This window comes from Thiorhodococcus fuscus, assembly GCF_042682685.1.
In the GTDB taxonomy this organism is placed as follows: domain Bacteria; phylum Pseudomonadota; class Gammaproteobacteria; order Chromatiales; family Chromatiaceae; genus Imhoffiella; species Imhoffiella fuscus.
Genome location: NZ_JBHUHX010000011.1, coordinates 1 through 46,775, shown reverse-complemented (window position 1 = coordinate 46,775; position 46,775 = coordinate 1). Strand labels below are relative to the sequence as shown.

General features: G+C 61.2%; 48 protein-coding genes and 1 tRNA gene. 28 read left to right on the top strand and 21 right to left on the bottom strand.

Annotated elements, in window-relative coordinates; translation table 11 throughout:
* Positions 1 to 127: 127 nt before the first annotated feature.
* The 20 genes from ACFSJC_RS05980 (at position 128) to ACFSJC_RS05885 (ending at position 17,422) form a co-directional block, all read left to right on the top strand.
* Positions 128 to 538, top strand: coding sequence for a TfoX/Sxy family protein (locus ACFSJC_RS05980; RefSeq protein WP_386024617.1), 411 nt, complete (start codon positions 128 to 130; stop codon positions 536 to 538).
* A 111-nt stretch (positions 539 to 649) separates the two neighbouring features.
* A complete protein-coding gene (locus tag ACFSJC_RS05975; protein WP_386024614.1) occupies positions 650 to 1,261 on the top strand; it encodes a hypothetical protein in 612 nt (203 codons plus the stop codon).
* Between the two features lie 60 nt (positions 1,262 to 1,321).
* A complete protein-coding gene (locus tag ACFSJC_RS05970) occupies positions 1,322 to 1,714 on the top strand; it encodes a hypothetical protein (protein WP_386024612.1) in 393 nt (130 codons plus the stop codon).
* A 312-nt stretch (positions 1,715 to 2,026) separates the two neighbouring features.
* Entirely contained in the window at positions 2,027 to 3,943 is a 1,917-nt protein-coding gene (locus ACFSJC_RS05965; protein WP_386024609.1) for a methyl-accepting chemotaxis protein, read from the top strand.
* A 29-nt stretch (positions 3,944 to 3,972) separates the two neighbouring features.
* Positions 3,973 to 5,547, top strand: a complete 1,575-nt coding sequence (locus tag ACFSJC_RS05960; RefSeq protein WP_386024606.1) for a chemotaxis protein CheW — start codon at positions 3,973 to 3,975, stop codon at positions 5,545 to 5,547.
* A 28-nt stretch (positions 5,548 to 5,575) separates the two neighbouring features.
* Positions 5,576 to 6,658, top strand: coding sequence for a chemotaxis-specific protein-glutamate methyltransferase CheB (gene cheB, locus ACFSJC_RS05955; protein ID WP_386024603.1), 1,083 nt, complete (start codon positions 5,576 to 5,578; stop codon positions 6,656 to 6,658).
* A gap of 112 nt (positions 6,659 to 6,770) precedes the next feature.
* Positions 6,771 to 7,394, top strand: coding sequence for a HEAT repeat domain-containing protein (locus ACFSJC_RS05950; protein ID WP_386024601.1), 624 nt, complete (start codon positions 6,771 to 6,773; stop codon positions 7,392 to 7,394).
* A gap of 7 nt (positions 7,395 to 7,401) precedes the next feature.
* Entirely contained in the window at positions 7,402 to 8,250 is an 849-nt protein-coding gene (locus tag ACFSJC_RS05945; RefSeq protein ID WP_386024598.1) for a CheR family methyltransferase, read from the top strand.
* Complete coding sequence (locus ACFSJC_RS05940; RefSeq protein ID WP_386024595.1) at positions 8,247 to 8,636, top strand: response regulator; 390 nt, start codon at positions 8,247 to 8,249, stop codon at positions 8,634 to 8,636. The genes ACFSJC_RS05945 and ACFSJC_RS05940 overlap by 4 nt, the downstream gene beginning before the upstream one ends.
* A complete protein-coding gene (locus ACFSJC_RS05935; RefSeq protein WP_386024592.1) occupies positions 8,633 to 11,101 on the top strand; it encodes a chemotaxis protein CheA in 2,469 nt (822 codons plus the stop codon). The genes ACFSJC_RS05940 and ACFSJC_RS05935 overlap by 4 nt, the downstream gene beginning before the upstream one ends.
* Positions 11,101 to 11,337 carry a hypothetical protein gene (locus ACFSJC_RS05930; protein ID WP_386024589.1) on the top strand — a complete coding sequence of 79 codons (237 nt, stop codon included), beginning with the start codon at positions 11,101 to 11,103 and terminating at the stop codon, positions 11,335 to 11,337. The genes ACFSJC_RS05935 and ACFSJC_RS05930 overlap by 1 nt, the downstream gene beginning before the upstream one ends.
* Positions 11,338 to 11,347: 10 nt before the next feature.
* Positions 11,348 to 11,722 (top strand): response regulator, encoded by a 375-nt coding sequence (locus ACFSJC_RS05925; protein ID WP_386024587.1) that lies wholly within the window; start codon positions 11,348 to 11,350, stop codon positions 11,720 to 11,722.
* An 11-nt stretch (positions 11,723 to 11,733) separates the two neighbouring features.
* Positions 11,734 to 12,993 (top strand): methyl-accepting chemotaxis protein, encoded by a 1,260-nt coding sequence (locus tag ACFSJC_RS05920; protein WP_386024585.1) that lies wholly within the window; start codon positions 11,734 to 11,736, stop codon positions 12,991 to 12,993.
* Between the two features lie 169 nt (positions 12,994 to 13,162).
* Positions 13,163 to 14,017, top strand: a complete 855-nt coding sequence (locus ACFSJC_RS05915; RefSeq protein ID WP_386024582.1) for an STAS domain-containing protein — start codon at positions 13,163 to 13,165, stop codon at positions 14,015 to 14,017.
* Positions 14,014 to 14,406 (top strand): STAS domain-containing protein, encoded by a 393-nt coding sequence (locus ACFSJC_RS05910; protein WP_386024580.1) that lies wholly within the window; start codon positions 14,014 to 14,016, stop codon positions 14,404 to 14,406. Before ACFSJC_RS05915 ends, ACFSJC_RS05910 begins: the two co-directional genes overlap by 4 nt.
* Complete coding sequence (locus tag ACFSJC_RS05905; RefSeq protein ID WP_386024577.1) at positions 14,399 to 14,815, top strand: anti-sigma regulatory factor; 417 nt, start codon at positions 14,399 to 14,401, stop codon at positions 14,813 to 14,815. Before ACFSJC_RS05910 ends, ACFSJC_RS05905 begins: the two co-directional genes overlap by 8 nt.
* Positions 14,816 to 14,843: 28 nt before the next feature.
* Positions 14,844 to 15,326: an anti-sigma regulatory factor gene (locus ACFSJC_RS05900; protein ID WP_386024574.1), complete on the top strand. Its 483-nt coding sequence runs from the start codon at positions 14,844 to 14,846 to the stop codon at positions 15,324 to 15,326.
* On the top strand, positions 15,317 to 15,931 hold the full coding sequence (locus ACFSJC_RS05895) for a SpoIIE family protein phosphatase (protein ID WP_386024571.1): 615 nt from the start codon (positions 15,317 to 15,319) through the stop codon (positions 15,929 to 15,931). Before ACFSJC_RS05900 ends, ACFSJC_RS05895 begins: the two co-directional genes overlap by 10 nt.
* Complete coding sequence (locus tag ACFSJC_RS05890; protein WP_386024568.1) at positions 15,924 to 17,030, top strand: sensor histidine kinase; 1,107 nt, start codon at positions 15,924 to 15,926, stop codon at positions 17,028 to 17,030. The genes ACFSJC_RS05895 and ACFSJC_RS05890 overlap by 8 nt, the downstream gene beginning before the upstream one ends.
* On the top strand, positions 17,027 to 17,422 hold the full coding sequence (locus tag ACFSJC_RS05885) for a response regulator (RefSeq protein ID WP_386024566.1): 396 nt from the start codon (positions 17,027 to 17,029) through the stop codon (positions 17,420 to 17,422). The genes ACFSJC_RS05890 and ACFSJC_RS05885 overlap by 4 nt, the downstream gene beginning before the upstream one ends.
* On the opposite strand, the gene ACFSJC_RS05880 is transcribed toward ACFSJC_RS05885, so the two are convergent.
* The 3 genes from ACFSJC_RS05880 to ACFSJC_RS05870 are packed head-to-tail and all read right to left on the bottom strand — an operon-like array spanning position 17,405 to position 22,678.
* The gene (locus ACFSJC_RS05880; RefSeq protein WP_386024563.1) at positions 17,405 to 18,637 is read right to left on the bottom strand and encodes a Bcr/CflA family efflux MFS transporter; all 1,233 of its coding nucleotides are present in this window, start codon (positions 18,635 to 18,637) and stop codon (positions 17,405 to 17,407) included. The genes ACFSJC_RS05885 and ACFSJC_RS05880 overlap by 18 nt on opposite strands.
* 7 nt (positions 18,638 to 18,644) lie before the next feature.
* Positions 18,645 to 21,200 carry a RimK family alpha-L-glutamate ligase gene (locus ACFSJC_RS05875; RefSeq protein WP_386024560.1) on the bottom strand — a complete coding sequence of 852 codons (2,556 nt, stop codon included), beginning with the start codon at positions 21,198 to 21,200 and terminating at the stop codon, positions 18,645 to 18,647.
* 14 nt (positions 21,201 to 21,214) lie between these two features.
* Positions 21,215 to 22,678: an ATP-binding protein gene (locus ACFSJC_RS05870; RefSeq protein ID WP_386024558.1), complete on the bottom strand. Its 1,464-nt coding sequence runs from the start codon at positions 22,676 to 22,678 to the stop codon at positions 21,215 to 21,217.
* 349 nt (positions 22,679 to 23,027) lie between these two features.
* On the opposite strand from ACFSJC_RS05870, the gene ACFSJC_RS05865 reads away from it, so the two are divergent.
* The gene (locus tag ACFSJC_RS05865; RefSeq protein WP_386024555.1) at positions 23,028 to 23,381 is read left to right on the top strand and encodes a PilZ domain-containing protein; all 354 of its coding nucleotides are present in this window, start codon (positions 23,028 to 23,030) and stop codon (positions 23,379 to 23,381) included.
* Positions 23,382 to 23,643: 262 nt separating this feature from the next.
* Here ACFSJC_RS05865 and ACFSJC_RS05860 read toward each other — a convergent pair whose 3' ends face one another.
* Positions 23,644 to 23,994, bottom strand: coding sequence for a DUF2782 domain-containing protein (locus ACFSJC_RS05860; RefSeq protein WP_386024552.1), 351 nt, complete (start codon positions 23,992 to 23,994; stop codon positions 23,644 to 23,646).
* A gap of 143 nt (positions 23,995 to 24,137) precedes the next feature.
* Here ACFSJC_RS05860 and ACFSJC_RS05855 point away from each other — a divergent pair, with 143 nt between their 5' ends.
* Both ACFSJC_RS05855 and ACFSJC_RS05850 read left to right on the top strand, forming a co-directional pair.
* Entirely contained in the window at positions 24,138 to 26,147 is a 2,010-nt protein-coding gene (locus ACFSJC_RS05855) for a UvrD-helicase domain-containing protein (protein ID WP_386024549.1), read from the top strand.
* 93 nt (positions 26,148 to 26,240) lie between these two features.
* Positions 26,241 to 26,317 (top strand) — tRNA-Arg (locus tag ACFSJC_RS05850).
* Between the two features lie 128 nt (positions 26,318 to 26,445).
* Here the strand turns inward: ACFSJC_RS05850 and ACFSJC_RS05845 are convergent.
* From ACFSJC_RS05845 to ACFSJC_RS05830, 4 genes are all read right to left on the bottom strand, one after another.
* Entirely contained in the window at positions 26,446 to 27,876 is a 1,431-nt protein-coding gene (locus tag ACFSJC_RS05845) for a PKD domain-containing protein (RefSeq protein ID WP_386024546.1), read from the bottom strand.
* An 806-nt stretch (positions 27,877 to 28,682) separates the two neighbouring features.
* The gene (locus tag ACFSJC_RS05840; protein WP_386024544.1) at positions 28,683 to 29,612 is read right to left on the bottom strand and encodes a trypsin-like serine protease; all 930 of its coding nucleotides are present in this window, start codon (positions 29,610 to 29,612) and stop codon (positions 28,683 to 28,685) included.
* Positions 29,613 to 29,634: 22 nt separating this feature from the next.
* Positions 29,635 to 30,180 (bottom strand): hypothetical protein, encoded by a 546-nt coding sequence (locus tag ACFSJC_RS05835; protein WP_386024541.1) that lies wholly within the window; start codon positions 30,178 to 30,180, stop codon positions 29,635 to 29,637.
* A 21-nt stretch (positions 30,181 to 30,201) separates the two neighbouring features.
* Positions 30,202 to 31,890 carry an ATP-binding protein gene (locus ACFSJC_RS05830; protein WP_386024538.1) on the bottom strand — a complete coding sequence of 563 codons (1,689 nt, stop codon included), beginning with the start codon at positions 31,888 to 31,890 and terminating at the stop codon, positions 30,202 to 30,204.
* 214 nt (positions 31,891 to 32,104) lie between these two features.
* Between ACFSJC_RS05830 and ACFSJC_RS05825 the strand changes: the two genes are divergently transcribed.
* Complete coding sequence (locus ACFSJC_RS05825) at positions 32,105 to 32,266, top strand: hypothetical protein (protein ID WP_386024535.1); 162 nt, start codon at positions 32,105 to 32,107, stop codon at positions 32,264 to 32,266.
* A 95-nt stretch (positions 32,267 to 32,361) separates the two neighbouring features.
* On the top strand, positions 32,362 to 32,784 hold the full coding sequence (gene nikR / locus ACFSJC_RS05820) for a nickel-responsive transcriptional regulator NikR (protein ID WP_386024532.1): 423 nt from the start codon (positions 32,362 to 32,364) through the stop codon (positions 32,782 to 32,784).
* A 23-nt stretch (positions 32,785 to 32,807) separates the two neighbouring features.
* On the opposite strand, the gene ACFSJC_RS05815 is transcribed toward nikR, so the two are convergent.
* Genes ACFSJC_RS05815 through ACFSJC_RS05805 form a run of 3 tightly spaced genes read right to left on the bottom strand, consistent with a single transcriptional unit; the run spans position 32,808 to position 36,111 of the window.
* Complete coding sequence (locus ACFSJC_RS05815) at positions 32,808 to 33,680, bottom strand: transglutaminase family protein (RefSeq protein WP_386024529.1); 873 nt, start codon at positions 33,678 to 33,680, stop codon at positions 32,808 to 32,810.
* On the bottom strand, positions 33,677 to 34,642 hold the full coding sequence (locus ACFSJC_RS05810) for an alpha-E domain-containing protein (RefSeq protein WP_386024526.1): 966 nt from the start codon (positions 34,640 to 34,642) through the stop codon (positions 33,677 to 33,679). The genes ACFSJC_RS05815 and ACFSJC_RS05810 overlap by 4 nt, the downstream gene beginning before the upstream one ends.
* Positions 34,639 to 36,111, bottom strand: a complete 1,473-nt coding sequence (locus tag ACFSJC_RS05805; protein ID WP_386024524.1) for a circularly permuted type 2 ATP-grasp protein — start codon at positions 36,109 to 36,111, stop codon at positions 34,639 to 34,641. The genes ACFSJC_RS05810 and ACFSJC_RS05805 overlap by 4 nt, the downstream gene beginning before the upstream one ends.
* 398 nt (positions 36,112 to 36,509) lie before the next feature.
* Here ACFSJC_RS05805 and ACFSJC_RS05800 point away from each other — a divergent pair, with 398 nt between their 5' ends.
* From ACFSJC_RS05800 to ACFSJC_RS05790, 3 genes are all read left to right on the top strand, one after another.
* Positions 36,510 to 36,896, top strand: coding sequence for a cupin domain-containing protein (locus ACFSJC_RS05800; protein ID WP_386024521.1), 387 nt, complete (start codon positions 36,510 to 36,512; stop codon positions 36,894 to 36,896).
* A 158-nt stretch (positions 36,897 to 37,054) separates the two neighbouring features.
* Positions 37,055 to 37,243 (top strand): hemin uptake protein HemP, encoded by a 189-nt coding sequence (hemP, locus tag ACFSJC_RS05795; RefSeq protein ID WP_007040483.1) that lies wholly within the window; start codon positions 37,055 to 37,057, stop codon positions 37,241 to 37,243.
* 10 nt (positions 37,244 to 37,253) lie between these two features.
* Positions 37,254 to 38,234: a hypothetical protein gene (locus tag ACFSJC_RS05790; protein ID WP_386024518.1), complete on the top strand. Its 981-nt coding sequence runs from the start codon at positions 37,254 to 37,256 to the stop codon at positions 38,232 to 38,234.
* A gap of 601 nt (positions 38,235 to 38,835) precedes the next feature.
* Here ACFSJC_RS05790 and ACFSJC_RS05785 read toward each other — a convergent pair.
* The 10 genes from ACFSJC_RS05785 to ACFSJC_RS05740 all read right to left on the bottom strand — a co-directional run bounded on the left by ACFSJC_RS05785 (position 38,836) and on the right by ACFSJC_RS05740 (position 46,721).
* Complete coding sequence (locus ACFSJC_RS05785) at positions 38,836 to 39,315, bottom strand: hypothetical protein (protein WP_386024516.1); 480 nt, start codon at positions 39,313 to 39,315, stop codon at positions 38,836 to 38,838.
* A gap of 96 nt (positions 39,316 to 39,411) precedes the next feature.
* Complete coding sequence (locus ACFSJC_RS05780; protein ID WP_386024513.1) at positions 39,412 to 39,813, bottom strand: hypothetical protein; 402 nt, start codon at positions 39,811 to 39,813, stop codon at positions 39,412 to 39,414.
* 14 nt (positions 39,814 to 39,827) lie between these two features.
* Positions 39,828 to 40,445, bottom strand: a complete 618-nt coding sequence (locus ACFSJC_RS05775; protein ID WP_386024510.1) for a hypothetical protein — start codon at positions 40,443 to 40,445, stop codon at positions 39,828 to 39,830.
* 70 nt (positions 40,446 to 40,515) lie between these two features.
* Complete coding sequence (locus ACFSJC_RS05770; RefSeq protein ID WP_386024507.1) at positions 40,516 to 41,253, bottom strand: hypothetical protein; 738 nt, start codon at positions 41,251 to 41,253, stop codon at positions 40,516 to 40,518.
* A gap of 683 nt (positions 41,254 to 41,936) precedes the next feature.
* A complete protein-coding gene (locus ACFSJC_RS05765; RefSeq protein WP_386024505.1) occupies positions 41,937 to 42,158 on the bottom strand; it encodes a hypothetical protein in 222 nt (73 codons plus the stop codon).
* Between the two features lie 9 nt (positions 42,159 to 42,167).
* Positions 42,168 to 42,521, bottom strand: a complete 354-nt coding sequence (locus tag ACFSJC_RS05760; protein ID WP_386024502.1) for a hypothetical protein — start codon at positions 42,519 to 42,521, stop codon at positions 42,168 to 42,170.
* An 87-nt stretch (positions 42,522 to 42,608) separates the two neighbouring features.
* Positions 42,609 to 43,106 (bottom strand): hypothetical protein, encoded by a 498-nt coding sequence (locus tag ACFSJC_RS05755; protein WP_386024499.1) that lies wholly within the window; start codon positions 43,104 to 43,106, stop codon positions 42,609 to 42,611.
* Positions 43,093 to 43,623 carry a hypothetical protein gene (locus ACFSJC_RS05750; protein ID WP_386024496.1) on the bottom strand — a complete coding sequence of 177 codons (531 nt, stop codon included), beginning with the start codon at positions 43,621 to 43,623 and terminating at the stop codon, positions 43,093 to 43,095. Before ACFSJC_RS05750 ends, ACFSJC_RS05755 begins: the two co-directional genes overlap by 14 nt.
* Positions 43,624 to 44,134: 511 nt before the next feature.
* The gene (locus ACFSJC_RS05745; RefSeq protein WP_386024493.1) at positions 44,135 to 45,388 is read right to left on the bottom strand and encodes a tyrosine-type recombinase/integrase; all 1,254 of its coding nucleotides are present in this window, start codon (positions 45,386 to 45,388) and stop codon (positions 44,135 to 44,137) included.
* A gap of 622 nt (positions 45,389 to 46,010) precedes the next feature.
* The gene (locus tag ACFSJC_RS05740) at positions 46,011 to 46,721 is read right to left on the bottom strand and encodes a DNA polymerase (protein ID WP_386024491.1); all 711 of its coding nucleotides are present in this window, start codon (positions 46,719 to 46,721) and stop codon (positions 46,011 to 46,013) included.
* Positions 46,722 to 46,775 lie beyond the last annotated feature (54 nt).

Below are 46,775 nucleotides of genomic sequence, written 5' to 3'. Positions count from 1 at the left end.
ACCTTGCAAAAGGCTTCAAAGATAAATCTGACCGCCTAAAGGCGGTGGTTTTAACCCTGCTTCGGACAATAAGATCATAGAGCGACCATCGCGATATATTGAGCGGATAGACGTTCACGCATACGAGATGCCGAAAGAAGACGTCGAGTACAATCTCAACAACAGAACCCTCCGCGAACGGGACGGGAGTATCGGCATGGCATCGGATCTCAGTTTCGTCGCATACGTCTGCGATCAGCTGCGTGCGGCGGGCGATGTTTCTTTCCGCAAGATGTTCGGCGAATTCGCCCTGTATCACGCGGGAAAGGTGGTCGCCCTGATTTGCGACAATCAGCTGTTCGTCAAGCCGACGGCAGCCGGGCGGGCAATCCTCGGTGAACCGGAGGAATCGCCACCCTATCCGGGAGCCAAGCCGCATTTCCTAGTCACGGATCGGCTCGACGATGCCGAATCGCTGGTTGAGGTGGTGCTGGCGACGAGTCGCGAACTGCCGGAGCCCAAGCCGAAGAAGCCGCGCAAGAAACGCTCGATACGCTGATCCCACTCAGGCTCATTCTGCGTCGAACAGTCACGGAACCCGCGAGGCTCCGGGTTTGGGAACCGACCAGGCGTCCAGGTCGAGTCGGACCCGGCTAGAAGGCCGTCGGAGATGCCGTCCACCATCATTCAACTCTATCGCGAAATCCTCAGCGCAGCGGCGATCGCGCTGACCTGTCTGGCCTTTCTGCCATATCTGATGGGGATTCTGCGGGGCAGTGTGCGACCGCACGTCTTCTCCTGGTTCATCTGGGGCCTCACGACCTGCGTGGTCTTCCTCGCCCAAATCGCAGCGGAGGGCGGGGTCGGCGCCTGGCCGATCGGGATCTCGGGGCTCTTCACCCTGACGATCGCGGCCCTGGCCTGGATCAGGCGAGCGGATGTCTCCATCAGTCGCGTAGATTGGGTCCTGTTCCTGGCCGCGCTGTCCTCGCTCCCGTTCTGGTACGCGACCTCGGATCCGCTGTGGGCTGTGGTGATTCTGACCGGAGTCGATCTGCTCGGTTTCGGACCGACGCTCAGGAAGGCGTATGCAGCGCCTCGGAGCGAATCCGTCCTATTCTTTGCGCTGATGGCTGTGCGCAACGGGCTCGTAGTGCTGGCACTGGAGCATCATTCAGTCACGACAATTCTCTTCCCGGCGACCATCGGTCTGGCCTGTTTGGCGATCATCGGAATCCTATCGGTTCGACGCCGAGCAGTTGCTCAAACCGGGCATGGCTGACCCCCTTCCGATGGCCGCTCGGGTTTTCCAATCCGACGTGAAACACAGGTGGCTCGCGACATGACGCACACGCAATTCTTCATTCGCTTCGATGGCTGGTACGAATTTCTCTCGACGCTCCTGCTGCTGCCCCCATCGGCGTGCTATGTGTCCATAAGCGGCGATCTGGTCGAGGTGCGCATGGGTTGGGCCTTCAGCGCCCGCGTTCCAAGAACGGCGATCACCTCGGTCGCGCCGCTACGCAAAAGCCCCTTGAGCCGAGGGGTGCATGGCTTCGCCGGTCGCTGGCTGGTGAACGGTTCCGGGCGAGGCATCCTGACGCTCGATCTGAAACCCGCACAACGCGGCTCTGTCATGGGATTTCCGGTACGCCTACGCGAGTTGCAGGTGAGCGTCGAGGATCCTGACGGTCTGGTGGCCGCCCTGAGCGCTCCCCTGACGGCATCCCCGTAGCGCCAGCGAACCTGCAGCCAACCCGAAACGCTGGCAGGCGATCCGTGTTCGGCGGACTATATTGGTGCATACACGCCCGGGACCACACCCTATACACCGAATATCCGCACGATTGGTATCCGTAGGGTTTTGAGACCGCAATCACAAACCATTTAACGTCGATCGAAGCCGCACCACGAAAGCGAACGGAATCACACACGATTCGGCCTTGTAATCGGACTATTGCACCAACATGAATATCGGCCACCGACATGCCGCCAGCCCCCGCCCGCCGATAGGGCATTCCCCCACCATATAGCGCAGGACATCGCCATGGCTCTCGTCAAGAAACCCTCTACCTCCACCTCGGGCGCGATCGGAGAGGCTCGCTCGAATGCCGCGACATCGCGCGAGGCCGAGGCGCAGCGCAAGCGGGCGCGCACGCTGGCGAAGCAGCAGCAAGCCGCCGAGCGGGTGGCCTCGGCGACCGCCCAGCTGTCCTCTGGTATCAACGAGGCCGCCTCGGCGGCGGAGGAGCTCAAGCGCGCCGCCGATCAGATCGCGACCGGCGCCGAGCAGGCATCCGGGGCAGCACAAGAATCGCTGGCCGCCTTCAAGCTGGTCGACAGCGCGCTGACGCGCCAGCTCGACAGCGCCAAGCTCTCCCAGACCAAGGTCGAGGCCTCCCAAATTCTGATCGCCAAGGTCAGCGGCGACGTGGACGGACTCATCACCAACGTGGGGATCGCGGCGCAGCGCCAGTCCGAGTCGGTCAAGACGGTGGCCGAACTGGAGCAGCAGGCGGCCAACATCGGCGACATCGTCAAGGCGGTCGCCCGCATCGCCGACCAGACCAACCTGCTCGCCCTCAACGCGGCGATCGAGGCGGCGCGCGCCGGCAAGCACGGCAAGGGGTTCGCGGTGGTAGCCGATGAGGTCCGCACCCTCGCCGAGACCTCCGAGAAGAGCGCCAAGCAGATCCAAGATCTGGTCGGCCAGATCCAAACCGAGGTCAAGATCATCTCGGACGGCATCAACACCTCGGCGACCAAGGTCCAAACCGAGGTCGAGAACGGCAAGACGATCACCCTGCAGCTCGATCAGATCCGCATCGACGCCATCGAGGTGACGAACGGCATCCAGGAGATCGCGAATGGTGCCCAGCAGTCCAACACGGCCGCAGGGCAGGCGCTGAAGGGAACGGAGGAGATCGCTGCAGCGGCCGAGGAGCAGTCCGCCGCTTCCGAGGAGTCGGCCAAGACGGTGGCCGAGCAGACCCAGGCCCTGGCCGAGTGCGAGCAGGCCGCGCAGAACCTCTCCGAGCTGGCCGAGGATCTCAAGAATTCCACCGACATCGCCAAGAGCGCCGAGGAGGTCGCCTCGGCGGCCGAGCAGCTCTCGTCCGCCGTGCAGGAGATCAACCGCTCGTCCGACCAGATCATGGCGGCCATCGAGCAGATCCGTAAGAGCGCCCAGGTCCAGGCGTCTTCCACCGAGGAATCCGCAGCGGCCATCTCGCAGATCGAGAAGGGGCTGGAGATCGCGCTCGAGCGCACCCGCGCATCGGGAGAAAAGGTCGGGGCGATCCGCAGGCTGCTGACGACCAACAAGACCGCCATCGACGCGCTCATCCAGGGCGTCTCCGTGTCGGTCGGCGCCTCGCGCTCCAGTCTCAAGCAGATCAAGGACCTGGAGCTGGTCTCGCGACGCATCGACAAGATCGTCGACGCCATCACCACCGTTTCCATCCAGACCAACATGTTGGCCGTCAACGGCTCGATCGAGGCGGCACGCGCCGGCGAGTTCGGCAAGGGCTTCGTGGTGGTGGCGACCGACATTCGCAACCTGGCCCACGATTCGGCCGAGAACGCCGACCGCATCAAGGATCTGGTGAAGGCGGTCCAGGACCAGATCGGCGTGGTCTGGCGCGACCTCGAGGAGATCATCTCCGCAGCCGCCGCCGAAGCCGAAAAGGCCAAATCGATCACCAGCGGACTGGAGACCATCGAGGCCGACGTCGGGTACGTCGCCAAGGGCACCGCCGAGATCGAGGCGGCGGCCGGCGAGATCGCCTCCGCCATCGCTCAGGTCAAGACCGGAGTCGATCAAATCGCCTCCGCCGCGCAGGAGGCAGAACAGGCCTCGAACGAGGCCGCCACGGCGGCGAAGCAGCAGTCTCAGGGTGCCGAGGAACTGGCGGCGGCGATCGAAGAGATCGCCTCGCTCGCCGACGAGCTGCAGAGCGCCTGAGATCCATCGCCCTTGCGCGGGAGACACTCATGACCAATACAGAGGTCGAAACCTCGCGACCGGCGAACGCGGCCGGCGCGGAGGATGCCGTGACGGAGCAGGACAGCGACATCCGTCAGTTCGTGATCTTCGTCTGCGGCAGCGAGGTGTTCGCGGTCGACATGGCACCGGTCCAGGAGATCATCCGGGTCCCGGAGGTGGTGCGGGTGCCGCTGGCGCCGTCGACCCTGGAGGGGCTGGCCAATCTGCGCGGCAAGGTGCTGCCCATCATCAGCCTGCGCCGTCTGTTCGGCTTCGACGAGCGCGAAGACGACGACGCCAGTCGGGCGCTGGTGATCGATCTCGGCCAGCCGCTCGGCTTCGTCGTCGACCGCGTCAGCAGCGTGATCGGGGTCGAGCCGTCGCGCATCGAGGGCGTGGACGGCCTGACCGCGACGGTCAAGACCGATCTGCTGTCCGGGCTGCTCAAGGACGTCGGCGGTTTCCCCATGGTGATGGTGCTGGATTTCGAGCGTCTGATCGACACCGAGTTCGCCACCATCGCCACCCTGGCGCGCACCAGCGCGGCCGCCCTGTCGGGGATCGACGCCCAGGAGGACAACGACGAGGACGAGTCCAGCGACGAGCTGCAGCTGGTCAGCTTCGAGGTCGCCGAACAGGAATACGCCATCCCGATCGAGAGCGTCCAGGAGATAGTCCAGTTCCCGGAGCAGGTGGTTCAGGTTCCGCGCGCGGAGGTCCACGTACTGGGTCTGATGACGCTGCGCAACCGTCTGCTGCCGCTGGTGTCGCTGCGCTGTCTCTTCGGTCTGCCGGCGCGCGACGCCGACGAGCGCAGCCGCATCCTGGTGGTGCAGCTCGGCGAGATCGCGGTGGGTCTGGCGATGGACTGCGTCAACGAGGTGCTGCGGGTGCCCAAGTCGGAGGTCGAGGCCATGCCCAAGCTGCTGGCGCGCCACGGCGATCTCTCGGACATCGGCGAGATCTGTCAGCTCGACGAGGGACGCCGCCTGGTGTCGATCCTCTCGACCGACAATCTCTTTCGCGATTCATCCATACGGGAGGCGCTGACGAGCGTGGAGGACATGCAGGAGAAACTCGGACTGGACGATGAATTCTCACGCGACGAGGAAGACGACGAGGAGCAGTTGGTGGTGTTCCGGCTCGGCAAGGAGGAGTTCGGGGTGCCGATCGAGAGCGTGCAGGAAATCGTGCGCGTCCCCGAGGAACTGACCCGGGTGCCCAAGGCGCCAAGCTTCGTCGAGGGCGTCATCAATCTGCGCGGCTCGGTCCTTCCGGTGGTCGATCAGCGCCGCCGGCTCGGCCTTCCGCCGGTCGAGCGCAACGACCGCCAGCGCATCATGGTGTTCCTGCTCGAGGGGGTGCGCACCGGGTTCATCGTCGACTCGGTGGCCGAGGTGCTCAAGATCCCGCGCAGCACCATCGAGCCGGCCCCCCAGCTCTCGCCCGAGCAAGCGGAACTGATCGCCCGGGTCGCCAACCTGGAGCGGCACAATCGCATGATCCAGCTCATCGATCCGTCGCGGCTCATCGCCAAGGATCAGCGCCAGGATCTGGAATCCCTGGGCAAGGTTCTGCCCTGATCGCCGGCCTTCGCAAGGGGGAGCAACCTTGATCAAGCTGCTGATCGTCGACGACTCAGCCCTGATGCGCCGTCAGCTCAACACCATCTTCCAAGCCGAGGGCGATTTCGAGATCCGCCTCGCGCGCAACGGACGCGAGGCGGTGGAGGAGAACACCGAGTTCGAGCCGGACGTGGTCACGCTCGACATCAACATGCCGGAGATGGACGGACTCACTGCGCTGTCGCTACTGATGGCGGAGCGCCCGGTGCCGGTGGTGATGGTGTCCTCGCTCACCGAGAAGGGGGCGATGGCGACCCTGGAGGCGCTCAACCTGGGCGCAGTGGACTATATCCCCAAGCCGGACGGCACCATCTCCCTGTCGATGGTGCAGATCGAAGCCGAGGTTATTGCCAAGGTGCGGGCCGCAGCCCGCGCCCGGATCCGCACCACGCGCGGACTGGCGGCGCGCATCCGCGGCAGCGCCCCGAGCCGCGCGCCCCGGACCGAGCGTGCGGAACGGAGCGACACGGGCATCCGCCGCACCGGCACACGCGGCGACGGCCTGGTGCTCATCGGCGTCTCGACCGGTGGACCGCGCACCCTGGAGGACATTCTCCCCAGGCTGGCGGCGGATTTTCCCTGGCCGGTGCTGGTGGCCCAGCACATGCCAATGAGCTTCACCCGCCCCTTCGCGGAGCGCATGGACTCGATCTGTCGGCTCTCGGTCTCGGAGGTCAGCCGCCCGACACCGATCGAGCCGGGCAACATCTACATCGGACGAGGCGGCGCGGACATGGTGATCGCGCGGCGCGGGGGCCGGCTGACGGCGCTGATGCGCCCCGAGGATCCGAGCTATCTCTGGCATCCCTCGGTCGAGCTGCTGGGACGCTCGGCCATCGAGCACTGCGATCCGGCCAACGTCATCGCAGTGATGCTCACCGGCATGGGGAACGACGGCGCCGAGGCCTTCACCGAGCTGAAACGCCTGGGTGCGCGCACCATCGCGGAATCCGAGGAAACTGCGGTCGTCTTTGGTATGCCCGCAGAGCTGATCCAGCGCGGCGGGGCGAATCTCGTCATGCCGGTCGAACGAATCGCGGACCAGATCCAGATCTGGGCCGAACGGTGAGTGCGGCATCGGCGACCGCGAGGACTGGAGGAGCCGCCATACTGCGGCCGGGCTGGCTCGCAATGAAGACGAGACACCAAGGCGCAACCGACCACCCCTGGAGACCCAAGGCATGGGATTGAAGAAACCGCAGCAGGCATCCACCACCAGCAGCGACGAGCGCCGTCTGGCCAGAGATCTCCCAGGATTGTTGGCCGCTTTGCACGATGCCGACCCCATGGCGCGACGCTGGGCGGCACGCGACCTGGCCGAGCACCTGGATGCCTCACAGGGACTGGTGGAACGGCTGCGCGTCGAGAGCGAGCCGAGCGTCACCCAGGTGATCCTGACCAGCCTGACGCGTCTCGGCGACGAGATCGCGGTCGCGGGACTGACCCACTGCCTGCGCAGCGAGGACGCCATGCTGCGCAACGCCGCGATCGAGGCGATGAAACAGCTTCCCGACGAGGTCGCACCGCTGATGGGTCAATTGCTGGTGGATCCGGATCCGGACGTACGCATATTCGCCGTCGACGTGCTGGAGTCGCTGCGCCATCCGCGCGTCGAGGACTGGCTGATCCGGGTCATCACCGAGGACGCGCACGTCAACGTCTGCGCCACGGCGGTCGATCTGCTCGGCGAAGTGGGTTCCGAGCGCGCCGCACCGGCGCTGCAGGCGTTGAAGGCACGCTTCGCGAACGAGCCCTACATCCAATTCGCCGCAGACCTGGCACTCAAGCGCATCGGCGCCGACTGACCACGACATGGCAGAGCCGACATCGATCAGCGAAGAGAATTTCCGGACCTTCCGGGAGTTCTTCTATCGCAAGACCGGGATCCTCTTCGAGGACAGCAAGCGCTATTTCGTCGACAAGCGTCTGCTGGACCGCATGAAGGCGACCGACCACCAGAGCTTCCGCAGTTACTTCACCATGATGCGCTTCCAGGCATCGGGCGAGGAGCTGCAGACGCTCATCAACGCCATGACGGTCAACGAGACCTATTTCTTCCGCGAGGAATACCAGTTCCGCTGCCTGGTCGACTCCATGCTGGAGGAGCTGGTCGCGCACCGCCGAGACGAGACGTCGCCGATCCGCATCTGGTCGGTCCCCTCCGCCTCGGGCGAGGAGCCTTACGGCATCGCCATCTATCTGCTCGAACACTGGCCGCGCATCGCCGAGCTGGATGTCGAGATCATCTCCTCCGACATCGATACCGACACGCTCGCCCAGGCACGGCGCGGACATTACAGCCAACGCTCGCTGCAGCAGGTTCCGGCCAGCCTGCGCCACAAATATTTCACCCACGACGGCGACCGGTATCGGATCGACGACTCGCTGCGCGAGGCCGTGGAGTTCACCCGGGTGAACATCACGGACACGGCCGAGATGCGCCGATACCGGCATTTCGACGTCATCTTTTGCCGCAACCTGCTGATCTATTTCGACGACCTGTCGCGCAAGCAGGCTGCGGAGTCTTTCTATGACGCACTCAATCCGGGCGGCTTCGTCTGTCTCGGCCATTCCGAGTCCATGAGCCGCATCTCCTCGCTGTTCCGAGTACGCAAGTTCCCCGAGGCCATCGTGTATCAGAAACCATGGGAGGCGCGATGAAACGGATCCTCGTGATCGACGATGCCGCGACGGTCCGGCTCTATCATCGCGGCATCTTGGAGTCGGCCGGACTCGAGGTGACCGAGGCGGTCAACGGCATCGAGGCGCTGGAACGCGTGGCCGAGGGCACCTTCGATCTCTATCTGGTCGACATCAACATGCCCAAGCTGGACGGCTACGGCTTTCTGCGCGAGCTGCGCGCCAAGGACCTGCCCCAGGCGCCGGCCATCATGGTCTCCACCGAGGCGGGGGCCAACGACCAGAAGCTGGCCTACCTGACCGGCGCCAATCTCTATCTGGTCAAGCCGGTCCGGCCTGAGCGGCTGCTGTCGCACGTCCATACCCTGCTCGGTATGACGCCCACCGGCGAGGGGCGGACATCATGAATCCATTGCTCGACCAATTCCTCTCCGAAGGACGCGATTTCCTCCAATCCATCGGCGAGCAGCTGCTGCAGCTGGAGGAGGCCCCGGACGATACCGCGCTCATGGGCGAGCTGTTCCGCCTGGTCCACACCCTCAAGGGCAACAGCGGGCTCTTCGATCTCCCGGAGATGACCCGGGTCCTGCACGCCGCCGAGGACTTGATGGACGCGGTGCGCGACGGCCGCATCCCCTTCGACCGCACCCTGGCGGACTGCCTGCTGGAGGCGATGGATTTCGTCGCGACCCTGATCGACGAGATCGCCGAGGTCCCGGGCGACACCCCGCCCAGCACCGCCCATCACGCGAACGATGCGCTCAGGCTCGGCGAGGCGCTGAAGTCCCTGCTTCAGAATCGGGCGCCTGGCACGGACGCAGAGGATCCAATCGAGATCGCTGCCGCCGATACGTCCGAACCATCCGCGTCGCCGGACATCGTGCCCGGAGCCGGAGCACCCGGCGAACACCCCTCCGTACTGGATCCAGAAGACCTTCCGGAACCGCTGCGCGCGGATCTGATCCGCCGTCTCGACGCCGGCGAGACGCTCTGCTGGCTGCGCTACGAACCCGAGGAGGAATGTTTCTTCAAGGGCGAGGACCCGGTTCACCTGATGCTGCAGCTAGGCGATCCGCTGTGGCGCCGGCTGGAATCGCGCGAGGATTGGCCGCCACTCGCCGAGCTCGACGCCTATCGCTGCGTGCTGCGCTTCGAGGCCATTCTCGACGCCACGCCCGAACGGCTCACCGAGCATTTCCGCTACGTGCCGGATCAGGTTCGGATCGAGCCGCTGTCGCGGGGACACCTGACCGGCACGCCCCGCAAGCCGGGCGCCCCCTCCCCGACGAGTGATCGCCCCTTCAGCGCCGAGGCGGAATGGTCCTTCAACGTGGTGCTGGAGGCGCAGCGCGAGATCCTGGCGCTGACCGATACGCCACCCTGGCTCGGCGGCCGGCTGCGCGCGGTCGCCGCGAGTCTGTCCGCCGCCTTCGCCAGCGTCGGCCGCACCTCCGAGATCGACAGGCTGGAGCTCGCACTGCAGTCGGCCATCGAGGCGCGCTCCCCGGCCCCGCTGCTGAACTGGCTCGGGGACAGGCATCTCGAGCACCATGTCGAGTACGCCGACACTCCGGACGGCAACGCGGGCCAGGCAGAGATTGCGCCCGATCCGGCCGAGGAGGCCCCCACCAGTATCAGCAGCAGCGACCCCGAGGAATCGATCCGCTTCGGCCGGCGGGCCGAGGATCAGCTGACCAGTCCGCGCACCCTAAAGGTCGATCAGGTCAAGGTCGACCGGCTCATGAATCTGATCGGCGAGATGGTGGTCGCCAAAAACGCCCTCCCCTATCTGGCCGGACGCGCCGAGGAAGTGTTCGGCGTGCGCGAACTGGCCCGCGAGATCAAGGCGCAGTACAGCGTCATCAACCGGATCGCCGAGGAAATGCAGGACGCCATCATGCAGGTGCGCATGATGCCGGTCTCCTTTGTATTCCAGCGCTTCCCGCGCCTGGTGCGCGACATCGCCCACAAGCTCGGCAAGGAGGTGCGGCTGGTGATGGAGGGCGAGTCGACCGAGGCGGACAAGAACATCATCGAGGCGCTGGCCGATCCTCTGGTGCACATGGTGCGCAACAGCCTGGACCATGGATTGGAGACGCCCGAGGCGCGTCTGGCGGCGGGCAAGCCGAGAGAGGGACGCCTGAGCATCCAGGCGCGCCAGGAATCCGACCGGGTGCTGATCGAGATCGCCGACGACGGGCGCGGCATCGACCCGGACCGCATCCGGCGCAAAGCCTACGAGCGCGGCCTGATCGACGAAGCCGAACTGGAACGGCTGACCGACCAGGAGGCGATCAATCTGGTGTTCGCCGCCGGATTCTCGACCGCCGAGCAGGTCTCCGACCTCTCGGGACGCGGTGTCGGCATGGACGTGGTCCGCAACGCCATCGCCCGGGTCAACGGCACCATCGACCTGCGCAGTCAGGTCGACCGGGGCACCACCCTGAGACTCTCGCTGCCGCTCTCGATGGCCGTGACCAACGTCATGATCGTCGAGTCCGCCGGACAGCGCTTCGGCGTGCCGATGGACGCAGTGGCCGAAACAGTACGGGTGGCGCGGAGCGACATCCGCACCATCAAACGCCGCCGGACCACCATGCTGCGCGGGCGCCTGATCCCATTGCTGGCGCTCAACGACCTCCTGGCGCTCGACGCGGAGCAGATCGCCAACGACGACGATGAACTTGCCGTACTGGTGGTGCGAATCGATCAGGAATACCTGGGGATCGTCGTCGACGACTGCCGCGAGACGATCGACATCATCCTCAAGCCGCTCGCCGGCTTCCTGGGCGGACTCACCGGCTATGCCGGCTCGGCGCTGCTGGGAGACGGCTCCGTGCTCCTGGTGTTCAACCCGAGGGAGCTGATCTGATGGCGCTCGAATTCAAGAAGACCACCGTGGTCGCCCACGACCTGCTCGGCGTCGAGGATGCCGAGACCCTGCTCGAATGGCTGATCAAGCATCCGCGCGGACGGGTGAATCTCTCCGCATGCACCCATCTACATGCCGCTAATCTTCAAGTGCTGATGGCGGCCAGGCCCAAGATATCGGCCTGGCCGAAGAACGGCGCGCTCGCCGATTGGCTGAAGGCGGCATTGACCCAATGAGGAAGTATCCATGTCGAAACTGATACTGGTCGTCGACGATTCGGCAACCATGGTGATGAGCCTCAAGGCCAGCCTGGAGATGTCCGGATTCAAGGTGGAAACCGCAGGCGACGGCGTTCAGGCGATGACCAAGCTCAAGGGCGGGATCAAGCCGGACCTGATCCTGACCGACATCAATATGCCGAACATGGGCGGTATCGACTTCATCCGCAACGCCCGCGCACTGCCCGGGCTGCGCTTCATCCCCATCCTGGCACTCACGACGGAGAGCCAGCAGGCCAAGCGCGACGAGGCCAAGAAGCTGGGGGCGACCGGATGGCTGGTCAAGCCGGTGGGCGGAGCGGAGCTGGTGAAGGTCATCAAGCAAGTGCTGCCAGGCGCCTGAGACTGCGATCCATGCCCATTCACAAACAACGGCAGGCGATGATCGACGCGAGCCTGGAGCAGGCCAAGGTCCTCCGCCGCACCATGATCCTTATGACCCTGGTCGGCACCCTGGTGCTCACGACCCTGCTATACATGAGTCACAACTGGCTCGAAGCCCATGCGCAAGATTTCGGAGTGAATGAAGCCCTGGCCCAAGCCATACTGGTGGGCGGCGCGCTGCTCGTGACGAATTTCGTCGCTGGGCTTGTCTTCTACCGCTTCAACATCCGCACCAATAGCGTCATGAGTCAAACATGGGATGCCTGTAGCAATAACATGGACCAGATCGAAGGCCTGCATCAAGCCAATAGGCAGGCACTGAAGCTGGTGAGCGTACAGGACCAGGCCATCGGCGAACGGATAGACGCAGCGGTCGCCGAAACCGAATCCTACACCCTCACCGTTATCGAGCGCACGACTCAGCTCAACAGCGCCGCAACGCAGTTGCTCGAATATCTGCACAGCTCGACGTTCCACGTCGAAGGCATGGGGAGGAATATCGAGAACCGCATGGACGACATCGCTCAGATAGCGGTGTTCGTTCAGGACCTGCCGACAAAGATCAAGGCCGACATGTCGGCCATCCAGGCGGTACTCGACGACATCCGCCAACTCGAAGGGATGGCAACCTCCATCAAGCAGATCAGCAAGCAGACCAATCTGCTCGCACTGAACGCGGCGATCGAGGCCGCGCGCGCGGGCGAGGCCGGGCGCGGTTTCGCCGTGGTCGCGGGCGAGGTACGGGCACTCGCCAATCATGCGGCCGAGGCGGCGAACACCATCGAGGCCGGACTCAACCAGGCGCTCGGAGCCGTGGAGCACGACCTGCAGCTCTCGCTGCTCGACGGCTCGGGAGAACAGCTCGCGCAGGCGATCAGCGCGGTCGAATCCATCCAGCGGCTCAAGGACAACTACGAGGACATGCGTCAGTTCTACAAGACACTATTCTCGGTGGTGACACATCACAACACGGGGCTGGCCAACCAGATCGCGGACATCCTGGGGCTGCTGCAATACCAGGACGTCGTCGGCCAGCGCCTGGGACGGGTACGTTCGGCGTTGGAGCGGCGCGCCGGCCTGATCTCGGCCGAGGACGTCATCGGCTCCGATCTCGCCGACCATCTGAAGGAGATGTTCGAGAACTATCTGCTGGACGAATCCAACCATGCCCAGTTGACCGGGGCCCCCAAGGCGAATGACGCGTCCGCCCCTCGGATCGAGCTCTTCTGAGCCTGAAACACGAAAGGGTGCGATCGAAGATATCGGCTCGGCCGACCTCCGCCGGACCTAAATAATCCACGTCTCGCAATGGACGGGGTTTAGAATGGCGTAGCGAGACCGAAAGGCTCGCGATCTGCACGGCCAACCCGGAGAATCTCTGAGGAGGAGACCCCGAAAGATGGCGACCCCATTGAAAGATCTGCTTCGCGATCACCGCGACGAGCTGCTCGATGCCTGGCTGCAGCACGCCCAATCCATCTGGGGAGGCGACGGCCAATACGACAGCCTGCCTCACGAATCCCGCCGGAGGCTACGCGCGATCTTCGAAGACATCGCCACGAGGATCGAGCAGACGCCTCCCGACGACTTCGAGCTGAACCCGGAAGGGCCGCTGGCAAGTCATCTGCACCAGTACGTGACCGAGCAGGCGCGCATCGGCAGCGGGGCGAACAAGACGATCGGACTCATGCTGTCGCTCAAGCATCTGCTGTCCGAGCGACTGACCGACCAGCCGGCGGCGGATGCGGCGGCCGATCTGGTGTGGCTGGAACGGGTCTTCGACAATCTGACGCTCCTGACCTTCACCGCCTTCGTAGATGTCCGCGAGCATCTCATCACCCAGCAAAGCGTGTCCCTGCTGGAGCTCTCGACCCCGGTGCTGCGACTGTGGGGCCGCATCCTGATGCTGCCGCTGGTCGGCGTCATCGACACGGTTCGGGCGCGCCAGATCACCGAACGCCTGCTGGAGGCCATCGCCCGTCACGAGGCGCGAGTCACCATCCTCGACCTCACCGGCGTCCCCGTGATCGATACCAGCGTCGCCCAGCACCTGATGAAGACGATCGACGCGGCCCGGCTGCTCGGCACCCAGATCGTCATGACCGGCATCAGCCCCGAGGGCGCCCAGACGCTCACCAAACTGGGGATCCGGTTCGGCGATGTCATCTGCCGCGCGACGCTGCGCGCGGGCATCGCCGAGGCGCTTCAGCTGACCGGCCAGAGCATCTCATCCATCAGGGGGCAGCAACCATGAGGATCCCGATCCTGGGCCTGGGGCGCATCCTCCTGGTCTCGATTCAGGTCGACCTCACCGACAGCGACGCCATGCAGTTCCAGTCCGATCTGGTCGAACGCGTGGCCGAAACCGAGGCGCTGGGTGTCGCGATCGACATCACCGCCCTGGACGTGGTCGACTCCTACATGGCGCGTGTCATCAACGACACCGCCAGCATGGTGCGACTGCTGGGTGCCGAGGCTGTCATCTGCGGGGTACAACCGTTCGTCGCCATGACCCTGATCGAGATGGGACGCGATCTGCTCGGCGCGGATTGCGCCTTCAACCTGGAGCAGGGTCTGGAGGTCCTCAAGGACCGCATCGCCAAACGCGGCGATACGCGCTTCGACGAGGACGAGGATGCCTGAATCCTTCGCCAGCGCCCAAGCCAGAATACCCGTGATGTCGGCGGCAGACATCGTGACGGCGCGTCGCGCCACCCGCGATCTCTGCGAGCGGCTCGGGTTCGGCAAGGCGGACCAGACCCGCCTCGCCACCGCCGTCTCCGAGCTGACGCGCAACGTCATTCAGTACGCCTGCGAGGGAGTCTGTCTGATCGAGGATGCCTCGGACGGCCAGACGCGGCGCATCCGGGTCCAGGTCGAGGATCGCGGCCCGGGAATCCCGGACATCCCACTGGCGCTGACCGACGGCTACAGCACCAGCGGCGGACTGGGCGCCGGCCTGCCCGGAACGCGCCGGCTGGTCGACGAATTCCAGATCGAATCCGAGCCGGGTCATACGCGCATCAGCATCATCCTGCGCAAGCCACGGTGAACGAAGGCAGGTGACGAGACCGAGCGACATGATGCGCCATCGAGACACCCCCCAAAGCATGTCCCCCGAACGGCCGGCCGGCCCGACTCCCTCGGCCCCGCCTTCGCTCGCCTCGGTCTGCGCCTGGATCGAAACCGAATCGGACATCGCAGCCGCGTGCCGCGAGGTGCGCTGGCTGGCCGAACGGATGGGCTTCGCCCGCAATCCGGCCTATTACCTGGCGACGGCAGCGAGCGAGCTGGCAACCAATCTTCTGATCCACGCCGGCGGCGGATGGCTGCGCGCCACCTCCGTTGCCGGACGTCATCTGGATGAGCCGCCAGGCATCGAACTGGTGGCGGAAGACACGGGACCGGGGATCGCCGATCTCGCACTGGCACTCACGGAGGGCTACAGCACGGCGGGCGGTCTCGGGTGCGGTCTTCCCGGTGTCGAACGCCTGATGGACGCCTTCGAGATCGATTCGCGGCCCGGACACGGAACCCGAGTCAGGGCGATCAAATGGCCTTGAATCCATCGAGCCCCACAGCCGATCGCACCGAGGTTTCGGTTGGCCAGGCGGTCCGCCCGTTTCCAGGCGAGCCTCTGTGCGGCGACCAGTCGGGCTGGTGGAGGCATCCGGACCGACTGCGACTGGCCTTGGCCGACGGACTGGGACACGGTCAGGAGGCCCATGCGGCCGCCGCCACGGTCGTCGAGCATCTGGCGACCATGCGGCCGACGGGCCTGGCCGAGCTGTTCGCCGACTGCGACAGGACGCTGATCGGGTCGCGCGGGGCCGCACTGGCGGTCGTCGACGTCCTGTTCGAGGAAAACGCCCTGCTGCATGCCGCCGTGGGCAATGTCCGTACGCTGCTGATCGGACAGAGACAGATCAGACGCCTGCCCGGCGCACGCGGCATCGTCGGCGGCGGCTTCTCCGGGCTGCGCCCGGAACGTCTCCCGCTGTCTGCGGGCGACTGGCTGGTCATCTTTTCCGATGGAATCCCGGAAGACGCGGACATCCGCGCATCCCTGACCGCATCGCGCTCGTCCGACGCCCTGGCCGAACAGCTGCTGGAGCGCTGGGCGCGCGACCAGGATGACGCAGGTATCCTGATCTATCGCCATGAATGAACCCAATGCGCCGAAATCGCCGCCGGATTTCATCCGGCGCTATGCCGAACTGCTCCAAGGCGCGGTCTTCGCCGAGGATCCGCTGGCGGCAGAGACGGCATTGGCCGACGCGGCCGACCTGGGGCGCAGCCTGGTCGCCAACGAGATTCCGCTCGAGGAGGTCGGCGAACTGCATCACGAGGCGCTGGTCCAACTGGCGCAAACCCATCCGGACCTGCCGCTGAGCCAGATCGCAGACCTCATCACGGCACCGCTGATGGAGGCCTACATGGCCTATAGCCTCGCCTTCCGCGAGCAGCTGGAGCGGCAATCCGAGGAAATCGTGAACGCCCGTCTGGAGCAATCGCGTCGCCTGGAGGCGATCGGCACCCTCGCGGCCGGTATCGCGCACGATTTCAACAACATCCTGGGGGCCATCCTGGGATTCAGCGAATTGCTGAACGATGAGCTACCGCCCGATTCGGTGGGACAGCAACATCTGGAGTTCATCCAGCAGGCGAGCTTCCGGGCGCGCGACCTGATCGCCCGCATGCTCACATTCGCCCGAGAGATGGGTGACGATCCGATCGAAATCGAACTGGTCGCCCTCACCCGAGAGACGTTGGATCTGGTGCGGGTCTCGCTCCCACGCGACGTCCAACTCGACTTCGAACCCTCGATCGGCGAGGCCTGGGTGCTGGCCGAGCCGAGCCAGATCCAGCAGATCGTCATGAACCTCTGTATCAATGCGGCCGCCGCCATCGGCAGCACTCCTGGCCGGATCCAGGTCGGTATCGGACTGCACACGCCAGCAAGCTTGGCCCCATTGGTCAGACTGACGGTCGAAGACGACGGCGAAGGCATGAACCAAGAGGTCCGGGAACGGGTCTTCGACCCCTTCTTCACGACCAAGGAGCCCGGAAAGGGCAGCGGTCTCGGGCTCTCCGTGGTCCACGGACTGGTCGGCAAGCTGCGGGGATCGATCAGCGTGTCCAGCGAGCCCGGTTCCGGTACGCGATTCACGATCGATCTGCCCCGTTTGCATCAGGAGGGCAAGGCGAGCGAGGACGCTGCACCGATTCGGCACACTCCATCCAGCCAGCGGGAGACACCCGAATGAGCAAGGTTCTGATCGTTGACGATGACGAAATCTTCCGGACGATGATGGCCGAAATGGTCCGCCGCGAAGGCTATGAGATCGAGGCCGTCAGCAACGGGCAGGAGGCGTTGGCATACGTCGCGCGCGAACGTCCGCTGCTCATCATCACCGATATCCTCATGCCCGAGATGGACGGCATCGAGTTCATCATGAAGCTGAACCAAGACGGCAACGATATCCCAATCATCGCCGTCTCGGGCGGTCGGCGCTCCATCAGCCTGGAGTTCAACCTCGAATCGGCCGCCCTCATGGGCGTGCGGACGACCCTGCCCAAACCCTTCACCCGCGAGGCGCTACGCACTGCGATCGACAAGGCGCTCGAACAGCAGCCGCCATCAAGCGGCCTTCGATAAGACCCGACGGCAGGTCAGACTGGACAGCAGGATCAGAACGCTGGCGATGAAGGTCGCGAGACACAGCAGATCGATGTCGCGCGCGCTGCGCTCCAGCATGCCGCCGACCACGCCGCTGCCGAGCGCGGTCGCCCCCAGGGTGAGACAGCCGTAAAGCGCCGACGAGGTCCCGACCCGGTCCGCAAAGACCGAGAGCCCCGCCTTCATTCCGATCGGGACCAGCGCGCCGAATCCGATGCAGAACACTGCGGACGCGCCGAGTATCGCGACGACGGACATGGAACCTGCAAGCACGACTCCGAGCGAGCAGAGCCCGCCAATCAAGGCCACACCGGCACCGGTCAGGAAGGCGCCATACTCGCCCCAGCGTTTGAGCGCTTCCATGCAGATGAGCCGCCCCAGCAGCAGTCCGCCGACCAGAGCGAGACTGGTGAATCCGAACGCCAGTGGGCTCATGTTCAAGACATGGATGAAGATGAAGGGCGCCGCGACCAGATAGGCGCCCTGAACCGCGAAGCAGAGCATGATGGGAATGGTCGGCAGCATGAAGCCGGGCGAGACGAGCATGTCGCCGTAGGCACGCAACGTCTCGGCAAGCCTGAAGGGCGTGCGCCTGTCTGCCGGCAGTGACTCGCCGACCAGCCCGCGCGTCGAGAGCATCACCAACACAGCGCCGGCCGCGAGCAGATAGAAGTTGGAATGCCACCCCAGCCACTGGGTCAGCAGACCACCGAGCATGGGCGCCAGCACCGGAACCAATCCGGTGATGACCCCGATCCAGCCGAGAACGCTGATCATCTGCGCGTCGCTGAAGGCATCGCGCGACATGGCCCGCGACCCCACCTGCACGGCGGCTCCGCCGACGGACTGCAGAATGCGTCCGCTGACGAGCAACCCATAGGAGGGCGCCAGCGCGCACAGCAGCGATCCCACGCCAAAGGCGATCACGCCCCCCTGGAGCAACAGTTTCCGCCCCCAATGGTCTGAGACCGGTCCGAGAAAGATCGAGGCGACCGCGAACCCGACCAGATAGACGGTCATGGTCGCGGCCATGTGCTGAGCCGAGAGCCCCAACCCATCGGCCATCGCCGGCAGGGCTGGCAGATAGAGACTGGTACCGAGTCGAACCAGGGCGGTGACCAGGATCAGATAGGCGCTCAGCATGAGCAGCGCGCGCCCGCTCGCCTCGCGCGGCTTGAGAATGGCGTCGGTCATCGGCGGCTCACAGCTCGATCTGGCGCTCGATCAGATCGGGCAGCGGGATCTGGTCGCACACCAGCGGCAGCTTGATCTGAGCGGTAGTGACGCCCGGACGCAGGTGGCCCTCATAGAGCCGGTCGAGCCAGCCCGTGCCCATCAGGATCAGTCGCGGCGCCTGGATGAGCCCCTGCTCGCGCAGCAGCTTGAAGCCATCGGACGCCTCGGCGAGCGCGGCATCCATAGCGGCGAGCCATGCGGCGTCGGGCGCGACATCCCCTTCCGGCTCGATGCAGAAGTCGTAGCGGTGCGCACCGCTGTCGGCGACCACGCAGAAATGCCGCCAGCGCAGATCGCGCTCGGCCAGGGTGCGGCGCACCACGTCCGAGATCACCGCCCCGGCGAGCTTCTCGCCCGCCAGGTTGGCGATATCGCGGCTCTTGCTCAGGAACTGGATGTTGGGATTGCCGCCAGTGAAGCCCTTGACCTTGACGATGTCGTGCAGATCGTAGCGGTAGAGCCCGGAGTAGCTGGTGACGATCAGGCCGTATTCGGCCCCGTCCTCAAGCTGATGGGCGAGCAGCGGCTCGCCGCCCGCCACCGGCTGGAACTCGAAGAAATAACCGAAGATGGCCAGCGGCGCCTCGGGCGCGCCCGGACGCATGGGGACGTTGAACTTGCCCTCGCTGGCACCGTACCCGCAGTCGGTGAAGACCACGTCCTCGGGAAGCCAAGGGATCAGTCCCTCCAGATAGCGCCCGATGGTGCCACCGAGCCAGCAGGAGATCATCTTGAGCCCCGGCCAGTAGTCGCGCGGTTCCAAACGGCCGCGCCCAGCCAGCATGCCGCGCAGCGCGGCGGCACGCTCCGGGTCCGGGCTCAGATACCCCGTCAACTGACGGCGCAACTCCGCATCCAGCTCCAGACTCTGGGACAGGGTGCCGCACTCGATGTCGGTGATGATCTCGTCGCGCCGCCGATCGGCGGCCTCCAGCAACGCGGTCATGCGTCCCGGGTTGTTGCCGACCAGCAGTCGAACCAACGGCTGAGCGACGGCGAAGCGCATGGTCAGATAATCGAGCGTAGCAGCATCGGTCGCGCCCAATACCTCGGGAGGAAAGGCCAGTCGCCGCCGGATCTCCGGCGGCGCACCGGCGAGCGTGAGACCGGAGGCAAAGCCGAAAGGAATGCCTCCGGCGGTCTCGCCCATGACGGCGACGTTGGACAGCGGGATGAAATAGCCGTCGAGCAGATCCGGCATCATCTTCATCAGTAGCGCGGTGCGGGCGCGGCTGACCAGCGACTTGGCCAATTCGCCAGAGGCGCTTTCCGGGATGTTTTTGAAATGTCCGGTGGTACCGCTGGTGCTGATGAAATGGGTCGGCTGGCCGGAGAACAGCAGATCGGCCTCCCCCAACTCCATGCGCTTGGCATAGGGCTCGAAATCGTCCCATTGGGAGACGGGAACGGCCTGTCGAAACGCCTCAATCGAATCGATCGTCTCGAAACCGTTCGCACGGCCGAACTCGGTCTGAGCACCCTGCCGAAGGATGTCCATCAGCACCCGCTGCTGGGTCTCCTCGACCAGCGAACAGGCGCCGATGAAGGTCTGGACCAGCTCCAGATCCTGCTTCAGCCGCCAGTCATCCAGCCCCTGGGTCTCAGAGGCCAGGATCTGATAGCGCTCGGCGATCCGCGCCTTGAGCCGGCGCCGGATGCTCTTGAGGATCTCGGCGGGGACATTGATGTCGCTACAGGACTCGATGCCCTGAAAGCCGGGGATGGAATTGGCCTCGCCGACGACGAAGCCATCGCCCTTGAACAGCAGATCGATCCCGCCGATGTCGAGTCCCATGACCTCGATCACCCGCTTGGAGAGTTCGAGGATCGTCTCGTTCAACGGATAGGCGTCCGCACCGCCACCGGCCGAGACGTTCGATTTGAAGCCGTCGGCCGAACGGTTGCTGCGCAGCATGCAGGTGCGCGGCTGACCGTCGATCACCAGTACGCGCAGATCGCGGCCCCGACTGTCGGCGATGAATTCCTGTGCCAGGAGCCCCGCCTGGCACCCGGCCGCATCGAGCATCTCCAACAGGCTGGCGAGCTCCTGTCGAGTCTGGACCAGGGTCACGCCATGCCCCTTGGATCCATCCAGAACCTTGAGCACGACCGGCAGGCCCAGACGTTCGCAGATGAACTCGGGCGAGGTGTCTGGACGCACGAGAATGGTCTTGGGAACCGGGATGCCACGCGCGGCGAGCAATTGCAGGGTGAGCAGCTTGTCGCCGGTCCGCTTCAGGGTCTCGGCCCGGTTCACGCAAAAGACGCCCTGGGTCTCCAGTTGCTGCAGGAGGGCCAGGTTGTAGTCGTCCGCCTCCTCGACGAAGGCGGCGATGGCGAACATCGGGGCCGGAACGGAGGTGCCCCGGAGATAGAAGCGCGCCGGCTCGTCCGGGTCCAGGATCAGCTGCACCTCCTTGGGCGCCACCACCTGCAGTTCGACTCCCGCCGTCGCCGCCTCCTCGCAGGCGCGCGTCAGCTCGCGCACTTCCTTCCCGGTATAGAGAATCCATCCGTGCATCGTAACCGAGCTCTTCATGAAAAAATCGCCTCTTGGTAACAGCGTTCGACATAGGATTGGAGTTCGATCGCAACCGGATCGCACAATTGAATACGGTCGAAATCGAACCGCTGCGCATAGAGTCGCGTGTAGAGCAACCACCAGCGATCTGGCGACTCCACCACCCAGCCGCAGAAGAAGAGCCGCATACGACGCATCTCATCCTCCAGCGTCTCGGGCAGCGCGTGCCAGGCGGGAAAGCGGACATAGACGGTCTTGATGCCGTCGGATTCCTGGTCGAAGAGCTGTCGGCGCAGAACGCTCGCGAAATCCTCGCCCGTCACCCTGAGCGAGAGCACGGCCAGTTCCGATTCGGCATGGGTTTCGACCGCCAGATCGGTGTGATCCGCGAGCGGAGGCGATTCGACCGGAATCTCTAGGGACAGCCCGGAGTTCTCGAACAATCGGCGACTGATTTCGACATGGGCCGGAGGGACGAAGAGCTGAACGGGGGGCAGGTCACGGGTAACGGTGACGGCATGCAATAGAGTCTCGCGCTGGGCATCGTCGTCCTCGGCCAGCTTGAGGAACCGCGCCCGGCCGTGCACCGAGAGTTTCAGCGCCATCGGATTGAAGTTGAAGAGACTGCAGACCTTCTGTGATTGGGTGTGGGTGGTCACCAGATTGGCCTCACCGACCGCAACCCGATCATCGCCCCCCTTGGTCGTGCGCGCGACCGCCTTGATGAGCTGCAGGAGCCCCATGCTGCGACGGTACTCGGGCTGCACCATGAGCGCGCCGTATTCGGCCACCTCGGCATCGCCAGTGGCGCGCAGGATCGCCATCTGTCCGACCACCTGCCCTTCGGGGTTGAGCGCGACATAGGAGATGACGCGCCCGTCCTCCATGGCATCCCGCAAGCGGTCGGCATAATAGAAGACCTCCTTGCTGTAGGAGTATCCGTAGTTGCGATAGGCCAGTTCGACGATACCGGGGATGTGCTCGACACCGGCCAGACGGACCTGCAGCTTCTCGCGGCTGGACGCTGGGGCCTGGTCCGCGCCCGCAAGCGGTGCCGTCAGGACCTTGGGGTTCGAGAGCCGCTTGAGCAGCACCGTGCGCCAGCCGGCGCGGCCCTGATTGACGAACTCGAAGTGGTCGACCAGTTTCTCGATGAGAAAGAGTCCGAGACCATCGATCGTCTCTTCGGGCTGAGTGACCTCGTATTTCGGCAGTCCGCCCGGATCGACGGGCAATCCCATGTTGCTGAAGACGATGCGCAGCCCGTCCTCGAGCACCTCGCAGACCACCTCGAACTGTTCTTCGGAACCCTGGTTCGGATAACGCTCGATGATGTAGGCGCCGGCCTCCTCCGAGGCCATCGACAACTCCGAGATCTCCTTCGAGGTCGCCCCCAGACAGCGGGCGATCTCGCCGACGAAGGACACGACGGCAGGAAGGAATTCCAGCCGATAGTAGGTCTTCAACGCGAACTGCATGCTCCTTCTGTCCCCCTGTGTGCGGGCTGAGGATCGCAACGGCACGGCAATGACAGCCGTTGGACTCGGCCCCACGCGCCAGCACCCGGATTCCACGACCGAGGCGAGCACATGGGATTGCGAACCTGCATAGTAGAGGATGCCAGCAACGACACGGTGTGAGCTGCTGCTCCTTTTTCGCCGGCCTGAAGCAGGAAGCCGTGCAGGACATGGTCAGCGTCGACAGGATCGACACCGAAGCTTCACATTTCGGTCATATGGACTGCATCGGGCGGTCAAGATCGATGCCTACCATTAGCCGGACACCGAAAGACATCTAATGTAGAGAGACTTGCAGGAGAACGCCATCATGACCGTCGAACACCGTTACGGCAGCCACCGCCCCGCCGACATCGAGGTTCACATCGAATACCGCAAGCGGCGCTTCTTCAGCGCTCGGGGACGCAATATCTCCGATCAGGGAATGTATCTGGCGGTTCGCAACCTAACCCTGCCGAAAGGAACCATGGTCACGCTCGACTTTCAGGCCGGGGGCCGCGACTGGGCGGTCGATGCCATCGTGGCTCATCACGACGCCGCTGGAATCAGCGTCACCTTTCGCGACCCGCAGCCGGATCTCGTCCAGCTCGTGCGACTCACCGAACTGCCTGGCCAGCTGATGGGTCACAGCGGGGCCTATGCCGGACGGATAGCCGGAGCCTGACCGGGGCATCCGGCAACAACCGAGTATCCGCCGGCCGAATCAACCGAGCGGTATCGCAGAGACAAGATGTCTGTCGAGATACACCCGCCAGCCAAACCACGGTCGGTAACCTGACCGCGAGGCTAGAGGCGATCAGCCTCTTCGACCTCTACAGACCCGCTATCCCAGGACGCGTCAGCTCTCGACCGCAGCGGACCGAATCCGGCACTGCTGTTCGGCCGAGAGGCGCCGGCGCAGGCCGCGTGTCACGGCCAGACGCCGCTCAATCCCATTGAAAGAGAATCCATTGAGGCACGGACGTATTGCGTGACGAGCGATCCTCGGCATCAATCTTACCGTCCCCATTGAGGTCATAGAAATAGTAGGGCGGCCCGATCTGGGGCTGCACCTTCACCATATAGAGCACGCCGCGCACCCGATATTCGTAGATCACCTCGTCTCCCGACTCTTTGATGGTGATATCAGGCTCGACCGGATCCCCGGTCACAGGCGAAGGTTCGACGGTCGGGGCCTGCAGAAACTCGCTCTCTGCTGACTGCGCTTCCTCGTCTTGGGCATAGAGGGTCCCGAACGCGACCGACAGGACCAGGATGATGAGAACTCGGCTGAACACAAGGGTCACCATTGCGTGGCGAAGGACAGACCCGCATGGTAGTACGAACGTCGCCGGATTGCTCGCCAAGCATCGCCATGCGTTCTCGGGCATAATCCAACACCTGCGGTCGCACCGCCCCCCACCGAATCTCACCCCACTGGATGTCCGGACTCAATCCCCGACAGCTCGAAGCCGTTCGCTACACCGACGGCCCGCTACTGGTTCTGGCCGGCGCCGGCTCGGGCAAGACGCGCGTCATCACCCAGAAGATCGCCCACCTCATCGGACACAAGGGGATCGCGCCGCGCCACATCTGCGCCGTCACCTTCACCAACAAGGCGGCCCGCGAGATGCGCGAGCGCGTGGGTCAACAGCTCACCGGTGTCAAAACGCGCGGCCTGACCATCTCCACCTTCCACACCCTGGGACTGAACATCCTGCGCCGGGAGCCCGAGCGCGCCGGACTGCGTCAAGGCTTTTCGCTCCTCGACGCACAGGACTCGGAGGCGCTGATCAAGGAGCACCTGCGTCACGCGCAGGATGCCGAGGCCATCGGCCCACCGGCGCTCCAGCACCGTATCTCGCGCTGGAAGAACGACTTCATCGATCCAACGCAGGCGATGAGCCAGGCGGAGGACGACTTCGAGGCGCGGCTCGCGGCGCTCTACGCCGACTACGAACGGAGCCTGAAGGCCTACAACGCGGTCGATTTCGACGACCTCATCCTGACGCCAGCCCAATTGTTCCGCACCCAGCCCGATCTGCTGCACCACTGGCGCGATCGTATCCGTTACCTTTTGGTCGACGAATATCAGGATACGAACAGCGCCCAATACGAACTGGTGCGTCATCTCGCAGGCCCAGAGGGCGCCTTCACCGTGGTGGGCGACGACGATCAGTCCATCTACGCCTGGCGTGGCGCGCGCCCCGAGAATCTGATCCGACTCAAGGATGACTATCCGACCCTCAAGGTCATCATGCTGGAGCAGAACTACCGCTCGACCGCGCGTATCCTGGGACTGGCCAACACCCTGATTGCCAACAACCCACACGTCTTCGAGAAACGGCTCTGGAGCGAGCACGGACCTGGCGAAAAGCCGCGCGTGATCCAGTGCAAGGACGAGGCACACGAGGCCGAAACGGTCGCCTCCGAGATCCTCCATCTCAAATATGCCGAGAACACCCCGTTCGGCGACATGGCGATCCTCTATCGAGGCAATCATCAGGCCCGTCAATTCGAGAAGGTTCTGCGCGAATACAACATCCCCTACTTCCTGAGCGGCGGGACATCCTTCTTCGCGCGCACCGAGATCAAGGACATCATGGCCTATCTGCGCCTGTTGGCGAACCCGGAGGACGACGCCGCCTTCCTGCGGATCGTAAACACGCCCCGCCGCGAGATCGGACCGACCACCCTGGAGCGGCTGGCCGAGTATGCGCGCGCAACAGAAACGAGCCTGCTGGCCGCCTGCGAGAAGGCGGGACTGAACGCGCATCTCGGAGAACGTCAACGCGACCGGCTCGGCGCCTTCGTTCGCCTGACCTACACGCACCGCCAAAGCGTCGAGGCGGATCCCTCCGGCGGCCTGCGCAATCTGGTCGACGCGATCGGCTACGCGGGCTGGCTGCGCGAGAACGCCTCCAGCCAGACGGTCGCCGATCGCCGGTTCGAGAACGTCACCGACCTCATCGGCTGGCTCGGCAAACTGCACAAGGGGGATTTCCAGAACAGACGCCTGGCGGACATGGTCAACCACCTGACGCTGATGGACGTCTTGGACCGCCAGGACGAGGAGTCGGGCGGAGACCGCGTCCACCTCATGACGCTGCACGCCGCCAAGGGTCTGGAGTTTCCTCAAGTCTTCCTGGTCGGCATGGAGGAGGAACTGCTGCCCCACCGCACCAGCATCGAAGAGGACAGCATCGAGGAAGAGCGCCGTCTCGCCTACGTCGGCATCACCCGGGCCCGCAAGACACTCACCTTCACACTCACCCGACGGCGCAAACGCTACGGAGAATGGATACCGAGCGAACCGAGCCGCTTCCTCAACGAGCTGCCCAAGGACGCGCTGGACTGGGGAGATCGCACCCCGGACGACTCCCCCGTGGAACGCAAGGCCAGAGGACTCAGCCATCTGCACATGATGAAGGGACTCCTGAGCGACCACTGACTGCAAAAATCTCGACACCGAACCGACCATCTAAGGTATAGTTGGCAACTTACTTTTGACGACCGCGCAGTCTGACGCGATAATTCGTCCAAGGCGCCCGTAGCTCAGCTGGATAGAGTACTGCCCTCCGAAGGCAGGGGTCACAGGTTCGAATCCTGTCGGGCGCGCCAAATTCCGCTGCTTGAAACCAAAAGGCCCCGGCATTCGCCGGGGCCTTTTGCGTTATGGCCTCCCTTGGTGCGCAAAAACGCCCTGGCAAACCAGAGCGTCTGCGCTCAACATCGGCTCGCGCCTTTTTTCACTCTTGGATCTCGGCGGCAAAGTAACCGACGACCTCCGTCGTATGCGCCATCTCGGCATCCCGAGATTGCTCCTCCTGTACCCAGAGGTCGACAAACTCGGCTTCGAACCCCGTCCAGCGCACCCCCGCCGTGTCTCCACCATCCGTTGTCTGCATATCGGCGACGAACATCGGAGCATTATCGAACGTGACACCGAAGGGCAACTCGTAAACGCTATCGGTCACGGCATTGTCAGTCGTTCCAACCTCGTACTTCAGACCATCGATCACACCCGATGAAGGCTCCCAAGCAATGTAGTCGAGACGCTCAGGCCAATGCACCTGATCGTTCGCTTCCTCTTCGCGCATACCAATGTAAAACCCGCGCGAATCGATGTCTTTCAACCTTGCGGCCACCGCCTGCTTGCCGGTAAAGGTGACCACGCTTGCAAAGACGACAGGTGCGCTTCCAAAGGCCGAGCTGAACGATTGATATTGGAATGCCTTGGTCACATTGGTTTCAACCGATCCTGCCTCGACCCAAACGCCGTTGGGCAATTGGTGACGCCCGCGCTCCATAACTAGATAGGTGACAGTCTCAGGGTCATGAACGCCATCAAGGTAGCCCCACTCTTGCACACGCATTGAAAAGCCATCAGGGCTCACATTCTCGATACGAATCACCGCAGGATCAGCATCATTGGCACTTATACCTTTAACGATGACGACAGGGTCGATGAAAGTACGCCGAAACGAAACCCAACTCCAATCGGAATCGACCTCGACCTCCCCCGTCTCCAGAGGCAGGCTAGCCATCGCGTCATCGAATCCATTATCACTACCAGCAGAGTCATCGCTTCCAGAACCATTATCGGACACAACAGGCGCTGTTACTTTGATCAGGGACGACTTAATCTCCTGCGATGAACCGCCAGCTCCAGTTGCCTTTAGCTTAACGGTATAGGTTCCGGCAACGGTATACGTGTGCACCGCCGTAGAAGCACGACTGGTCGCCCCATCGCCGAAGTCCCATGAAACACTCGAAACCTGCCCCTCCGATTGATCGACAAAGGTCACAGTCAGCGGCGCGACGCCAGAAACAACGCTTGCGGTGAAATCGGCCTTGGGACCCAAAGAAGGAATCTGCGCCACAACCTCGTTCGAATATTCACTGCAATAAACCTTCAACTTATCACACGCACGTACCGCGAGATAATAAGTCGAACCGGCACTCAATCCAGAAACAGAGACGGATGTTCCCGTCAAAACCAGATTTGCATCGTATTTACCACTCGAAGCGCCATAAGCCACTTCATAGTGATCGACACGCTCATCAACGACCGCATCCCATTCAAGATTAACGGATCCGGCATGGGCAAGCGCTGAAAAACAAAACAATAGAAAAGCTGCTGCAAATCGAGTTTGAAAACGATTCGAACCGCTTTTCAATAGATTAGACGTCTGCGCGCACACCATGACCTTAACCCGCCGTGCTGAATAATTTCAAATTCGACCGGCTGCTGCCGGCTTGTCGTTGCTTGGGTGAGATTTAACCAGCAGATGCGCAAGCGAACTGTGATGAACCCGTCAATCGAGAACCAGCCGGAAACATCAAAGAAAAAACGAGACGCAGTTCACAATTCAAGAAATAAAAGCGGAGAAAAGACGCCACAAAAACGGAAGGAAAACTCAGCATCGATAACACTGAGCCGCTCACTCAAATCGAAAGAGCGACATCGATCACAGTACTGGCCGAATGCGTCCACACGGAAAATCGCGTCTAAGTTGGACGACAGTCATTCAAACTGGCACCAAGCCGACAGCGTCGAGCCAAAAGGGTGGAACGAAGCGCAAAACATGCGCGGAGGCATTCAAGACGAAGGAGGGCTTGGAGACGAGTTACGGCACCGAGAGGTCGGCCAAAACAAGGGCGTCCATCTGGCGGATGGTTGGACAGTGGCCGTGAGTGGCCGTGGAACACGGCCGAAATCCTGTTTGAGAGCAAACGTGGGCGCAAAAGGAAACGAAGGTGGACAGCCCCACGCGTTCGGCTCTAAGAACCAACGAACAGGCTGCCTCAGTGGAGGAGTCGTTTTTCACTCAAGGCATTCAAAATCAAAGCCCTGCAGCACCCAGCGGTCGCATGCGAAGGCCGATAGCCGCGCCTGAACGCAAAGATGCCTACCCGACACCCGGAGCACGTGCGCGATCGGTCACGAAGAAGGGGCTCGCAATCCCCAGCACTTCGCCACGCTTCAATCAGACGACTTGGTTGCGGAGAAGGGACCGGAGGGAAGCCCGAAAAAGCGTCTGCAACCAAACCCAGCGTCACTGCCTAGACCGCTCAGGTTGACCGACATGTTCGAACGCGCCCGGTCCAGCCGATTCAGGCCGTAGACGCTCCCATTGACCCCGACCACCTGGCCGCCGCGCAGCACGGGGCCACCCGAATCGCCAGGGCTCAAAGAAGGCCGCCCCGAACGCATCTCCCCGGCATAGGTGTAGAAATTGACGGGATCCACCCGGATGACCTGAGAGCTTCCCACATTGCGACGACCATAGGGCATGGTGCGACGGGCGAGCGCCATGGTCTTGAGGCTTTCGTATCCATAGCCGACGATCTCGACGGTCTCGCCGGCGCGCAGCGGCTCACAGTCGACGGACAGGACCGGGATGTCCGGCGTCGGCTCCGCCACCGTCAGGATGGCGACATCGGGGAAGCGCGAGGTGAAGTGGGTGTCGAGCTTGACCAAACGGACGCGCCGAGCCAGCTCATCGCCCGAATAGCGTTCGCGATAGGCTCGGATCGTCTCCTGCCTGTAGGCGATGAACCGCCGCAGTGCCTGGGCGTAGCTCGGATGCAGCCGAACCTCGGCGAGCGTGACGGGGGTGAGATCATCGGGCGACCGAGGTGCCAGCTGATGGCCGATGAAGAGCCGGCGGCCGGGCCGAAAGGCATCCTCCAGCTCGCCGTCGCCCAGCGAGACCACGCAATGGGCGGCGGTGAGGAATCGATCGGGGCCGATCTTGGTCGCCGAACAGTGCAGCCGCTCGCCCTCCCCCAGCGAAACCACAGCGCCATAGCGCCCCTGAGTGTCGAGTTGGCCGCCAAGCAAGGCGACGGCCGATGATGACCACAGCGGAAGCAGGATCGCCAGGATCCGAAGGAAAGGATCGCGCTTCATGGAGCGGCCTCGAAACCACGCATCAACCGCCGGCCGGCGGCCGCGCCTTCTGCGTCTCGAAACGAAAAGGAGCGGCCATGATGCCTTGCGCGGTGTGGAGCAGCACGCGGGCCTCCCAGGTCATGCTGGCGCGGACGCAGACCGGCAACAGTTTACGCCCCTGATAGCGACCCTCTCCCAAGGGCGTCAAGCTGACCCGATTGAAGCCCATATTCATGTCCACACCGACAAAATCGACCTCGATCTCGGATGCGGAGACACCCTCGATCGCCACGTCGAGCGTCAAAGGGGTCATGACTGGAATCGACGCCGGTTCGATAGCGAAGGTCACCCGCCCACCATCGGAAAAGACCGCGCGGCAAGGCCCGGCATGCAGATCGCACGGCATCTCGGGCGTTGCGACCGCGCTCAGGCTGGGATGCAGCAGGGGCCAGAAGCGCACGACCAGCCCCCCGACGAGCAGAATCGACGCCAACCCAGAGGCAGTCCAGAGCAGAGCCTGCCACGTCGGTCTCAATCCAAGCAGCCGTTTCTCGGCGCCCGTCGCTCGCGCATCGTGGGAAATCACGCCGCTGCCCTCGCCTCGCGCTCAGCGCACCTGACGCCACCAGTTGTTGACGATCTCGCCGACGTTGAGGTCGTCCGGCCCGTGGACCCAGCTCTCGGAGAGCGGCGCATCGCGGCTGGCCGGTGCCGGATTGGGCGGATGCACCAGGATGCGCGAGGGCAGCATGGCGGCGTCACCGACCGCGAGCACCTCGCCGCGACGCAGCGAGGCCAACAGATCGGCCAGGTTCTTGGCGCCTTCCGGCAAGAGACGCCGCACGTATTCCTGATCGTCCGCGTTGGAGATCTTAAGGCACAGATAGTTTCCGCACTGAGAGAGGACGGTCTCGGACAGCTCGGTCGGCCGCTGGCTGACGATGCAGAGCGTGACGCCGTATTTGCGCCCCTCCTTGGCAATGCGCTCCATCGCCCGTCGCGTCCCGACGAACTGGGTGTCTGCTTCGCGCGGGATGTATTGGTGCGCCTCCTCGCACACCAAGAGGATCGGAAACTCGTGTCGTTGCGGATTCCAGTAATTGAACTCGTAGGCGAGCCGACCGATCTGGGCCGACACGACCGGACGCAGATCGAGCGGAACCGGACTCAGGTCGATCACCGTCACCTGACGCTTGGGCTCCCCCAGACCGACAAAATCGCGCAGCAAGCCCTCCAGGCTCGCGGAACTCGCGTTCTTGCGCGGACGCATGAAAAAGTCGTAGCGCGCATCGTTGTAGAGCGACTGGAAGCGCACTAGGAAGTCGTCGAAGGCGCCGTAGAGCGGTCCCTTGACCTTACCGAACTCCAGCTTCTCCTCGTTGGCCTTCTTGAACCGCTGGTAGAGATCCTCGATCGAGAAATAGACCGGCGAATCCACCGAAAGCCGCTGCAAACCCAGATGCTGGTTGGACTGTTGGCGCAGACTGAAGAGCGTCTCGCGCAGGAAGGCGATCTGGACCGTCGCGTTGAAATCGGTGCGATCGACAAAGAGGTCCACGAACTCCGAGTAGGTCAGCAGCCAATAGGGAATCTCCAACTCGCGGGCGTCGATGTGACGCGCGGCCTCGGGTCCGAAGATGCCGTGGAAGTTGCCGTCATTCCCCTTCCAGCCATATTCGCCGTGCAGGTCGAGCAGAATGATGTGCGAGTGCGGCATGGTGCTGACGACACGCTGGAGCAGGCTCGACAGCGTCCAGGACTTGCCCGCACCCGTCTGCCCCAGAATGGCGAGGTGGCGACCGAAGAGCGCCGATGGATCGAGCGTCGCCTTGAGCGATGGGCGCACCGACAGACGCCCCAGTTCGAGCGCGCCGGTCTTCTCGCGCGCCAGCAGCGCCGCAAGCCGGGAGCTGCCGATGACATGGACGGCGGCACCGATCACCGGATAGCGGCTGACGCCGGGCTCCAGGCGGCCGTCCTTGTTGATCTCGGCCAGCGGGGTGAGTTCCAGCCGGCGCTCGCGGATGGTCACGCGACGACTGCCACCGCTCGCGACCGGATCCGGAACGGAGCGGGTCTCGACGGCCTCTTCGTGAATGCGGCTCACCTCCGCCAAGAGATGGCCGGCGCGGTCGCGCACCTCGACGAAAGATCCCAACTGACCAACCGGAAGCGCCTCCTCGCCCATGTTGATCGATGACGGAAACCCCTCATCGGCAGGAAAGATGCTGGCGACCAAACAGCCGCTATGGATGTCGATGACGCGCCCGATCAAGCTGGAGTCTGGCGTGGACATGACGGTTTCACCCCTTGTTGCGGAAACCAGCGGACGGCCCGTTGAATGTCCGTCCTAGGCGGAATCCTAGCAGGATCGGGTCAAACGCGGAGATTTCATGGAACCGCTGCGCCGAACGGATCGTTGGTTGGAAGAACTGCGCGCACCTTGTTAAATTAGATATTGCTTATATAATGAAATTATTCAGCAACCATCCGAAGTGTGGAGATCCATCATGGGTGCATTAGGTATTCTTGCCGCAGTCGTTCTAGTGATCGGCGGCGTACAGTCGACGGTGAACTTCACCGATACGGACCATTTTGGCGCAGCGTCCAAGTCGACCCCGGTGATCGAGGTTCAGGCAATACAGCCGGACGCGACCCAACACGGCAACTGAAATCGCGAACTTCTCGTCCCACATGCCTTGGCGCCTCATGCTCCAAGGCATTTTTTGTTAGCATCCAGCAAGCTCAACCATCAGACCTATCCCCGATGACGAATCCCGAAGAGACCATCCGTTTCAGCGTTTCGCTTCCCAAGCCGCTTCTCGACGAATTGGACCAGAGGGTGGTTCGAAAGGGATACGCCTCGCGCTCGGAACTGGTCCGGGACCTGATTCGGGAACGGATCGTCGAAGAGACCTGGGAGCGCGGAGACGAAGAGGTCGCGGGTGTGCTGACGATCGTCTACGACCATCACCAGCGCGAGCTGACGCAGCACATTCTGGACATCCAGCATCGCCAGTACGTCCATATCGTGGCATCGACCCATGTGCACATGGATCATCACAACTGCCTGGAGACCATCATCATCCGAGGCATGCCGGCCGAGATCGAACGTCTCAGCCTGGAGATCGGCGGGCTGCGCGGGGTGCGCTTCTCCGAATTGACGCGCGCCTCGCGCGTCAGCAACTGAGACGACGCGCCAGGATCCAGTGCTCAGGACACCCGCGAGACCCTGAGCGTCTCGTCCATCTCAGGCCGCCTGCCATCGCCGAGACAGGTATGACGCAAGGGCTGGATGTCATCGGCATCGCGCCCGACCGCAACGCGCACATAGGTGGCGTCCGCCGCCAGTTCGAGCACCGGATCGAAACCGCGCCACCCTCCTCCGGGGATCAGTACTTCGGCCCAATAATGCGGCCTCTGGAAACGCGCATCGCCATCCAGATCATCTAGATAGTCCGCGTCCAGATAACCCGAGACGAAACGCGCGGGAATCTCCCAGCGCCGCGCCAATGCGATCAGCAGATGGGCGAGATCGGCCGCCGAGCCACGCCCGGTCGCAAACAGGCTGGCAAGGTCGCCGGACGGCTCCAGCTTCGGGTCGTAACGCAAGATCTCTCGAATCCAGCCGAAGGCCGATTGAACCTGTTCGATGATCGGCACGCCTTCGCTCAAATCCGGTGTCGCCCGACCGGAGATCAGACCGGGAAGATCCGGCGTCAGCGGACTGCGATGCAGGACGAAATCCCACAACCGTGGAGCCTGGCGCAGACTGTCGGCGATCCAGGCACGCTCGCGCTCGGGCGGCACCAGATCGAAATCGAAGGGGTTCTCGCGACGGGTCTCGACGTCCGCAACCAGCGAAAAGGACAGCTCCTTGTGCGCGCCGAGCACGGAGAAATGGTGCGCCAGATTACCGAAACAGTCGTAGCCGGCGACGGGTTCGGCCTTGGGCTCGACCCGGAGGGCGACCCGCATCAGGGACTGGGTCTCGTCGTCCCAGGGGGCCTGCCGGATCTGAACCTGATGCTCGCGCGCAGGCGTCGAAAAACGCATGCGCCAGGCGCGCTCGATATGGTATCTCACTGACCATCCTCCAGATAGGCGTCGAAGTAATCGGCCTGTAGAGCGGCGCCGAACTCGGCCAGCCGAGCGAGGAAGGCATCCAGATACTCGTGCAGACCCTGCTCCAGTATCTCTCCGGCACCGATGCCGGTGAGCTGACGACGCAAGGCTCGCAGCTTGATCACGGCCAGCGTCTCCGCCTTCCGCTCTACACGTTCGAGGGCTCGATCCATGCCATCGATACAGTAGATGAGCGAACGCGGAAAATCTGGGTTCAGGATCACGAACTCCACAACATCGATCGGACGGATGCCACTCTGATATTGACGGCGGTAGGCATCGAATCCAGAGAGCGATTTGAGCAAGGCACCCCACTGGTAGTAATCGAGCGGCGATCCGACCATGGAGGGATCCGGCAACAGCAGGTGATAGCGCACATCCAGAATGCGCGCACTCATGTCGGCACGTTCCTGCAGACTGCCGAGACTGGCGAAGCCGTAAGCCTCGCCGCGCATCATGGTGCCTTGGGCGAGACCGAAGAAGGTCGCGACCTCGCGATGGATGGAGTCATAGAACTCGGCGGCGCGCCAGGGCGGCAAGGTCGCCTGAAGATGCGCGTCGGTCTTCAGCCAGAAGTCGTTGAGCGTCTCCCACATGGCGTTCGAAATGCGGTCGCGGACCACGCGAGCGTTCTCGCGCGCCATGCGAAGGCTGCCATGAATCGAACCTGAATTGCGCGGATCCTGGGTCAGTAGATGGATCACCCGCTGCACCGTGACCCGACCGTCAGGATAGAGATCCTCGTATCCTTCGTCGGCACCGACGATGGTCAGCAGCGGTTTCCACTGCATCTCCTCTGTCAATCCCTCGTCGGACTCCAGCATATGGATCAGGTTGATGTCGAGCACGCGCGCCGTGTTGTCCACACGCTCCAGTTGGCGCGCCATCCAATAGAGCGATTCGGCAATCCGACTCAGCATCATTCCGCCAACACCCAGGTATCCTTGCTGCCCCCGCCCTGAGAGGAATTCACCACCAGGGAGCCCTTGGTCATGGCCACCCGGGTCAGACCGCCCGGAACGACCTGGATCTCGCGGCCGCTGATGACGAACGGCCGCAGATCCAGATGGCGCGACTCCAGTTCGCCCTCCAGATAGCAGACATGACGGGACAACTGAATGACTGGCTGGGCGATATAGTTGCGCGGATCCGCCTCGATACGCCGGGCGAAGTCGGCACGCTGGCGTGCCGTCGACACAGGTCCCATCAGCATGCCGTGACCGCCGGATTCGGCGACCGCCTTGATCACCATGCGCTCCATATTCTCAAGCACATAGGTGCGATCCTGGTGATCCGTCATCTGATAGGTGGGGACATTGGCCAGGATGGGCGTCTCGCCCAGATAGTAGCGGATGATGTCCGGGACATAGGCATAGACCGCCTTGTCGTCGGCGATGCCGGTCCCCGGGGCATTGGCCAACGCCACGTTGCCGGCGCGCCAGGCGTTGATGAGCCCCGGAACACCGAGGATCGAGTCGGAGCGGAACACCAATGGGTCCAGGTAAGCATCGTCGATGCGCCGATAGACCACATCGACCCGCTGCAATCCCTGGGTGGTTTTGAGGAAGACCTTGTCATTCTTGCAGACGAGGTCGCGCCCTTCGGCCAGTTCGACCCCCATCTCCTTGGCCAGAAAGGTATGCTCGTAATAGGCCGAGTTGAAGACCCCTGGGGTCAGAACCACGACCACCGCCGATTCCTCGCCGCGCGGCGAGAGCGAGCGTAGCGCCTGCAACAGCATCTCGGGATAATGCTCGACCCGGCGCACCCGGTAACGGGAGAAGAGTTCGGGCAGTATGCGGCGCTCGACGATGCGATTCTCGATCATGTAGGAAACGCCGGAGGGGGTGCGCAGATTGTCTTCGAGCACCAGATAGCGCCCATCTTCGTCGCGGATCAGATCGACCCCGGCGATATGGGTGTAGATGTCGTGCGGGGGATCCACATCCATGATCTCGCGGCAGAACCCCTTGCCACGATAGATCAGCTCGGCCGGAACCACGCCGTCCTTGAGAATACGCTGGCCGTGATAGAGATCCTTCAGGAAGAGATTCAGCGCGCGCACCCGCTGCTTGAGTCCGGCCTCGACCTGATTCCACTCGGCTGCCATGATGAGCCTCGGCAGGATATCGAAGGGCCAGACCCGCTCGATCCCCTCTTGCTCATCGGCATAGACCCTAAAGGTCACCCCCTCGGTGTGGAGCGCCAGGTGCGCTTCCCTGGCATTGGCCGCCAGAGCCTGCTGCCCGACGGTCTGGATGTGATCCCACATGGGGAGATAGTGGTCGCGCGGACGGAAATCGTCGTAATAGAACTCGTGGTAGGCCATTGTGGATCCCTCGGTGGGATCACGCAGCACACCGGTGGCGCCGGATTGAAATTGCTTCAGCATGGCGAGGATGCTCCTCAGTCCTGCCCTATATTCGCAAGACCTTATGCAATAACCACGCCGTGTCAAACGGACTCACCCACACCCGGCCGTGCGTGACCCCGAGAGACTCCCGGTCAAACCGGAACGACCCGATGCGCACCACAAGAGTGCAACCCTGTCCCAATGGGAGGCGAAACGCACCAAATTCACGGACACCGGCCCAATCCACGCATCAGCTTGTCAATGCGAATTCTTCGCAGTCAGGATACTATCCAATCCCTTGCGCCGAGCGCCCGTGACGAACGGGCGTGCGGCCACAAAAAACCGAGCGACCAAAACCTTGAGCGCTCCGAGCCTCGCGGTTTTTCGAAGCCCATTCCAACTTTTTCGCATCCATTTAGAACGCGGAGTCAACCAGCATGCGCAGTCAATCAGAAGCGAGCAGTCAATCAACGGTCAACGGCACGACCGACTGGCAGATCTTCCAACTCGAAGACCTGGTGGCCAAAGTCGAAAACGGCACGCTCTCGATGCGCGAATTCCTGCGCACCCCCTCTTTGAGCTGTTCCGTCTATCACGTTCCCGCCGGATCCAAGGACATGGCCAGCGCGCACGAGGAAGATGAGCTCTATCTCATACTCGACGGCTGCGGCCGGCTACGCGTCGGCGACAGCGAGCAACAGGTCTCGAAGGGCTCCATCATGTACGTCCAGGCCGCCTGCGATCACACCTTCTTCGACGTCGAGGAGAACATCACGGCGCTGGTCTTCTTCGGCGCCCCGATACGCCATCTACGGGGACGTTAAGGCGTCGAGCACGGGAAACGTCGTTCGACGCACCGATGGACGCTCGCGGACATTGACAGGGTGGCAGTGCAGATCTAATCTAATTACGAACAATTCTTATTAACACAAAAACCCTGATGATGTATCCAAGCCCGACCCGCGTTCGGAGGAGATCAACGATGCCGCCCGTAGCCTCGACCGATAGCCGTTCACAGATCAGCCCCCGTGACCGCAGCCCTGGCGCGCACCCGCGCCGGATCGACAGCAACAGCCTCATGGGAGGCGACAACCTCCTGATGATCGAGCACGCGGGGCATCAGTATTACCTGCGCATGACCCGCAACAACAAGCTGATCCTGACGAAATAGGGGCGCACACATGACCGCCGCCAACCGTCTCGCCAGCATTCATCGACCTCCAGCGGGATCGGTCGAGGACCAACCCCAGGTCGTGCTCGGACGTCCCCAGCCGGGTTCTCGCCGCGACTGGTCGGATCTCCTCCGAGATCTGACCCGCCTCGATCACATGAGGATCGAAACGGCCGTGCCGGGTGCCCGGTTGAACCAGTCCGTGCACCTCCAGGGGATACGGGTTCAGAATGGATTCGGCCTGGCGGCCGGGCGGCACTTCAGACTGCATGTTTTGCTCGAACGCTGGCATCGACTGCGTCCGCTCGCAGACCACCAACGTCCAGCGGTCAGCGGAATCCGCATCGAGGACACGAACCACCAGGCACTGCTCGATCTGAGGGTCGATTCCGACGCGGATCACTCGACGCTCGCCGAATTGCTCGACCGCTATCACAGCGAACCCGCACGCATCCTGCCGCATCAGCGGTTCGGCTGGCGCAACACGCCGCCGACCGAACCATCACACCTCGGCTGCATGGACTGCAAATGGCGCTCCGACTGCGGCACCCAGGAAATGATCGACGTCGCGCGGGTCTGCGACTGGCCGCTCGACATCGGCATGGACCGCTCGCTCGACCGCAACACCACAGCGATCGCGGCCGAATCGGCGCTCGAACTGTTGCGCATCGTCGCCGACCAGGCCCTACCGATCCGTCTGCTGATGGGGACGCCAGGCGTCGCCCAGCGTTTCGATGGCGCGTTCCACCGTCTCGAACGCAAGGACAGCGGATCGCTCGCGCTCATCGGGGACGAGGTCGAATTCCACCTTCAACCGTCGCGAATAGGCTCGGCACACATCGCCGAACATCGAACACATAGCGGGCGACATCGCCAAATCTGGCTTCAGACCTCGCGCGGTCGAACATGGGCCATTCTTGAGGATTTGCCCGGGTTCTGCGAAACAGAGACACCCCTCTGGCGCACGCTCATCAACTCACTGACCGACTGATCCGCACAGATCCAGGTCCTGTGCGACGAACGGAGGAGGCGCAGGACGAGGTGATCGCCGAGCAGAGTGTCACCCAGAGGACGAGACCAGGTGCACGGACTCTGACTCCGTCAATCTAGGTTCGAATCCTAGTTCCCCAGCCATACAAAAGAAGGGCTTAGCCGAGAGGCTAAGCCCTTTCTTTTTGTTTCCGGTCCTATTCTGGGTGGAGCTGCGTACGGTTCTTTCCAGATAGAGCCGGTTCTGGAGGTGCCTCTAGACAGTGATTTAGGGTGTTCACTGGGATCGATAGGAACCGGACTGAGGGCCGCTGCTATAGCACTGGAACACAATCCCTCCGGATCTTACCTAGACTCGAACAGCGCGTCGGACGGCAACACTCGGCGTGATAGGACAGAGGTTTGAAGAAGGCGTAGTAGCCAACCGCTCACCGTAATGGGTGAGACAGGCTGAAGGGTCGAATCTTCGGCAACGAGTGAGGCATCCATATCTCAACGACCGTATTGTACCCTACTGGACCCGCATGCTAGATGGTGTGGGGAAGGCGGGCTAAATACCTGCCTTTACTCGATTAGGCCACCGCTTACGGTTAATGAAAAACTCAAAGTGGCCAATGCTCCCTGAGTCTGCTCAGTTCACATTGAAGGTAACGTAGTTCTTCAATGATTGCAGCAAGATCTTCAATACTGTATTCAGTTATTTGCTGGGCATCTGATGTTGGTAATCCAACTACATTTACAACCTTATTCTTCTGTGGATCAATACCCCAGCGCCCATGTACCAAATTGTTCCGCTGCCGTCTAATTTCATGCGTGCGGCTAATCCAATTTTCGTATGCGCTGCGGCGCTTTGAACCAATTGGTAATTTAGCGCTGACATGCTTGCTAAGCGCATCGAGTTTTGTCTTAATATTTTGATTCTCAACAGTTTTTGTTAGGTGCTCTAAATTTGCACCGCCATCTACCCATACGAGACACAAGCCAACATTCACGTCCAAACGAGAAAACTCAAACAGCATCCGGCCGAGCAAATTGGCTGCGTCACGTTCTAAAGCTTCTCGTCGTTTCCAAATTTGAGTCATTGACATTTCAGTAATAGCCAAATGCTAGCCACAGCCGCGTCCAAAGCGGTTTGAACGTGGCGATCACCGCTTTGGACAGTCAGTTGGAGGCACTCGTCAAGGGTGCAATTGCTCGTATATTTCGAAAATGTGATTTTCAATTTCTTCGTATGCCAACTTCAGAAAGCCAAATAGTTCGATGCCATTCGCACTATCGATCATATCGGGGTCGTCATACGGATTGTCCGGCAAGTAGACGGTCGCAAATGAATTAACATCAATTGGACGAATAGAGCCCAGGTGCACCGTTTCAAACTCGCCCATTGTAACCATCAAGGGCAGCCGGCGGTGCTGTAGTACATTTCTCAATTTGTTCAAATACGAATATGTTTTCCCACCCCTAAATGAACTAATAATAGCTGCAATATTGGCTGGCGGGTTCTTATCTATGCTATTGTAGTCAATATTGCCTTCGTTGTAATTATGTAAGTATACGGATGCGACTTCTTGAGCAAGCATGTCTAATGCTGATCTTAAGTTGTTAATAAAACCGAATGCATTTTCATGGAATTCATGATCAAAGGGTGTGCGTATTTTTTTTGTATTTTTAGTTCCTGAGAATTGGATAAGCTAAATGGAATATACCATTTCTCTTTAATTAAAAAATCTAGAGATTTTTTCGCCGACTTTACTCTTACTCCTACTGAGTGATGTCTCAGCGCAATAGTTGCTTGCTGGTCTGGAGAGCGAGTCTGCCTGATCTTTCCTAAATATAATTTTTCCTTATCAGAGGATGACCATTGCGAAAGAGAAGGAGTGTAACTTGCGATACCCATTAGAGTAGGGAGCCAAGTTTCTTTCTTTCTGTACAGGGATGCGTTACAACTTGGGCATTTTGCGCCTTCTGGAGTTGTAAGTAGGTTCCACTCTCTGTCATCGAATCCCGTTATCTTCCCGCAGCATGGGCAACGAAAAAATGCATAATATGTGTCGCAATTACTGCATTTATGTCCCACGCTACCGAATGCTAATTGTCTTTGTATTTTTCGTGTTGCTTTAACGATCTCATTACAATGAGGGCAAGGAAATTCTAGCCAGAAATCTCCCAGTTTATCCGAAAATGGCTGAAGTATTATTTCGTGTTTTTCCATTACGATATAATCAATCCCCTAACGTTTCAAACGCCCCGGAAGTTTTGTTGAGTCCGAGTGCTTTGACTTGTTAGTTTTTCTTGGTTGTAACTAAGGCGCCTACAAAATGATAATCCTCATTACCTTGTAGCCCATGCTCTTGGGTATGAGGATCATCGGGGTCTGGAAGCATCCCTCGACGTATTGTAATAATATCTATACAGTGACAGAGATGGTTTAGGGAGTCATTGTCGCTAATGTATTTTTCATAGCGGTTCTTTACTTTCGAAAGATTCGATGCCTCTTTTTTATCATCCCATACACCCTTGTAGCTGTGGAGCGCTATAAAAACAGCGAAAGGTAAGATTGATGGTCCGGTTGAGGAAGATAAGCTAAAATACTCTGCATTTCGTTCGAGGTCTTGAATAATTAGAGACTTGCCAGGGTTGAATCCCTTGACTTCAATTGCGCATACTGGAATGTCAATGCCATTTTTTTCAGTGTAAATAGCTATATCAATTTTTCCAGATCGATTTGTATTGTTAGGCGTTTGAATAATTGATTTGTACCCAAGAATATTGTCAGCTTTCTCCTTGATAATAAGAGGCGTGCAGGCTGTAGCGAACTTTTTAGTGTCATGTTCAAGGCGGATTTTGTATGGAGTGCCAAAGTAGTAATTGAGTTCCTTGATCGCCTTGGCAGCATTAACTACAAGAAGGTATTCTGCATCAATCAGCTGTGTTTCATCATCGGAAAAATAGAATGCATCATCACATGACGTAGCCATTGACGTTTTTAGTTTAGTGATGATTTTTGATTCGGAGTTCATAGAAGTCTTGATGGTTTAACAAATGGAAACGATAAATATAGTGCTAGGTAGATTCTCTATGTTCTGTGCTAGACATGTACAGTCTAATGCGCTCGCTAAATTCTCCTTGTCGGTTTGTGCGGATCGGTTATATCCAGGGCATTTCATGCCGGTATAGATGCTAGGGGAACATTGATTAAATCGAAATACGCCGATCCAGCATTTGCAAAATCAGCAAATTAAGTTTTTTATGAGACGAAAAAGTCAGTGTTACTCCAGGCACCTTATGGCATCTGTTATCGATACGAAACGCGGTTTGGTATGCCGTACCAGACAGAAAAGAGCCCCGAGATAGGTGCCGTTGCAGTGCTGATGGGACCAGCGAACACGGTTCGATCTTAAACCCGGACATGGAGAGTGGCAATGAGAGGCTCATGGCCGGGAGTTCCGATGCCAAGCTATGCGACTCGTGACATGGTCAAAGCTTCACCGTCTGGCTCGACGAACAAGATGCGCTGAACCGATCCCTCCGACGTTCAGCCCGGAGTACCTCCAGTCCGTCAACCTCCAGTCTTCTGATAAAAAAATGACCACCTCCCTGTCGCGCCCTTCAAGCGCATCGACGTCAGGGCCGTCTGGTCAAGAACGACCGTGCTGGCCCGTTCCGGTCGATTTCCGGTCGGGCTCGCACGGTCGACGGACCATCAGCCCCAGGGATCGACGGCGTCATCTCTGGGATGTCGACGCTGCAGCAGATCCCGGGTCAGATCATATGCCTGACGCTCGGCTTTTGAGCGACTCAGACCGCCATCGAATTCGGCGATGGCCGCTCGCTCTTCGAAATACTCCCGCAAGTCGGCGTCCAGTCGAGCCACGAAGGCGGCGATCTCGGCATCGACAGGTGAGTGGTAGGGCGATCTCGCCATGAGGCGCTCCTAATAGTCTTCGGGCAACAGCACCGTCGTTACCGAACGGTCTGCTTCCGTGATGATCCAGACCTTGACCCCGTCCGTGATCCGGCAGCTCGACAAGAGTCGGAAACTCTCTCTGAGCGCCAGACGGTTCGCCTCGATGTCCTCGGTCGTGAGATCGCCCCAGTCACCTTGAACGTGACGCTGCAGGAGCGACAAGGGATCGATCCCGTGGCTCTCCAGCGTGGCCAAGGCCGAGGGAGTCGCCATCAGACGTCCAAGAGGAAACCGAGGCCTGTTCATGGAGTCGATCGGAAGGCTCGGCTCATGGATCGCTGGAAGAGACCCCAACGGAGTCGTCGTACGTGTCGTGCTCATGGATAGAGACTCGTGAAGAACATCCTGAAAAGACAAAGACCCGCTCCATAAGGCTGGAGCGGGTCTTTGTCATGGCTGGCGAACGGACTAGAACCCCTTCGGTAGATACGGCAGCATCAACCGAGTGACGAGCGCTTCCCCCGTCGTTGGCAGGCGACATGGAGCAGAATCACCCCGACCTCGATCAGAATCTGCATCAGTAGGGGAGACTTCGGAAGAACCCGGATGGATGGCATATGCACCTCGTTCGACGATAGAAAAAATCGGAGAGACCGCGTCACCCTTCGGCACCAGGGCGATCAGTGATGACTCCTGATTGGGCAGGATCACGACCTCATAGAAAGACCCCCGATCGGCCACGTACTCGATCCAGACATCGAGTTCTTCCCAGGACGGCGACGATGAGAACTGATCCCCAAAGCAGCCGGACCACAGGGATTCCAACAGGGGATCCGAAGGCGACAACAGCACGAAAGACGTCTCGGTGCCGCTCTCCAGGACCTCGCGCCAGCGTTGAGCGATCCAGACACGCAGGATCGGATCGACGATCGTCGGCAACTGGCTCAAACGCTCAAGTGTTTGCATGTCCATCTCCCGAAGGGGTCGCACGGCTACGACGACCACGTCGACGTCCCTTGATCCCGGATGGCGATGACGCGCTCACCAACGGGACCCCAGAAGCAGCCAGTTCATGCTGTGCCGTCTCCCAGGCATCCCAATCGCCCGTGACCCGATGACGGGTCGGAGGATCACCGGCTTGCAGCAAACCCTCGTGACGCAGAATGGCGGCGAGAAAGCCCCCGTTGTTGACCGATCGCCCGTGATAGGCATCCAGCAGGCGAGCCGTCGGGAAACTCGCGCCCGAGGCCATGAGATCGCCGAGACACTCGCGAACGCGCTGGAACGGAACCCACTCGGTACTGAAATACGCCCCACCCTGATTGGCGACGACCGAGAGATGTAAGGCCCCTTCGCCATCGACCGCGACACGATAGGTCAACAGTCCACTCGCCCGTTCACTGAGCTTGGGGATCGACGCCTCGCGAAACGGCGTCATGGAAGGCAATGAGTCGGCCGCCGGAGCGGCATCCTGATCAGACATCGCATTCACCCTGTATCCAGTCTGACAATGAAAAACGCCCCATCCGAGTGAACGGATGAGGCGTCGTGTGAGCCGTATCGACGGCGCGATGGAAACGATTCAGAGAGCGTTCAGAAGGTCGACTCGAAATGAATAGAAATAGATCGCTTGATCAATAGATAGATCCCAGACCTCTTGAGAGGTCTGGGTATTCTTATTCTTGCGTGTCGATGGTTTCCATCAAAGACATGATATGCAAGCGAAGGCTCGTTTTGAGACGTAACGGGGTCGAGAGCGAACTGGGCAATCGGAAGGAATCAGGAGCGCGAATGAGCACTGATCGATGGCTGAATCGATAGAAGGCTGAAAGAGGATCGAAGGATAAAAAGCTGAATGGGGTGTCGTTCGCGACATCAGGAGTGGCTGCGTAGTGGCGGGGCTCGGAGCGGTCGAGGGGGGAATGGATGGGTGTCATGGCTGCCACTACGCAGCCCCTACGACACTCTGACACCCGCATTCAAGGCACTGACTTTCAGGAAGAAATCTCGACGTCCATCGGCGCAACGCCGTCTAGGCGCGCACCGCTGGACTCCAGGACGACCTCGGGACTGACGACGATTGAAACCGCCGCACTGACACTGTTGCTGACGTGCCTCAGACGCTCATCGGCGAGATGCGAGTAGCGCTGTGTCATGTTCGGACTGGAGTGTCCAAGGAGCTTCTGGACGTCGTAGAGACTGGCGCCCGAACCGACGGCGAGACTGGCGAACGAATGCCTCAGGTCATGGAGACGCAGGTCCTCGATCCCGGCCGTCCGTTTGACGCGCTCGAACGCCTTCTGAGGGGGCGCCATCCGGGCATTCTGGTACTTGGGCGAGCCCGGGAAGACATAGAGGTTGCCCGGGACACGGACTTGACGGGCGAACACCGCCATGGCCGCATCGTTCAGGATCACCATCCGGGTCTTGCCCGACTTGCTCAAGGGAACGCGCCAGATCCCGTGCGTCGTATCGACATCCGGATGCCTGCTGTTGAGCAGCTCACCCACCCGCGCTCCGGTCAGCAACAGGAGCAGGATGAAATCGGCCGCTTGCCGGTTGGACTCGGCCTCCAGCGCGCGATAGAAGGCTTGGAGCTCGTGGCCATGGAGAAAACGCTGTCGCTGGTTGTTCTCCTGGAACTTGGGGATCCCCGACGCCGGGTTGCGCTCCAGATACCCCCACTGCACAGCGAGCGCCAAGATCCGTTGCACCAGCGAGCGCAGCCGATTGATCGTGGCCGGTGCCAGACCCTTCTTCTTGCCGTCGGCTAGAAACAGCTGGATCGACTGGGTCGTGATCTCATGGAGCGCGAGGTGCCCGAAGCACGGAATGAGATGGTGCTCCAGACGCGAGCGGTCATCCTTGTACGAGCGCTTCACGTTCTCGGCATAGGGCATGTAATGCTCCAAGGCGAACACCTTGAAGGACGGGATGGAGAGGATTTTTTGCCGCTCGCCCTGAGGGTCGATGCCTCGGTCGATCTGGGCACGCAGGTCGTTGCAGCGCCGACGGGCGTCGATCACGGAGGTGGCCGGGAACTCGCCGATTTTGATGGCACGGCGACGCTTCTTGTGGGTGTAGCGGTAATAGAAATACTTCCGACCCTGACGGTTGACCAGGCACTTGAGACCGATGCACTCGGTATCGGAATACTCGGCCTCACGAGCGCCAGCCTCCCGCGATTGCGGGGGCAGCGACTCGATCGCGCGCTTGTTGAAGGGAAACTGTTTCGGGGAAGGCGACATGGCGATCAAGAGACCTCTTTTCGATGGACAGAGCAGGGCACAGCCAGACAGCGCCGGTTGCGACGGTGAAATCAGGAGAAAGGAAGGGCTGAACGAGACGGGAAATGGACGTTCGAGGTGCCGAGAGGCGACCCGGGGTGGGACATCAGGACAGTGACATCAGGGTCTGGAAGGGGCGATGCGGGCACCACGATTCCGGTCGTTTTTCCGGTCGCGTTCCGGAACGGCCGTCAGGGGTGCTGGGCGTCGGCTGGGCCGAGCCACATCCCGACAGATCCATGAAGAGGAAGGTTCTAGCCAGAATATGGCGTGTGAGAGGGACCGATAGGGCCTGCTTGAAACAGCTGGAGCCATTTACAATAGGTTCTGAGTGAAGAACTCTGACTCCGTCAATCTAGGTTCGAATCCTAGTTCCCCAGCCATACAAAAGAAGGGCTTAGCCGAGAGGCTAAGCCCTTTCTTTTTGTCTCCGGTCCTATTCTGGGTGGAGGTGCGTACGGTTCTTTCCAGATAGAGTCGGTTCTGGAGACAGTCTGTACAGTGCTTTGGGGGGATTCTCAGACGTTCAATAAAGTCCGTACAGCGAAAGCGATATGGACGATGATTTTCGAGACTACTGATGCTATGTCAGGCAGAATTCTTGAATCGATGCCTTTCCCACGACTTTGTTATCAAAATAATCAGACATAGTATCTGCTAGCATTCGAGGCAATAAACTGATGTCGTAGTCGTTAGGAATTTGAACGAGCGCAGCGTCGTGCATTGGTAGTATTAACTCAATTTCTGGCTGTTTACTAAGGCTTAGAAGTGCGAGCTTGAAGATCAGCGAAGCGGTACCCTGAATAACTTGGCTGACAGCAGATCTTTGCTCTTGGCCCGTTAATTGACCACTTCGTTCCCTCATTAGAAAATTACCGAATGTAGTGCCAATTCTCCCATCGGCCTCAAATTTTTCCCAAATAGTTTTCTTCCAGTCTTCGAAGATGGTGAAACCGTTAAACAAATATTTCGCGTAATTTCGATTAGCTCCATAACCCACCGCAGCATCAACAAGAGTCTGACGCCTCATGCCGTACGCATAAGAGAGAAACAAACGTTTTGCATGCTTACGTTTGTTAATATCGGAGAAAAGTTGAAGCGCCAAAGCTTCATACATATCGCCATCTGAATACAAAGACAGGAGTTTTGGATCGCCTGAAAGCGCAGCCATGATACCTGCCTCATATTGATCATAGTCAATATAACCGAAACTCTTATTCAAATCGGGCCGAAGAATATCACGGTGCTTTTTAGCGATATTTTGTAGAGAGGGATCTTTATACTCAACAACCACCAGCTAAAGCTGGTGGGTTGAAGCTACGGACTGAAAGTCCGGATACGGGTCGAT

What these genes read in the sequence shown, in the direction of transcription:
- ACFSJC_RS05745 (WP_386024493.1), bottom strand. Translation starts at nt 45,388, where the DNA reads ATGTCGCCTTCCCCGAAACAGTTTCCCTTCAACAAGCGCGCGATCGAG.
- hemP (WP_007040483.1), top strand. Translation starts at nt 37,055, where the DNA reads ATGCCGCCCGTAGCCTCGACCGATAGCCGTTCACAGATCAGCCCCCGT.
- ACFSJC_RS05910 (WP_386024580.1), top strand. Translation starts at nt 14,014, where the DNA reads ATGAGGATCCCGATCCTGGGCCTGGGGCGCATCCTCCTGGTCTCGATT.
- ACFSJC_RS05800 (WP_386024521.1), top strand. Translation starts at nt 36,510, where the DNA reads ATGCGCAGTCAATCAGAAGCGAGCAGTCAATCAACGGTCAACGGCACG.
- ACFSJC_RS05900 (WP_386024574.1), top strand. Translation starts at nt 14,844, where the DNA reads ATGATGCGCCATCGAGACACCCCCCAAAGCATGTCCCCCGAACGGCCG.
- ACFSJC_RS05825 (WP_386024535.1), top strand. Translation starts at nt 32,105, where the DNA reads ATGGGTGCATTAGGTATTCTTGCCGCAGTCGTTCTAGTGATCGGCGGC.
- ACFSJC_RS05905 (WP_386024577.1), top strand. Translation starts at nt 14,399, where the DNA reads ATGCCTGAATCCTTCGCCAGCGCCCAAGCCAGAATACCCGTGATGTCG.
- ACFSJC_RS05810 (WP_386024526.1), bottom strand. Translation starts at nt 34,642, where the DNA reads ATGATGCTGAGTCGGATTGCCGAATCGCTCTATTGGATGGCGCGCCAA.
- ACFSJC_RS05945 (WP_386024598.1), top strand. Translation starts at nt 7,402, where the DNA reads ATGGCAGAGCCGACATCGATCAGCGAAGAGAATTTCCGGACCTTCCGG.
- ACFSJC_RS05855 (WP_386024549.1), top strand. Translation starts at nt 24,138, where the DNA reads ATGTCCGGACTCAATCCCCGACAGCTCGAAGCCGTTCGCTACACCGAC.
- ACFSJC_RS05840 (WP_386024544.1), bottom strand. Translation starts at nt 29,612, where the DNA reads ATGAAGCGCGATCCTTTCCTTCGGATCCTGGCGATCCTGCTTCCGCTG.
- ACFSJC_RS05980 (WP_386024617.1), top strand. Translation starts at nt 128, where the DNA reads ATGCCGAAAGAAGACGTCGAGTACAATCTCAACAACAGAACCCTCCGC.
- ACFSJC_RS05925 (WP_386024587.1), top strand. Translation starts at nt 11,348, where the DNA reads ATGTCGAAACTGATACTGGTCGTCGACGATTCGGCAACCATGGTGATG.
- ACFSJC_RS05950 (WP_386024601.1), top strand. Translation starts at nt 6,771, where the DNA reads ATGGGATTGAAGAAACCGCAGCAGGCATCCACCACCAGCAGCGACGAG.
- ACFSJC_RS05960 (WP_386024606.1), top strand. Translation starts at nt 3,973, where the DNA reads ATGACCAATACAGAGGTCGAAACCTCGCGACCGGCGAACGCGGCCGGC.
- ACFSJC_RS05830 (WP_386024538.1), bottom strand. Translation starts at nt 31,890, where the DNA reads ATGTCCACGCCAGACTCCAGCTTGATCGGGCGCGTCATCGACATCCAT.
- ACFSJC_RS05920 (WP_386024585.1), top strand. Translation starts at nt 11,734, where the DNA reads ATGCCCATTCACAAACAACGGCAGGCGATGATCGACGCGAGCCTGGAG.
- ACFSJC_RS05775 (WP_386024510.1), bottom strand. Translation starts at nt 40,445, where the DNA reads ATGGAAAAACACGAAATAATACTTCAGCCATTTTCGGATAAACTGGGA.
- ACFSJC_RS05895 (WP_386024571.1), top strand. Translation starts at nt 15,317, where the DNA reads ATGGCCTTGAATCCATCGAGCCCCACAGCCGATCGCACCGAGGTTTCG.
- ACFSJC_RS05755 (WP_386024499.1), bottom strand. Translation starts at nt 43,106, where the DNA reads ATGCAAACACTTGAGCGTTTGAGCCAGTTGCCGACGATCGTCGATCCG.
- ACFSJC_RS05885 (WP_386024566.1), top strand. Translation starts at nt 17,027, where the DNA reads ATGAGCAAGGTTCTGATCGTTGACGATGACGAAATCTTCCGGACGATG.
- ACFSJC_RS05975 (WP_386024614.1), top strand. Translation starts at nt 650, where the DNA reads ATGCCGTCCACCATCATTCAACTCTATCGCGAAATCCTCAGCGCAGCG.
- ACFSJC_RS05875 (WP_386024560.1), bottom strand. Translation starts at nt 21,200, where the DNA reads ATGCACGGATGGATTCTCTATACCGGGAAGGAAGTGCGCGAGCTGACG.
- ACFSJC_RS05880 (WP_386024563.1), bottom strand. Translation starts at nt 18,637, where the DNA reads ATGACCGACGCCATTCTCAAGCCGCGCGAGGCGAGCGGGCGCGCGCTG.
- ACFSJC_RS05805 (WP_386024524.1), bottom strand. Translation starts at nt 36,111, where the DNA reads ATGCTGAAGCAATTTCAATCCGGCGCCACCGGTGTGCTGCGTGATCCC.
- ACFSJC_RS05890 (WP_386024568.1), top strand. Translation starts at nt 15,924, where the DNA reads ATGAATGAACCCAATGCGCCGAAATCGCCGCCGGATTTCATCCGGCGC.
- ACFSJC_RS05970 (WP_386024612.1), top strand. Translation starts at nt 1,322, where the DNA reads ATGACGCACACGCAATTCTTCATTCGCTTCGATGGCTGGTACGAATTT.
- ACFSJC_RS05760 (WP_386024502.1), bottom strand. Translation starts at nt 42,521, where the DNA reads ATGAGCACGACACGTACGACGACTCCGTTGGGGTCTCTTCCAGCGATC.
- ACFSJC_RS05870 (WP_386024558.1), bottom strand. Translation starts at nt 22,678, where the DNA reads ATGCAGTTCGCGTTGAAGACCTACTATCGGCTGGAATTCCTTCCTGCC.
- ACFSJC_RS05750 (WP_386024496.1), bottom strand. Translation starts at nt 43,623, where the DNA reads ATGTCTGATCAGGATGCCGCTCCGGCGGCCGACTCATTGCCTTCCATG.
- ACFSJC_RS05915 (WP_386024582.1), top strand. Translation starts at nt 13,163, where the DNA reads ATGGCGACCCCATTGAAAGATCTGCTTCGCGATCACCGCGACGAGCTG.
- ACFSJC_RS05770 (WP_386024507.1), bottom strand. Translation starts at nt 41,253, where the DNA reads ATGAACTCCGAATCAAAAATCATCACTAAACTAAAAACGTCAATGGCT.
- ACFSJC_RS05790 (WP_386024518.1), top strand. Translation starts at nt 37,254, where the DNA reads ATGACCGCCGCCAACCGTCTCGCCAGCATTCATCGACCTCCAGCGGGA.
- ACFSJC_RS05780 (WP_386024513.1), bottom strand. Translation starts at nt 39,813, where the DNA reads ATGCTTGCTCAAGAAGTCGCATCCGTATACTTACATAATTACAACGAA.
- ACFSJC_RS05935 (WP_386024592.1), top strand. Translation starts at nt 8,633, where the DNA reads ATGAATCCATTGCTCGACCAATTCCTCTCCGAAGGACGCGATTTCCTC.
- nikR (WP_386024532.1), top strand. Translation starts at nt 32,362, where the DNA reads ATGACGAATCCCGAAGAGACCATCCGTTTCAGCGTTTCGCTTCCCAAG.
- ACFSJC_RS05785 (WP_386024516.1), bottom strand. Translation starts at nt 39,315, where the DNA reads ATGACTCAAATTTGGAAACGACGAGAAGCTTTAGAACGTGACGCAGCC.
- ACFSJC_RS05965 (WP_386024609.1), top strand. Translation starts at nt 2,027, where the DNA reads ATGGCTCTCGTCAAGAAACCCTCTACCTCCACCTCGGGCGCGATCGGA.
- ACFSJC_RS05940 (WP_386024595.1), top strand. Translation starts at nt 8,247, where the DNA reads ATGAAACGGATCCTCGTGATCGACGATGCCGCGACGGTCCGGCTCTAT.
- ACFSJC_RS05765 (WP_386024505.1), bottom strand. Translation starts at nt 42,158, where the DNA reads ATGGCGAGATCGCCCTACCACTCACCTGTCGATGCCGAGATCGCCGCC.
- ACFSJC_RS05930 (WP_386024589.1), top strand. Translation starts at nt 11,101, where the DNA reads ATGGCGCTCGAATTCAAGAAGACCACCGTGGTCGCCCACGACCTGCTC.
- ACFSJC_RS05865 (WP_386024555.1), top strand. Translation starts at nt 23,028, where the DNA reads ATGACCGTCGAACACCGTTACGGCAGCCACCGCCCCGCCGACATCGAG.